This window comes from Janthinobacterium rivuli, from assembly GCF_009208735.1.
In the GTDB taxonomy this organism is placed as follows: Bacteria; Pseudomonadota; Gammaproteobacteria; order Burkholderiales; family Burkholderiaceae_D; genus Janthinobacterium.
This window is the reverse complement of the sequence record NZ_WFLJ01000009.1, coordinates 1-56,171: the sequence shown is the minus strand read 5'-3', so window position 1 is coordinate 56,171 and position 56,171 is coordinate 1. Positions and strand designations below refer to the sequence as shown.

General features: G+C 64.6%; 51 protein-coding genes and 2 tRNA genes (1 of these 53 running past the window's edge). 24 read left to right on the top strand and 29 right to left on the bottom strand.

Annotated features, from left to right (window positions below; translation table 11 throughout):
• Positions 1–322 carry the 3' portion of an Lrp/AsnC family transcriptional regulator gene (locus tag GCN78_RS13435; protein WP_034784295.1) on the top strand. Its footprint begins 140 nt before the window's first position, so 322 of the gene's 462 nt are visible here — the last part of the coding sequence; the start codon falls outside the window, past its left edge; the stop codon is at positions 320–322.
• 96 nt (positions 323–418) lie between these two features.
• On the top strand, positions 419–2,917 hold the full coding sequence (locus GCN78_RS13430) for a TonB-dependent receptor (RefSeq protein WP_226939626.1): 2,499 nt from the start codon (positions 419–421) through the stop codon (positions 2,915–2,917).
• On the opposite strand, the gene GCN78_RS13425 is transcribed toward GCN78_RS13430, so the two are convergent.
• Positions 2,914–3,573 (bottom strand): response regulator transcription factor, encoded by a 660-nt coding sequence (locus GCN78_RS13425; protein WP_152252171.1) that lies wholly within the window; start codon positions 3,571–3,573, stop codon positions 2,914–2,916. The genes GCN78_RS13430 and GCN78_RS13425 overlap by 4 nt on opposite strands.
• The gene (locus GCN78_RS13420; protein WP_193316727.1) at positions 3,570–4,487 is read right to left on the bottom strand and encodes a histidine kinase; all 918 of its coding nucleotides are present in this window, start codon (positions 4,485–4,487) and stop codon (positions 3,570–3,572) included. The genes GCN78_RS13425 and GCN78_RS13420 overlap by 4 nt, the downstream gene beginning before the upstream one ends.
• A gap of 437 nt (positions 4,488–4,924) precedes the next feature.
• Between GCN78_RS13420 and GCN78_RS13415 the strand changes: the two genes are divergently transcribed.
• The 5 genes from GCN78_RS13415 to GCN78_RS13395 all read left to right on the top strand — a co-directional run bounded on the left by GCN78_RS13415 (position 4,925) and on the right by GCN78_RS13395 (position 11,093).
• On the top strand, positions 4,925–5,740 hold the full coding sequence (locus GCN78_RS13415) for an NF038120 family PEP-CTERM protein (protein WP_193316726.1): 816 nt from the start codon (positions 4,925–4,927) through the stop codon (positions 5,738–5,740).
• Between the two features lies 1 nt (position 5,741).
• The gene (locus tag GCN78_RS29995) at positions 5,742–8,906 is read left to right on the top strand and encodes a S8 family serine peptidase (protein ID WP_152252169.1); all 3,165 of its coding nucleotides are present in this window, start codon (positions 5,742–5,744) and stop codon (positions 8,904–8,906) included.
• A 133-nt stretch (positions 8,907–9,039) separates the two neighbouring features.
• Positions 9,040–9,693 carry an AIM24 family protein gene (locus GCN78_RS13405; RefSeq protein WP_083287479.1) on the top strand — a complete coding sequence of 218 codons (654 nt, stop codon included), beginning with the start codon at positions 9,040–9,042 and terminating at the stop codon, positions 9,691–9,693.
• Positions 9,694–9,710: 17 nt separating this feature from the next.
• Positions 9,711–10,352, top strand: a complete 642-nt coding sequence (locus GCN78_RS13400) for an AIM24 family protein (protein ID WP_152252168.1) — start codon at positions 9,711–9,713, stop codon at positions 10,350–10,352.
• Between the two features lie 3 nt (positions 10,353–10,355).
• A complete protein-coding gene (locus GCN78_RS13395; protein ID WP_152252167.1) occupies positions 10,356–11,093 on the top strand; it encodes an AIM24 family protein in 738 nt (245 codons plus the stop codon).
• Between the two features lies 1 nt (position 11,094).
• Here the strand turns inward: GCN78_RS13395 and GCN78_RS13390 are convergent, their stop codons facing one another.
• Both GCN78_RS13390 and GCN78_RS13385 read right to left on the bottom strand, forming a co-directional pair.
• A complete protein-coding gene (locus GCN78_RS13390) occupies positions 11,095–11,895 on the bottom strand; it encodes an enoyl-CoA hydratase (protein WP_152252166.1) in 801 nt (266 codons plus the stop codon).
• Between the two features lie 40 nt (positions 11,896–11,935).
• Positions 11,936–12,565 carry a head GIN domain-containing protein gene (locus GCN78_RS13385; protein ID WP_152252165.1) on the bottom strand — a complete coding sequence of 210 codons (630 nt, stop codon included), beginning with the start codon at positions 12,563–12,565 and terminating at the stop codon, positions 11,936–11,938.
• 174 nt (positions 12,566–12,739) lie between these two features.
• Here GCN78_RS13385 and GCN78_RS13380 point away from each other — a divergent pair, with 174 nt between their 5' ends.
• Complete coding sequence (locus GCN78_RS13380) at positions 12,740–13,297, top strand: flavin reductase family protein (protein ID WP_152252164.1); 558 nt, start codon at positions 12,740–12,742, stop codon at positions 13,295–13,297.
• Between the two features lie 42 nt (positions 13,298–13,339).
• Here the strand turns inward: GCN78_RS13380 and gdhA are convergent, their stop codons facing one another.
• The 13 genes from gdhA to GCN78_RS13315 all read right to left on the bottom strand — a co-directional run bounded on the left by gdhA (position 13,340) and on the right by GCN78_RS13315 (position 30,667).
• Complete coding sequence (gene gdhA, locus GCN78_RS13375; protein ID WP_152252163.1) at positions 13,340–14,683, bottom strand: NADP-specific glutamate dehydrogenase; 1,344 nt, start codon at positions 14,681–14,683, stop codon at positions 13,340–13,342.
• Between the two features lie 211 nt (positions 14,684–14,894).
• On the bottom strand, positions 14,895–16,142 hold the full coding sequence (locus GCN78_RS13370; protein WP_152252162.1) for a DUF819 family protein: 1,248 nt from the start codon (positions 16,140–16,142) through the stop codon (positions 14,895–14,897).
• A gap of 185 nt (positions 16,143–16,327) precedes the next feature.
• Positions 16,328–17,689: a prephenate-dependent tRNA uridine(34) hydroxylase TrhP gene (gene trhP / locus GCN78_RS13365; RefSeq protein ID WP_152252161.1), complete on the bottom strand. Its 1,362-nt coding sequence runs from the start codon at positions 17,687–17,689 to the stop codon at positions 16,328–16,330.
• 244 nt (positions 17,690–17,933) lie between these two features.
• The gene (locus GCN78_RS13360) at positions 17,934–18,185 is read right to left on the bottom strand and encodes a DUF1059 domain-containing protein (RefSeq protein ID WP_152252160.1); all 252 of its coding nucleotides are present in this window, start codon (positions 18,183–18,185) and stop codon (positions 17,934–17,936) included.
• Between the two features lie 66 nt (positions 18,186–18,251).
• Positions 18,252–20,606 carry an acyl-CoA dehydrogenase gene (locus GCN78_RS13355; protein ID WP_152252159.1) on the bottom strand — a complete coding sequence of 785 codons (2,355 nt, stop codon included), beginning with the start codon at positions 20,604–20,606 and terminating at the stop codon, positions 18,252–18,254.
• Between the two features lie 122 nt (positions 20,607–20,728).
• Positions 20,729–21,052 (bottom strand): collagen-like protein, encoded by a 324-nt coding sequence (locus GCN78_RS13350; RefSeq protein WP_152252158.1) that lies wholly within the window; start codon positions 21,050–21,052, stop codon positions 20,729–20,731.
• Between the two features lie 253 nt (positions 21,053–21,305).
• On the bottom strand, positions 21,306–22,436 hold the full coding sequence (locus GCN78_RS13345; protein WP_152252157.1) for a TIGR03088 family PEP-CTERM/XrtA system glycosyltransferase: 1,131 nt from the start codon (positions 22,434–22,436) through the stop codon (positions 21,306–21,308).
• Between the two features lie 4 nt (positions 22,437–22,440).
• Positions 22,441–23,997 (bottom strand): polysaccharide deacetylase family protein, encoded by a 1,557-nt coding sequence (locus GCN78_RS13340; RefSeq protein ID WP_193316725.1) that lies wholly within the window; start codon positions 23,995–23,997, stop codon positions 22,441–22,443.
• A gap of 235 nt (positions 23,998–24,232) precedes the next feature.
• Positions 24,233–24,308, bottom strand: a tRNA-Phe gene (locus tag GCN78_RS13335).
• Between the two features lie 130 nt (positions 24,309–24,438).
• Positions 24,439–24,870: a hypothetical protein gene (locus tag GCN78_RS13330; RefSeq protein ID WP_152252155.1), complete on the bottom strand. Its 432-nt coding sequence runs from the start codon at positions 24,868–24,870 to the stop codon at positions 24,439–24,441.
• A 93-nt stretch (positions 24,871–24,963) separates the two neighbouring features.
• Positions 24,964–27,366 carry a S9 family peptidase gene (locus GCN78_RS13325; RefSeq protein ID WP_226939625.1) on the bottom strand — a complete coding sequence of 801 codons (2,403 nt, stop codon included), beginning with the start codon at positions 27,364–27,366 and terminating at the stop codon, positions 24,964–24,966.
• A 92-nt stretch (positions 27,367–27,458) separates the two neighbouring features.
• Positions 27,459–29,723 (bottom strand): putative bifunctional diguanylate cyclase/phosphodiesterase, encoded by a 2,265-nt coding sequence (locus GCN78_RS29990; RefSeq protein ID WP_152252154.1) that lies wholly within the window; start codon positions 29,721–29,723, stop codon positions 27,459–27,461.
• A 137-nt stretch (positions 29,724–29,860) separates the two neighbouring features.
• Complete coding sequence (locus tag GCN78_RS13315; RefSeq protein WP_152252153.1) at positions 29,861–30,667, bottom strand: YggS family pyridoxal phosphate-dependent enzyme; 807 nt, start codon at positions 30,665–30,667, stop codon at positions 29,861–29,863.
• Positions 30,668–30,748: 81 nt separating this feature from the next.
• On the opposite strand from GCN78_RS13315, the gene ptsJ reads away from it, so the two are divergent.
• From ptsJ to GCN78_RS29680, 3 genes are read left to right on the top strand one after another with little or no spacing between them, the layout of a single operon-like run.
• Positions 30,749–32,050 carry a MocR-like B6 salvage transcription factor PtsJ gene (ptsJ, locus tag GCN78_RS13310; RefSeq protein ID WP_152252318.1) on the top strand — a complete coding sequence of 434 codons (1,302 nt, stop codon included), beginning with the start codon at positions 30,749–30,751 and terminating at the stop codon, positions 32,048–32,050.
• Positions 32,051–32,083: 33 nt separating this feature from the next.
• Positions 32,084–32,653, top strand: a complete 570-nt coding sequence (locus tag GCN78_RS13305; RefSeq protein WP_226939624.1) for a glutamine amidotransferase-related protein — start codon at positions 32,084–32,086, stop codon at positions 32,651–32,653.
• Entirely contained in the window at positions 32,620–32,802 is a 183-nt protein-coding gene (locus GCN78_RS29680) for a hypothetical protein (RefSeq protein WP_226939623.1), read from the top strand. Before GCN78_RS13305 ends, GCN78_RS29680 begins: the two co-directional genes overlap by 34 nt.
• Before the next feature lie 49 nt (positions 32,803–32,851).
• Here GCN78_RS29680 and GCN78_RS13300 read toward each other — a convergent pair whose 3' ends face one another.
• Positions 32,852–33,157: a PsiF family protein gene (locus GCN78_RS13300; RefSeq protein WP_152252152.1), complete on the bottom strand. Its 306-nt coding sequence runs from the start codon at positions 33,155–33,157 to the stop codon at positions 32,852–32,854.
• A 265-nt stretch (positions 33,158–33,422) separates the two neighbouring features.
• Between GCN78_RS13300 and GCN78_RS13295 the strand changes: the two genes are divergently transcribed.
• Positions 33,423–33,962, top strand: coding sequence for a DUF2058 domain-containing protein (locus GCN78_RS13295; RefSeq protein WP_152252151.1), 540 nt, complete (start codon positions 33,423–33,425; stop codon positions 33,960–33,962).
• A gap of 138 nt (positions 33,963–34,100) precedes the next feature.
• Here the strand turns inward: GCN78_RS13295 and GCN78_RS13290 are convergent.
• Positions 34,101–34,176: transfer RNA gene (locus GCN78_RS13290), tRNA-Phe, on the bottom strand.
• A gap of 186 nt (positions 34,177–34,362) precedes the next feature.
• Here GCN78_RS13290 and dkgB point away from each other — a divergent pair.
• The 9 genes from dkgB to GCN78_RS13245 all read left to right on the top strand — a co-directional run bounded on the left by dkgB (position 34,363) and on the right by GCN78_RS13245 (position 45,116).
• On the top strand, positions 34,363–35,187 hold the full coding sequence (gene dkgB, locus GCN78_RS13285) for a 2,5-didehydrogluconate reductase DkgB (protein WP_152252150.1): 825 nt from the start codon (positions 34,363–34,365) through the stop codon (positions 35,185–35,187).
• Position 35,188: 1 nt separating this feature from the next.
• A complete protein-coding gene (locus GCN78_RS13280; RefSeq protein ID WP_152252149.1) occupies positions 35,189–36,118 on the top strand; it encodes an LLM class oxidoreductase in 930 nt (309 codons plus the stop codon).
• A gap of 66 nt (positions 36,119–36,184) precedes the next feature.
• Entirely contained in the window at positions 36,185–37,423 is a 1,239-nt protein-coding gene (locus GCN78_RS13275; protein WP_226939622.1) for an FAD-dependent monooxygenase, read from the top strand.
• Positions 37,424–37,582: 159 nt separating this feature from the next.
• Positions 37,583–38,299, top strand: coding sequence for a DsbC family protein (locus GCN78_RS13270; protein ID WP_034785648.1), 717 nt, complete (start codon positions 37,583–37,585; stop codon positions 38,297–38,299).
• 132 nt (positions 38,300–38,431) lie between these two features.
• Positions 38,432–38,890 carry a (2Fe-2S)-binding protein gene (locus GCN78_RS13265; protein ID WP_034753534.1) on the top strand — a complete coding sequence of 153 codons (459 nt, stop codon included), beginning with the start codon at positions 38,432–38,434 and terminating at the stop codon, positions 38,888–38,890.
• Positions 38,891–38,900: 10 nt separating this feature from the next.
• Positions 38,901–41,165 (top strand): xanthine dehydrogenase family protein molybdopterin-binding subunit, encoded by a 2,265-nt coding sequence (locus GCN78_RS13260; RefSeq protein WP_152252148.1) that lies wholly within the window; start codon positions 38,901–38,903, stop codon positions 41,163–41,165.
• Between the two features lie 13 nt (positions 41,166–41,178).
• Positions 41,179–41,787, top strand: coding sequence for a nucleotidyltransferase family protein (locus tag GCN78_RS13255; protein ID WP_152252147.1), 609 nt, complete (start codon positions 41,179–41,181; stop codon positions 41,785–41,787).
• 27 nt (positions 41,788–41,814) lie between these two features.
• Positions 41,815–43,725 carry a M61 family metallopeptidase gene (locus tag GCN78_RS13250; protein ID WP_226939621.1) on the top strand — a complete coding sequence of 637 codons (1,911 nt, stop codon included), beginning with the start codon at positions 41,815–41,817 and terminating at the stop codon, positions 43,723–43,725.
• Between the two features lie 215 nt (positions 43,726–43,940).
• Positions 43,941–45,116, top strand: a complete 1,176-nt coding sequence (locus tag GCN78_RS13245; protein WP_152252146.1) for a GGDEF domain-containing protein — start codon at positions 43,941–43,943, stop codon at positions 45,114–45,116.
• Here GCN78_RS13245 and GCN78_RS13240 read toward each other — a convergent pair.
• The 7 genes from GCN78_RS13240 to rpe all read right to left on the bottom strand — a co-directional run bounded on the left by GCN78_RS13240 (position 45,067) and on the right by rpe (position 51,216).
• Positions 45,067–45,540 (bottom strand): hypothetical protein, encoded by a 474-nt coding sequence (locus GCN78_RS13240; protein ID WP_152252145.1) that lies wholly within the window; start codon positions 45,538–45,540, stop codon positions 45,067–45,069. The genes GCN78_RS13245 and GCN78_RS13240 overlap by 50 nt on opposite strands.
• A 20-nt stretch (positions 45,541–45,560) precedes the next feature.
• Positions 45,561–46,361 (bottom strand): indole-3-glycerol phosphate synthase TrpC, encoded by an 801-nt coding sequence (gene trpC / locus GCN78_RS13235; RefSeq protein WP_152252144.1) that lies wholly within the window; start codon positions 46,359–46,361, stop codon positions 45,561–45,563.
• Positions 46,362–46,397: 36 nt separating this feature from the next.
• The gene (gene trpD, locus GCN78_RS13230) at positions 46,398–47,441 is read right to left on the bottom strand and encodes an anthranilate phosphoribosyltransferase (RefSeq protein WP_152252143.1); all 1,044 of its coding nucleotides are present in this window, start codon (positions 47,439–47,441) and stop codon (positions 46,398–46,400) included.
• A 65-nt stretch (positions 47,442–47,506) separates the two neighbouring features.
• Positions 47,507–48,070 carry an aminodeoxychorismate/anthranilate synthase component II gene (locus GCN78_RS13225; RefSeq protein WP_152252142.1) on the bottom strand — a complete coding sequence of 188 codons (564 nt, stop codon included), beginning with the start codon at positions 48,068–48,070 and terminating at the stop codon, positions 47,507–47,509.
• Position 48,071: 1 nt separating this feature from the next.
• The gene (gene trpE, locus GCN78_RS13220) at positions 48,072–49,568 is read right to left on the bottom strand and encodes an anthranilate synthase component I (protein ID WP_152252141.1); all 1,497 of its coding nucleotides are present in this window, start codon (positions 49,566–49,568) and stop codon (positions 48,072–48,074) included.
• 269 nt (positions 49,569–49,837) lie between these two features.
• Positions 49,838–50,542: a phosphoglycolate phosphatase gene (locus GCN78_RS13215; protein WP_152252140.1), complete on the bottom strand. Its 705-nt coding sequence runs from the start codon at positions 50,540–50,542 to the stop codon at positions 49,838–49,840.
• Entirely contained in the window at positions 50,542–51,216 is a 675-nt protein-coding gene (gene rpe, locus GCN78_RS13210; RefSeq protein WP_070223781.1) for a ribulose-phosphate 3-epimerase, read from the bottom strand. The genes GCN78_RS13215 and rpe overlap by 1 nt, the downstream gene beginning before the upstream one ends.
• Positions 51,217–51,371: 155 nt before the next feature.
• Between rpe and apaG the strand changes: the two genes are divergently transcribed.
• Positions 51,372–51,746, top strand: coding sequence for a Co2+/Mg2+ efflux protein ApaG (gene apaG, locus GCN78_RS13205; protein WP_152252139.1), 375 nt, complete (start codon positions 51,372–51,374; stop codon positions 51,744–51,746).
• Positions 51,747–51,772: 26 nt separating this feature from the next.
• Here apaG and GCN78_RS29335 read toward each other — a convergent pair whose 3' ends face one another.
• Positions 51,773–51,919: a hypothetical protein gene (locus GCN78_RS29335; RefSeq protein ID WP_167468630.1), complete on the bottom strand. Its 147-nt coding sequence runs from the start codon at positions 51,917–51,919 to the stop codon at positions 51,773–51,775.
• Between the two features lie 97 nt (positions 51,920–52,016).
• Between GCN78_RS29335 and mltA the strand changes: the two genes are divergently transcribed.
• Complete coding sequence (gene mltA / locus GCN78_RS13200) at positions 52,017–53,198, top strand: murein transglycosylase A (protein WP_319633134.1); 1,182 nt, start codon at positions 52,017–52,019, stop codon at positions 53,196–53,198.
• Positions 53,199–53,240: 42 nt separating this feature from the next.
• On the opposite strand, the gene GCN78_RS13195 is transcribed toward mltA, so the two are convergent.
• Complete coding sequence (locus tag GCN78_RS13195) at positions 53,241–53,678, bottom strand: universal stress protein (protein WP_131689922.1); 438 nt, start codon at positions 53,676–53,678, stop codon at positions 53,241–53,243.
• A gap of 137 nt (positions 53,679–53,815) precedes the next feature.
• Positions 53,816–55,174: an MFS transporter gene (locus GCN78_RS13190; RefSeq protein WP_226939620.1), complete on the bottom strand. Its 1,359-nt coding sequence runs from the start codon at positions 55,172–55,174 to the stop codon at positions 53,816–53,818.
• A gap of 21 nt (positions 55,175–55,195) precedes the next feature.
• Here GCN78_RS13190 and GCN78_RS13185 point away from each other — a divergent pair, with 21 nt between their 5' ends.
• Positions 55,196–55,972, top strand: a complete 777-nt coding sequence (locus tag GCN78_RS13185; RefSeq protein ID WP_152252138.1) for an enoyl-CoA hydratase — start codon at positions 55,196–55,198, stop codon at positions 55,970–55,972.
• Positions 55,973–56,171 lie beyond the last annotated feature (199 nt).

Genomic DNA, 56,171 nt, shown 5'->3' with positions numbered 1-56,171 from the left:
CGTCATCGAAGGCTACACGGTGAACGTCAACGCGGCCAAGGTGGGGCTGGCCGACACCGTCATCGTGCAAGTCACGCTGGATGACCATTCCGACCAGGCCCTGTTCGAGTTCGGCCACGCGCTGGCCATGATCCCGGAAGTGCTGGAAGCGTTTCTTGTGTCCGGCGACTACGATTATTACCTGCGCATCGCGGTGAGCGACACGCGCGACTATGAGCGCCTGCTGCGCGAGCGACTGTATAAGATTCCCGGCATCCGCCACAGCAAGTCGAGCTTCGTCTTGCGCCAGCTTAAGCAGAGTTATTTGCCCCTGCAAAGATAAGTCTGCCTGCACGGCGGGAGTTTTTCCCTAGCGCATTCCCCGGTGGCTGTCCGATACTGGACAGACATAAAAACCATGATAAAACTGGGGACACGCATGAAACTGACTTTATTGGCCGCCGCCGCCCTGGCCCTGTGCCAGGCGCAGGCCGCCGAACCGGCCGCCGCCAGTCTGGCCGCGAACCTGGCCATCTCGGGCGACTTGCCCACCGTCATCATCACGGGCAGCATGCCCTTGCCCACCGTGGAGCAGCCGCGCGATGCGCTGGCCGCGCCCGTGCAGACGGCCAGCGCGCAGCAGATCGCCGGCAGTCAGGCGCTCGACATTTCCGCCTTCCTGCGCCGCAACCTGGGCAGCGTCTATGTGAACGAGGTGCAGAACAACCCGTTCCAGCCCGACGTCAGCTACCGCGGCTACACGGCGTCACCGCTGCTGGGCACGCCGCAAGGACTGTCCGTGTATCTGGACGGCATGCGGTTGAACCAGCCGTTTGGCGACGTCGTCAGCTGGGACTTGATCCCGCGCATGGCCATCGAATCGCTGACCTTGATGCCGGGCTCGAATCCCCTGTTCGGCTTGAATACCCTGGGCGGCGCGCTGGCCCTGCAAACCAAGGATGGGCGCGGCAGTCCCGGCACCGCCATCGAGGCGCGCCTGGGTTCCGATCAACGGCGCGGCGTCGAAGTCGAACATGGCGGCAGCAATGCGCAGGGCTGGCACTGGTACGTGACAGGCAACCGCTTCAAGGAAGACGGCTGGCGCGACGATTCGCCGTCCGACGTGCGCCAGGTGTTTGGCAAGCTGGGTTGGAGCGATGCGCGCACCGATATCGCCGTTACCGTGGCCCACGCGGACAATGCGCTGACGGGCAACGGTTTGCAGGAACAGCGCCTGCTGGCGCGCGATTACCGCAGCGTCTACACCAAGCCGGATTTGACGGAAAACAGGTCGACCTTGCTGAATCTGACGGGCAAGCGCCAGGCCGGCGCCGGCTTGCTGCTGTCCGGCAATGTGTACTACCGCAAGATCGATACGCACACGTTTAACGGCGACCTGAGCGACGAGTCGCTTGACCAATCCGTCTACCAGCCCGGCGCGGCCGAGCGGGCGGCCCTGGCGGCGGCCGGCTACACGGGCTTTCCCGCCAGCGGGGCGAATGCAATCAATACGCCTTTCCCGAAGTGGCGCTGCATCGCCAACGTGCTGCTCAACGATGAGCCGGCCGAAAAATGCAACGGCATGCTCAACCGCAGCCATACGCGGCAGGAAAACTATGGGTTTTCCGGCCAGCTCACCGCGCTGGCCGACGTGGCCGGCATGCGCCACGCCGTCACGGCCGGCGCCGCCTACGACATGAGCCACGCCACGTTCCGCCAGACCAGCCAGTTCGGCTATTTGAATTCGGATCGCAGCATCACGCCCGTCGACTTCTTCGCCGATGGCACGGAAATCGACGACGACGGCACGCCCGTCGACAACCGCGTCGACTTGAGCGGGCGCATGCGCACCTGGAGCGTGTATGCGAGCGACAGCATGGCATTCAACCAGGATCTGACCTTGACCGTTTCCGGCCGCTACAACCGCAGCACCGTGCGCAACCGCGACGCCATCACGCCCGGCGGCGGCAGCGGCTCGCTCGATGGCGACCACCGTTTCAGCCGCTTCAATCCCGCCATTGGCCTGGCCTATGCGCCCGTGGCCGGCATCGGTGCCTATCTTGGCTACAACGAGGGCAGCCGCACGCCGACGGCCATCGAGCTCGGCTGCGCCGACCCGGACAATCCGTGCCGCCTGCCCAACGCCATGGCCGGTGATCCGCCGTTAAAACAGGTGGTGACGAAGACGTGGGAAGCGGGCGTGCGCGGCCAGTGGGGCGCGGTGGCCCGCTGGAGTGCCGGCGTGTTCCGCGCGGAAAACCACGACGATATCCTGTTCGTCGCCGACAACCAGGCCGGTTTCGGCTACTTCAAGAATTTCGGCAAGACGCGCCACCAGGGCGTGGAACTGGCGGCGGACGGCAAGGCGGGCGCGCTGGACTTCGGCGTCAACTACACGTGGCTGCAGGCGACGTATCAAAGCCGGGAGCTCGTCAACGGCAGCGCCAACAGCAGCAGCGACGCGGAAGCACCGGGCCTGGAAGGCAATATCGTCATCACGCCCGGCAACCGGATTCCTTTGACGCCGAGCCATATCTTCAAGGCGCACGTGGACGTTCAAGGAGGACGCGACTGGACGGTGGGCCTGGCCATGACGGCCGTCTCCAGCGCGTATGCGCGCGGCAATGAAAACAATGCGCACCAGGCGGGCGGACCGGCTTACCTGGGCGCGGGCAAGAGCGGCGGCTACGCCGTGGTGGAATTGAACGGCAAATACCAGCTGACGCGACAGCTGAGCGTGTTCGCCCAGGTGAATAACCTGTTCGACCGGAAATATGCGACGGCGGCCCAGCTGGGCGCGACGGGTTTCGACGCCAACGGCAATTTCGCCGCCCGGCCATTGCCCGCCGTGAACGGCGACTATCCGATGGTCAATGCGACCTTCTATGCGGCCGGCGCGCCGCGCAGCGTGAACGTGGGCGTGCGCTACGCTTTTTAAGGGTGGATATGCTCGATGACGCCGTTGCGCAGCGCAAGATGCACGAGGGCGGCGGGGCCGGGCACGTCGAGTTTTTCCTTGATGCAGGTCTGGTGGTTGGCCACCGTCTTGCCGCTCAGGTGCAGCAGGCGGGCGCAGTCGGCGGCGCTGCGGCCTTCGGCCAGCAGGCGGAAGATTTCGAATTCGCGCTGGCTCAGGCTGCTCAAGCGCTCCGCTTCCATGCGGGCCGTGCCCTGCAGCACGCCGGGCGCGCTGTGCGGGTCCAGGTAGCGCCGGCCCGCGTGGGCGGCGCGCACGGCGTCGACCAAGTGTTCCGGGTCGGCTTGCTTGCTGACGAAGCCGCAGGCGCCGCCATCAAACGCGCGCGCGATCAGCTGCGGCGTGTCGTGCATGGAAAACACCAGCACGCGGGCGCCCGCGTCGCGCGCGAGCAGTTTGCGCAGCAATTCCAGGCCGCCGATGCCGGGCATGGACAAATCCGTCACGCACACGTCGGGCGTGTGCTCCAGGTACAAGCCATACGCCGTTTCGCCATTGCCTGCCTCGGCCACGACGGCGATGTCGCCGCCCTGTTCCAGCAGGCGCCGGTAGCCCGTGCGCACCACCGGGTGGTCGTCCACCAGCATCACGCGGATGGGTTGCAGTGTGCTGTTCATGCCGCGCACCGTGCCGCCAGGGCCACTTCGATGCGCAAACCGTTGCCCAGCGCGCTGATCCAGCGGATATGGCCGCGCAAGCCGGCCACGCGCTCGCGCATGCCCAGCATGCCGAAGCCGCAGTCCTGCGCCATGTCCTGGCGCAAACCCCGGCCATTGTCTTCGATGGCCAGGTGCAGCAAGCCATGCGCATCGGCGCGCAATTCCACCGTGGCCCGGTCGGCGCCCGCGTGGCGCGCCACGTTCGTCAAGCCTTCCTGCACCAGGCGGTAGATGGCGGTGGCCGTGCCGTCGTCGAGGTCGGCGGGGATGGCATGCGGCGCGAAATGGCAGGCGATGCCGTGCTGCTGTGACCAGCTGTCGCACAGCGCCCGCAGGGCCGCTTCGAGGCCCAGGCTGTCGAGCACGGGCGGACGCAGCCGGCGCAGCATGCTGCGCACCATCGCATGCAGCGCTTCCGAGGAGCGGGCGATGCTGGCGGCGCAGGCCTGCACATTCGCCTGGTCGCCCTCGCGCGCGCGCAGGATGTAGCTGGCGGCGGCGCGGATGGCCGTGCAGTCCTGTCCCACTTCATCGTGCAGCTCGCGCGCCAGCGCGCAGCGCTCTTCTTCCTGCGCGCGCAGCAGGCGCTGCGTGAGGGCGCGGTTTTGCGCCAGCAGCAGCGCCACCTGGCGTCCGCGCCGCACGGCAAAGCCGGCCAGCGCCAATACCAGCAGCAGCAGGCTCAGGACCAGTTCATCGAGTTGCCAGTGCTCCTGGCGCCAGAGCGCGTGCGTCAGCCGCTCGGCCAGATCCAGCCTGGCGGCCAGCAGGAAAAACGCCGGCGCCAGCGCGCAGTACGCGACGATGCGCCAAGCGCGCCAGGCAGGCCGCGTGCCCGAGCGGCCGTTGCCGGCCAGTTGATAGTGTTCCATGATGCTGCTCCCTGAGCACGGTCGATCTTCTTGTTGTGCAAGCTTCATGCCATCGGTGCGGGGCGCAAGGGAGGCGTGAAGGCGGCGCGGCGGGTGACAGGCAGTGTTCCAGGATGGAACAGGTGTACCGCCATGTGACGCGTGGTGACGATATGGCAGGCGCGGTTTTCGAGCATATCTGAAGTCGCGCCGGCCCGCTGGCGCGCACGCCTGCCGTGCGATGCATTGTTGTCCAAATGTAACGTTGAGGTTCCTCAAACTTTCATAGATAAAACAAAACAAAGTTTCGCGGAGTTAGATAAAAAATAAATAAATGATATTGGAAATATGATATTTGTTTTATGCGATTTGCTATATTTGTTGACACTTTTGCGAAAAAGCTGAAAGCGGGCGCCAGACCTGCCGACCTCTCTATCCACAACACTCAAGGGAATAGAATGAATCGTTTATCACCTGCGCGGGTATCGCCCGCCACCGCCCATCCGCCCGCTACCCGCGGTCGCGCCACCATCCTGGCCGCGCTGGCCACCTTGTCCGTGCTGGCTACGGCGCCGGCCATGGCTGGTGTCCTGAGCTTCGACAACTTGCGCCCCGATGTCTATGAAAGCGGTCAGACGCTCAATACGTCGAGCTACAACCTGCTGTTCCTGGCCGACCCGACGACGGCGGCCGGCGGCGGCGTCAGCGGCGTGGGCGCCATCCTCGACGGCCGCGTGGGCTCGTCGTGCGATATCGCCGCCTGCCCGCAGGGCGCCAGCGGCAACTACCTGGCCATCCTCAACGATGGCGGCGTGAATTTCGCGCGCGCCGACCGCCAGGCGTTCAGCCTGGCCGGTTTCGACTATTCCTTCATCGCCCCCGTGTCCGGCTTGCCCAATCTGCAGTGGGGCGAACTGCAGCTGAGCGGCACCCTCAGCAACGGCCAGGTGATCAGCACCTCGCTGGCGTTTCCCGGCCAGGGCAGCGATGGCAATTACCATTTCCAGAGCGCTTCGCTGTTGGGCGGCTTCAGCAACTACGCGTTTACGGGCCTGACCTTCAACGCCTGCATTTTTAATGACACTGGCGTGTGCAGCAATTCCCTCGATTTCCCCGCCTTTAACCAGGGCCAGTTCGCGCTCGACAATATCAACATCAGCGCCGTGCCGGAACCGTCGACCTACATGCTGATGCTGGCCGGCCTGGGGGCCATCGGCATGCTGTCGCGCCGCCGCAGCGGCAAGTTCGCCGCGTCCACCGTGCAAGGAGCGTGAGATGAGATTACGTCCCGTTTCACTCGGCATCCTCCTGCTGGCCGCCAGCCTGGCGCAAGCGGCGCAGGCGCAGGAACGCCGCTCCTACATCGTGCAACTGGTCGACAAGCCGGCCGCCACCTACACGGGCCAGATCGACGGCCTGGCCGCCACCAAGCCGGCCCCGGGTGCGCGCATCAATGTGGGCGCGGCCGACGTGCAAGCCTATTTGAACTACCTCGACAGCAAGCAGGCCGCCGTGGCCGGCACCGTCAGCGCGGCCGAAATCACGCACCAGTACAGCGTCGTCTTCAACGGCTTTTCCGCCCTGTTGACGGACGATGAAGTGCGGGCACTGAAGAAGAACAGCGGCGTGGCCAGCATCAGCGCCGACTCCATCCTGCAGCTCGACACCAGCTACACGCCCAGCTTCCTGGGCCTGGACAAACCGGGTGGTATCTGGGAGCAGCTGGGCGGCAAGGCGCACGCGGGCGAAGACATCATCATCGGCATCGTCGACAGCGGCATCTGGCCCGAGAACACGGCCTTTGCCGACCGCCTCGACGAGAACGGCGTGCCCAGCCACGGCGGCAGCAACGTCGTGTACGGCGCGCCGCCGGCCAGCTGGCACGGCACTTGCCAGACGGGCGAGGGATTTTCCGCCGAGAATTGCAACAATAAGCTGATCGGTGCGCGCTACTACCGCGCCGCCACGTCGGCGCTGCACTGGACGGAATTTTTGTCGCCGCGCGATTCCGTCGCCGGCCTGACGGGGCACGGCGGCCATGGCACGCACACGGCGTCCACGGCCGGCGGCAACAATGGCGCCATCGCCACCTCGGGCGGCGTGTCACTGGGCAAGGCGTCGGGCATGGCGCCGCGCGCCCGCATCGCCGCCTATAAAGTCTGCTGGACGGCCGCCTCGACGGGCCGCAACGGCTGCGCCACGGCCGACAGCGTGGCCGCCATCGACCAGGCGGTCAAGGATGGCGTGAACGTCATCAACTTTTCCATCGGCCCGAACGCGGGCGGCGGCGCCTTCGACGAACCGACGGAAGTGGCCTTCCTCGGCGCGGCGGCGGCCGGCGTCTTCGTCGCCACCTCGGGCGGCAATTCCGGTCCTGCCACGCCGGCGCCCGACGTGCCGGCGCCCGTGTCGCACATCAGCCCCTGGCTGGCGACGGTGGCCAATTCCACCCACAACCGTCTGTATGCGGGCAACGTCATCCTCAGCAACGGCAGCAAGCTGGAAGGCGCATCGAGCAATGCGAATACGCCGGCGCTGCCACTGATCCGCTCGCGCGACGCGGGCCTGGCCGGCGTGCCGCCGACGGATGTCAACCTGCTGCGCTGCTTCGGCGCGGCCGATGCCACCTCGGCTTATCTGGACCCGGCGAAAGTGGCCGGCAAGGTGCTCGTGTGCGACCGTGGCGGCAACGTGCTGGTCAACAAGAGCGCGAATGCCAGGACGGCGGGCGCGGCGGGCGTGGTCATCGCCAACGTGGCCGGCGGCGCCAACACCGTCATCAACCAGGCGCACGCGCTGTCGACGGTCCACCTGGCGCAGGCGCAGGGCGACGCGCTGAAGGCCTTCATGGCGGCGACGCCCGATGGCACGGCGGCATTGGGCGAAATCCACACCGTTGCCGACACGACGGTGCAGGCGCCCATCGTCAGCGACCGTTCCTCGCGCGGACCGAACGTGGCCAACGCGAACATCCTGAAACCCGACCTGTCGGCGCCGGGCACGAACATCCTCGCTGGCGTGACGGCCGACCTGACGCCGGCGCAGCGCGATGCCGTGGCGGCGGGCGGCGTGGCGCCGGCGGCCGAGTGGGATTTCTATTCCGGCACCTCGATGGCCAGCCCGCACGTGGCCGGCGTGGCGGCGCTGCTCAAGCAGCAGCATCCGGACTGGTCGCCCGCGGCCATCAAGTCGGCGCTGATGACGACGGCCTTCAGCACCTATTCGGACGGCTTGAACGGTTCCGTGTCGTGGGATGCCACGGCGAAGAACTCGGGCCAGCTGCCGTGGGGCCAGGGCGCCGGCCACATCGCACCGAACGGCGCGGCCGATCCCGGCCTCGTGTACGACATGTCGGAAATCGACTATGCGCGCTTCCTGTGCGGCCTGAACCTGAAGGTCTACAGCGCCGCCACCTGCCAGGCCATCGGCACCATCGCGGCCTATAACCTGAACCTGGCGTCGCTGACGGCGGCCAACGTGCTGGGCACGCAAACCCTGACGCGCACGGTGACCAACGTGGGCGCCGGCAGCGCCGTCTACAACGTCTCGGCCAGCCTGCCCGGCTACACGGTGGCGGTGACGCCAACGAGCCTGAGCCTGGCGCCGGGCGCTAGGGCGCAGTATCAGGTCAAGCTGACGCGCACCACGGCGCCGGCCAATACTTGGACCTACGGCGCCCTGAGCTGGACGGATGGCACGCACACGGTGCGCAGCCCGCTGACGGCGCGCGGCACGTCGCTGGCCGCCATTCCGCTGGTCAGCAGCGAAGCGGCCACGGGCAGCAAGGTGCTGACCCTGGGCACGGGCTTCTCGGGCGCGCTGGTGGGCGTCAAGTCGGGCCTGGTCGAAGCCGTGCGCGAGACGCGCACGATCGGCCAGGCGGCGACGGGCGCCGCCGCATCGGCCGCCTGCAAGGCCGGCGGCGCCACGGGCGTGAACGTGCACAACGTGGTGGTTCCGGCCGGCACCCTGGCGGCGCGTTTTGCCACCTACGACGCGGAAACGACGGGCGGCGCGCATACCGACATGGACATGGAGGTCTACAACGCCGCCAATGTGCTGGTCGGCAGCAGCGGCAATGAAAGTTCGAATGAACAAGTCGAACTGCGCCTGCCCGCCGCCGGCACCTACAAGGTGTGCGTGATCGGTTTTGCGCCGCAAAACGGCCAGGCCGATTACACCTTGTCGTCGTGGGTGCTGGCGCCGGGCTTGTCGAATGGCGGCTTCAAGGCGCTGATGCCGGGCACGGCCTACACGGGCGGCACGGCGACTGTCTCGCTGAGCTGGTCCAACCTGGCCGAAGGCAAGCGCCACCTGGGCGCCGTCGGCTACCAGGTGGCTGGCGTGGTGCAGGGCGTGACGGTGGTCGAGGTCAATACCAATGATCCCGTACCGCTGTTCCAGAACGCGCGCGGCGCCAAGCCGGTGCTGGCCGACTAAGCCATTGCTGGCCTGAACGCAAGGCGTGCCTCCGGGCACGCCTTTTTTTATGCGCCCACCCCCGTTCGGAACCCCGTTCGGGAGGAATAGCACTTGCATGGCGGTAACGCCCCCGGTATCTTGTCGGATAGCCATGGCTTTGTGCCCTGGCATTCTTGGGGAGTCGCGCGTGACCAGTTTCCGCACCAATACCGACCGCCTGCTGGAAGTGCGCCTGCAGGATGAAAAAGTGCTGGCGATCGCCGGCGCCATGGTCGCCTACACAGGCAGCATCAAATTTGAAAAGTCCTTGCTCGGCGGCGAGGGCCTGTTCGGCGCGCTCAAGCGCAAGGTGACGAACGAAGGCATGCAGGTGATGCAGGCGGCCGGCACGGGTACCGTGTTTTTCGCGCAGAACGCGGCCGAGATCACCGTCATGGCGCTGGCCGGCGAAAAGCTGACCATCGAAAGCAGCAGCCTGCTGGCCTACGACACCAGTCTGAAGACGGGCACCAGCTTTGCGGGCTTGCGCGGCGCCAGCTCGGGCCAGGGCCTGTTTTCCACCACCGTCGAGGGGCACGGCAACCTGGCCGTCATTTCGCGCGGCAACCTGATCATGCTGGAAGTGACGCCCGCGCACCCGCTGCGCGTGGACCCGGACGCCTTCGTCGGCTTCAAGGGCGACATCCGCCAGGAATTCGTTTTCGACGTCAATTGGCGCACGATGATCGGCCAGAGCTCGGGCGAATCGTACCAGCACAAATTCACAGGCCAGGGCGTGGTGTTCATCCAGCCCGCCGAACGTTAAGTCAGCGAGGACCCGCCATGCCTGTCTATCAGCAAGTCAATGAAAAGATGCTCGAGGTTAAACTCGGCAATGAAGAAGTATTCGCCCGCAGGGGCGCCATGGTGTCCTACCAGGGCGACGTGGCGTTCAGCCGCTCCTTCCTGGCCGGCCAGGGCGTGCAAAGCCTGGCCATGCGCGCCGTCACGAACGAGGGCTATGCCCTGATGTCGGCGCGCGGCACGGGCAGCGTGTTTTACGCGCAGGGCGGCCTGTTCGTCAGCATCGTGCCCGTGCGCGGCGAAACGTTTTATGTGGAAAGCGATTCCCTGCTGGCCTTCGATGCGCGCCTGACGGCCGGCACCATGTTCCTGGGCAACCAGGGCGGCGTGCAGGGCGTGGTGCGCGGCATGGCTTCGGGCCAGGGCTTGTTTACCACCACCTTGCAAGGCACGGGCGAAGTGGCGATTTTGTCCGACGGCAATGCCATCGGCTTGCCCGTCACGCCGGACGTGCCCGTGTTTGTCGACCCGCAAGCGTATATCGGCCACACGGGGCAGCTGAGCTCGACCATCGTCACGGACTTGAACTGGAAAACCTTCGTCGGCCAGGCGTCCGGCGAATCGTACCAGGTGAAATTCACGGGCCAGGGCACGGTCTACATCCAAGCGAGCGAAAGGTAAGCCATGACGATTTACAATCCCGATACCTTGCCGAAGAACGATAACCTGAACCGTTTTTCGTATGTCATCGACGTCAAGGAACAGATATTCATTCGCAAGGGCAAGATGATCGCCTTCTATGGCGAGCTGCGCTTCGAAGCCATGGGCAGCAGCGTGCTCGACTTGATCGTGCGCAACGCCTTCAATGCGCCCAAATACGTCCACCACTTTGTCGTGGCGCAGGGGCAAGGCCAGTTGATCCTGGGCGACAACGGCAACGACCTGGCGTGCTACGACCTGGACAACGCCAACATGACCATCCGCGCGAAAAACCTGCTGGGGTTTACCAAGGACGTGATTTGCCAGGAATCGACCTTGCCCGGTTATCTGACCATGATAGGCACCGGTAAAGTCATCGCCTCGTCGAACGGCCCCGTGCATTTTCTCGAGCTGCCATGCCGCGTGGACGAGCAGGCCGTGCTGGGCTGGGCCGACTGTCCCAGCCCCTCGTATCACTACGATTACGCCCACGTGCAGGGCTGGGCCTCGGCCGCCGGCGCGCTCACCGGTTTCAGTTTGTCGGGCGAGGAAAAGCAGATCGACTTCACGGGCGCCGGCACGGTGCTGGTGCAATCGTCCGAGCTGGACGTGACGGGCAGTTCCGCCCTGATGCAGCTGCTGGCGCAATTGCCGCTGCTGGGCAAGGAAGACCTGGGAACCTTGAGTCTTTCGGTCCAGCAGCAGATGAAGGAACAGCGTTAAGCTACCTGACGGTCGCCCAGCCGGGCGGCCGCTTCTCTAAAAAGGCGGCAACGCCTTCTTCCGCATCCTCTTCCATCATGTTGCGCGCCATCACGTCGCCCGCATACGCATACGCCTCGTCCAGCGGCAGCTGGCGCTGTTGGTAAAACATTTGCTTGCCGTAGCGGATGGCCGTCGGGCTTTTCGCCATGATCTGCTGCGCCAGGCGCGCCACGGCCTCGTCGAGCGCCGCGTCGGCCACCGTTTCATTGATCAGGCCCCAGTCGGCGGCCGTGTCGGCGTCAATGAAGCGGCCCGTCACCAGCATGTCGAAGGCCCGCTTGGGCGAGACATTGCGCGACAGGGCGACGGAGGGCGTGGCGCAGAACAGGCCCACGTTGATGCCGGAGACGGCAAAGCGCGCGGACGCGCCCGCCACGGCCAGGTCGCAGCTGGCGACCAGCTGGCAGCCGGCCGCCGTGGCGATGCCGTGCACGCGGGCAATCACGGGCACGGGCAAGGTTTGAATGGCTTGCATCACGCGCGAGCATTGCGCGAACAGGGTTTGATAATACGCAAGCTGGCGCGTGGCTTGCATCTGGCGCAAGTCGTGGCCCGCGCAAAAGGCCTTGCCTTCGGCGGCCAGCACCACGCAGCGCACGTGCGGTTGCTGCGCGATGGCATCGAACGCCTCTTGCAGCGCCGCCAGCATGGCTACCGACAAGGCATTGAATTGCAGCGGGCGGTTCAGGCGCAGGGTGACGAGGCCACCCTCGTCCTGGCGCAGCACCAGCGGTGCTTCCGTGTCATGTGTTGCGGTCATGCGGTCTCCCTGGCCTGATGGCCTTGTTGTTTTAGGAAATTTATTTGGCGGCATTCACGCTGCCGATGCCGGCGACCGATTTGTGCACGATCTTCGGCTTGCCGTAATAGGTCAGTTCGCCCATGCCGCGCACCACGGCGTTCAGCTCGCCCGAGGAATACACCTTGACGGAGCCGATGCCTTCGAAATTGACGTCGACGTTTTTCGCCAGCAAGGCTTTCGTATCGACTTCGCCCACGCCTTGCGCCTTCAGGCGCAGCCAGTCGACCTGGCCATCGGCGGCCAGGCGGCCCGCGCCCTTGTAGCTGATGTCGACTCGCGGACCATTGAGCTTGGTCAATATCTTCTCGCCCGCGCCTTCCGCGATCAGCTTGCGCAAGGTAGGCATGGTGATGATGATGCGCGGGTCGCCCTCCGTTTTCTTGATGTCTTTATCCTTCATCGAGATTTTCAGCTCGCCATTGACCACTTCCGTGATCACGCCGCTGAGGAATTTCTGGTCGCCGCGCAGCAGCAGGCTTTGCTCCTTGCCCGATTCGACTTCGATGCTGATGGGGCCGCGGATATCGATGGCGTTGAAGGCGGCTACCGTGCGGGTTTGCTCGTCGGCATGCGCGAGGGACGAGAGGCAGGCGAGCGACAGGACTGACAACAGGAACAGAGGGCGCATGGCGATTTCCTTGAGTAGTTGATCAGTGTATTCTATTGTGCAACATCTCCATTGGGGAGAACTTTGCGACGAACGGCACAAATCGCGGCGTGGATGAGCGCCGCCAGCGGCCAGCCGCGCGCCCGGCGAGGCGCCGTTGGGCTATGCTATGGCGTACCGCGTCCTGGAGACTAGATGAAAAATTACCACAAAGAAGATTATCCCGTCGCCGACATCCGGCGCTTCCTCGAACCGGGGCCGGTGGTGCTGGTCAGCTCGACGTGGAAGGGCGAAAGCGACGTCATGACCATGGCCTGGCACATGCTGATGGAGTTGTCGCCATCCTTGCTGGGCTGCTTCATTTCCGACGCGAATCACAGCTATGAAATGATCAAGCGCAGCATGGAGTGCGTGATCAACCTGCCCACGGCCGACATGGTCGACCAGGTGGTGGCCATCGGCAATTGCAGCGGCGCAGACACGGACAAGTTCACGGCCTTCGGCCTGACGCCGCAGCCGGCCGAACTGGTGGGCGCGCCCCTGATCGCCGAGTGCTACGCCAACTTCGAATGCAAGCTGGCCCAGGTGGCGGGCAATCCGAAAGGCGGCTTCTTCATTTTCGAGTGCGTGAAGGCCCACGTGGCCACCTCGCCCAAGCTGCCCGAAACCCTGCACTACCGTGGCAACGGCGAGTTCATGGTGTCGGGCCGCACGATCAGCCGCAAGAGCCTGATGAAGCCCGAAATGTTGTAGGTCGGATTAGCGCGGCAACGCCGCGCGTAAGCCGACCTACGGTTAAATCACCCCTTGCGCCAGCATCGCATCGGCCACTTTCACGAAACCGGCGATGTTGGCGCCATCCACATAGCTGACGGAACCGTCCGCGCGCGTGCCGTACTGCTTGCACGCGGCATGGATGCCCTGCATGATCTGCAGCAAACGCGCATCGACTTCTTCGCGCGGCCAGGAAATGCGGGCCGCGTTCTGGCTCATTTCCAGTCCCGACGTGGCCACGCCGCCCGCATTGCTGGCCTTGCCTGGCGCGTACAGCACGCCGGCCGCCTCGAAGGCTTTCGCCGCCTCGATGGTGGTGGGCATGTTGGCGCCTTCGGCCACGCATTGCACGCCGTTGGCGATCAAGGTGCGCGCATCGGCGATGTCGAGCTCGTTTTGCGTGGCGCAGGGCAGGGCGATGTCGACCGGCACATGCCATGGCGACACGCCCGCCTCGAAGCGCACGCCCGTGCGCGCGGCGTAGTCGCTCACGCGGCCGTACAGATGGTTCTTGATCTCCATCAGGATGGCCAGTTTTTCCGGCGTAAAACCGTCTTCATCGATGACGGTGCCGCTCGAATCGGAGACGGTGATGACTTTCGCGCCCATGGCCATGGCTTTCTCGACTGCATACTGCGCCACGTTGCCCGAACCGGAAACGGAGACGCGCATGCCTTCGAACGAGCGACCCCGCGTTTTCAGCATTTCTTCGGCGAAATACACGGTGCCGTAGCCCGTCGCTTCCGGACGCATCAGCGAGCCGCCGAAGCTGGCGCCCTTGCCCGTGAACACGCAGTCGGCGCGGTTGCTGAGTTTTTTCATCATGCCGGCCATGTAACCCACTTCACGCCCGCCCACGCCGATGTCGCCGGCCGGCACGTCCGTGTCCGAACCCACGTGGCGGAAGAGTTCACTCACGAAGGCTTGGCAGAAACGCATCACTTCGCCCGGGCTCTTGCCCTTCGGATCGAAATCGGCGCCGCCCTTGCCGCCGCCCATCGGCAAGGTCGTCAGCGCATTCTTGAACGTCTGTTCGAAGGCGAGGAATTTCAGCACGGACAGGGTGACGGAAGGGTGGAAGCGGATGCCGCCCTTGTACGGCCCGATGGCCATGCTGTGCTGGATGCGGTAGCCGCGATTGACTTGCACTTGCCCATGGTCATCAACCCACGACACGCGGAACATCACCACGCGCTCGGGCTCGATCAAGCGTTCCAGCAAGCCTTGTTCCGCGTATTTCGGGTGCTGTTCCAGGAACGGCCACAAGCTCTCCATGACTTCGGTGACGGCTTGCAGAAACTCGGGTTGACCTGGATTGCGTGCGGCGACATGCTGGACATACTCGTGAGCAGATGCGTATTTCATCAGAATTCCATGGAGGTAATCGGTTATTTGGGCAACTATCATCGCAGATTTTGCACGAAAATGGTGCGGAAATTTGGTTTTGAGGGCTTTCTGCTACATTGTGGTGATTTTTTAGGGGGCTGAGGCCGAGGTGGGGAGGGAACTGGCCTGGCCCACAAACGACAACGCCAGCCCGAAGGCTGGCGTTGTCGTTACCGTGTTGCCAGGAGCGTCACCCCGCCATGCCGCGCAGGATCAAGCCCGTGATGTAGGCGCCATAGGTGCCCAGCGCATAGCCGAGCACGGCCAGCAGGACGCCGACGGGCGCCAGGGACGGGTGAAAGGCGCTGGCGATGACGGGGGCCGAGGCGGCGCCGCCGATGTTCGCTTGCGAGCCCACAGCCATGAAGAACAGGGGGGCGCGGATCAGCTTGGCGACGAGCAGCATCAGGCCGCCATGCACGGCGATCCAGATCAGGCCCAGCAGGAACAAAAACGGCTTGTCGAACAGGGCTTTCAAGTCCATATGCATGCCGATGGTAGCCACCAGCACGTACAGCATGGACGAGCCGATGGTCGAGGCGCCCGCACCTTCCAGGCTGCGCGCCCTGGTAAAGCTGAGCAGCAAGCCGAAGGTGGTGGCCAGCACGACGATCCAGAAAAAGTTCGACGTCAGGCTGTAGTCCTGCAGGCGCCATGCGGCCGGCAGGGTATTGATCCAGCTGATGATGGGGCCGGCCAGGAAATGCGACAGGCCCGTCACGCCCAGGCCCACGCCGAGGATGATCATGATGTCGGTCAGGGTGGCGATGCGCGCGTGCTGGGCGCGGTAGCTTTCGATGCTGTCCTTGAGCGCATTGATGGCGGACAAATCGGCGCCCGTCCAGCGATCGAAGGCCCCCGCGCGGCCGGCCAGGAACAGCAGCACGGCCGTCCACACGTTGGCCACCAGCACGTCGACGGCGACGAACTGGCCGAACAGGGTGGCGTCCACTTCAAACACTTCCTTCATGGCCGCCTGGTTGGCGCCGCCGCCTATCCACGAGCCGGCGACGGTCGTCATGCCGCGCCAGGTATCGCCCGCCACCGTTTCAGGGTGGATCAGCCGCAGGGCTTCGAACGAGACGAGGGCGCCCAGCATCACGCCCAGGGTCCCTGTGAGAAACATGATGATGGCCTTGGGCCCGAGGCGGAGGATGCCGCCGAAGTCGATGGCCACGCACAGCAGGACCAGCGCGCTGGGCAGCAGATAGTCGCGCGCCACCGCGTACAGGCCGGAGGCGTTGCCGTCGATGATGCCGAAGGTGTTGAGCAAGGCCGGGATCAAATAGCACATCAGCAAGGATGGGATATACGTATAGAACTTTTTCCAGAAGCCGTTCGTGCGGGAGGCGGTCCAGAAAACGGCTCCCAGGGTCATGGCGAGCAGGCCGAGGACGACGGCGTCATTGGTGATCAGGGCGGGAGTGGCAGGTGGCATCGGGGATTCCGGTGAACGTGTCAGGGACGCCCGGGATGCCGATCAGGCCCCCCGGGTGCAGGGTGGCCGTATCGTATAGCAATGTTGAAGCCTAAACAAACTGTTTAGGCGCGGATGCGTGGATTTTTACTTGTCAAATCAAACACTTGCGGACTGGTTTGTCGCTGTCGCCGCCAGACTGGCGGTTACAAATAGCGCGCCAGCAAGGCCTTGTCGAGGGCTGCGTCGAGTTCGATGCGCACGAAGTGGCCGCTGCCGGGCGCCACCTGGATCTCCTTGCCGTCATCGCTGAGCATGCGGGTAATCGTGAAGTCGCGGTTGCCGCCGGGATGCACGGCCTCGATGCGGTCGCCCACGGCGAAGCGGTTTTTCACGTCCACCCTGGCCCAGCCGTCCGTCACGCCCAGCACGTCGCCCACGTACTGGCTGCGGTCCGCCTCGGATGCGCCGCGCATGTAGTTCTGGTGCGTCTGCGTGTGGTGGCGTTGATAAAAACCGTCCGTGTAGCCGCGGTTGGCCAGGCCTTGCAGCTGGCCCAGCAGGCTGATATCGAAGGGCCGGCCCGCGACGGCGTCGTCGATGGCCTGGCGGTAGACTTGCGCCGTGCGCGCCGCGTAGTACAGCGACTTGGTGCGGCCCTCGACCTTCAGCGAATCGACGCCGATCTTCACCAGGCGCTCGATGTGTTCCACGGCGCGCAAGTCCTTCGAGTTCATGATGTAGGTGCCGTGTTCGTCTTCGAGGATCGGCATCAGCTGGCCCGGGCGCTGGGCTTCTTCAATCAGATACGGCTGGTCGGCCAGCGGGTGGCGCGGCTGCTGGTGCAGGGCGGAAAACGCGTTGTTGTCGGCCTCGGCCAGCGCCTGGTGGAATTCCAGCGGCACCACTTGCATGCCGCCCAGGTCGCCGCTGGCGTCTTCGGTGGCATTTTTCACCTTGTAATCCCAGCGGCAGGAATTCGTGCACGTGCCCTGGTTCGGGTCGCGGTGGTTGAAGTAGCCGGACAGCAGGCAACGGCCCGAATAGGCGATGCACAGGGCGCCGTGGACGAACACCTCAAGTTCCATTTCCGGGCAGCGCTGGCGGATTTCCTCGATCTCGTCGAGCGACAGCTCGCGCGACAGGATCACGCGCGTCAGGCCCATGCGGTGCCAGAATTTCACGTCCGCCCAGTTGACGGCATTCGCCTGCACGGACAGGTGGACGGGAATCTCCGGCCACTTGTCGCGCACCATCATGATCAGGCCGGGGTCGGCCATGATCAGGGCGTCGGGACGCATGGCGATCACCGGCTCCATGTCGCGCAGATACGTCTTCAGCTTGGCGTTGTGGGCGAAGATATTGCTGGCGACAAAGAATTGCTTGCCGCGCGCATGCGCGCCGTCAATTCCTTCCTGCAAGGCTTGCAAGGTCGAAAAATCGTTATTGCGCACGCGCAAGCTGTAGCGCGGCTGGCCCGCGTAGACGGCGTCGGCGCCATAGTCGAAGGCGGCATGCATCTTGGCCAGCGAGCCGGCGGGCAGGAGGAGTTCGGGAGCGTGGCGCATGGGCGAAGGGCAAAGCCGGCGATTGTAGGCCGGCTGGCGCCAGATTGCTTTGCCTTGAGTCAAGGGATTGACATGTGGTGCCAGCGCCGGTGCCCAGCAGCAGGCTGGCCGCCAAGTGGCCCAGGGACTCGTATGCATCGCGTCCCGTGCACTCGGTCGGCGCAGGCGTGCCGGGCCTGGACAGCAGGGCGCCTGCCCACAAGCTGGCGTCCTGAACTGTCAATCCCGCGTGACCGGCACGGGCTTAATGCGTGTGCGAGGCACTGCTGGCGCTGCTGCCGGCTTGTCCTGTCATGGGCAAGTGTTCGGGCGGCATGCCGTCCTTGAACAATTGACGCAACTGCTGGCGCAGCTCCGGCGTGTCGTGGTGATGGTGTACCGAGACTGCGTGTTCCACAGCAATACCCAATAGCTCTTCTTCGCTGTCGGCCGAAATCGCAACCGAGCAATGCGCGTCACTTGGGAACTCCCGGCAATCGATGAATTTGCGCGTCATGATCAACTCCTTTCTGCCAAGAGCGGGCACCGCGCCCGCTCCATTCAGTATAGGTCGCAATCTGGCTTAGGCTGCACGACTGCTGGTATCGGCCCTGTGCGCAGGCAAGTGTTTTGGCTGTGCCGCATCGGTGGCAAACTCGTCCACCTGGATCAGGCCGTCGACCAGGCGCGCATATTCCAGCAAGGTATTGTGCTCCTGGCAGCTGACCGAGCCTGCTCGCTTTGCCGAGGCCAGCCACTGTTGCATGGCGGACAGGCTTTGCGGCAGGTGCCGCAGGGCCATGCCGTCGGGCGTGTCTTTCAGGCGTTGTTCGATGTGCAGCACGTCGGGCAGCAAGGCCAGTGCCCGCTCGGCGCAGGCGACGGGATCGGCCGCGTCGCTGGCGACATGGCCGTCGGCCAAGAGGCGTTCGCGGTCGGCGCCCGGCGTTTGCAGGGCCAGCGCCACCTCGCTGCCCAGTTCGTCGGACGGCGGACGGTGGGGCAGGCCGAACGGGAACAGCACGATGCGCAGCAGCACGGCCAGCACGCGCGCGGGGAAATTGTCGAGCACGCCCGTCAAGCCTTGCCGGGCCTTGACCAGCGCATCTTGCAGCGACCAGTGCACATAGGGCAGGTCGGCCTCGGGCCGGCCATCGTCCTCGTAGCGCTTCAGCACGGACGAAGCCAGGTACAGCTGCGCCAGCACGTCGCCCAGCCGGGCGGACAGCCGCTCGCGGCGCTTGAGCTCGCCGCCGAGCACGAACATCGACATATCCGTCATGACGGCAAAGGCCGTCGATAGCCGCGTCAGGGCGCGGTAGTAGGGCGCCAGTGCGGGCGCGCCGGCGTCGGGCACGGCCGCCAGGCGGGCGCCGCCCAGTCCGTACCACAGCCCCCGTGTCAGGTTGCCCAGCACAAAGCCCACGTGGCCAAAGAAGGCCGCATCGAAATCGCGCAAGGCCTTGCGGCCGTCGCTTTCCTGCACGGCGGCCATTTCCCTGAGCACATACGGATGCGCGCGGATGGCGCCCTGGCCGAAGATGATCAGGCTGCGCGTGAGGATGTTGGCCCCTTCGACGGTGATCGCGATGGGAATTTGCTGGTAGGCGCTGGCGAGGAAATTGTTGGGACCGATGCAGATGCCCTTGCCGCCGAGAATATCCATGCCGTCGTTGACGAGCGCGCGGCCCCGCTCCGTGACGTGGTATTTGACGATGGCGGAAATGACGGCCGGCTTTTCGCCCAGGTCGACGGCGTGCGCGGCCAGGGTGCGGGCCGCGTCCATCAGGTACAGGTTGGCGCCCATGCGGGCCAGCGCTTCCTGCACCCCTTCGAATTTACCGATGGGCATGTTGAACTGGCGCCGCACGGCCGCATACGCGCCGGTGCCGCGCACGGCCATCTTGCCCATGCCGACGCTGGACGAGGGCAGCGAAATGGCGCGCCCGGCCGCCAGGCATTCCATCAGCATGCGCCAACCCTTGCCCACTTGCGCCTGGCCGCCGATGACCCAGTCGATGGGGATGAAGACATCGGTGCCGGAGGTCGGGCCGTTCTGGAAGGCGGCGTTCAAGGGGTGGTGGCGGCGGCCGATCACCACGCCGTCGTGGCTGGCGGGGATCAGGGCGCAGGTGATGCCCGGTGTATCGTTGTCGGAGAGTAAATGTTCGGGGTCGCTGGTCTGGAATGCCAGGCCCAGCAGGGTCGCCACGGGCGCCAGGGTGATGTAGCGCTTGTTCCAGCTGAGGCGGAAACCCACGGTGGCGCGGCCCTCGTGCATGCCCATGCAGACGATGCCCAGGTCGGGAATGGCGGCCGCGTCGGAACCCGCATATGGGCTGGTCAGCGCAAAGCACGGAATCTCGGTGCCGGCGGCCAATCGCGGTAAATAATGGTTTTTTTGTTCTTCGGTACCGTAGTGCAGCAGCAGTTCGGCCGGTCCCAGCGAATTGGGCACCATCACGGTCACGGCCAGCGCCGAGCAACGGCTCGACAGCTTCATCACCACTTGCGAATGCATGTAGGCGGAGAACTGCTTGCCGCCGTATTGCCTGGGGATGATCATGCCGAGGAAACCCTGGCTTTTCATGTAGTCCCAGGCTTGCGCCGGCAAGTCGAGTTGCTGCTGCGTTTCCCAGTCGTTGACCAGTTCGCACAAGCGCTCGACGTCGTGCTCGAGAAAGTGGCGCTCCTCGGCCGTGAGCGAGGCGGGGCCATAGGCCAGCAGTTGTGGCCAGTCGGGCCGGCCGGAAAACAGCTCGGCATCCCACCAGGTCGTGCCCGCTTCGAGGGCATCGCGTTCCGTCTCGGACATGGTCGGCAGGATGCGCTTGAACAGGGCCAGCAAGTGTGGGGCAATCAGGGCGCGGCGCATGGGGCCGGGCGCGAACAGTGCAAGCAAGCCCAGCAGGGCCACCATCAGTATTATCGTCAGCATGCGATCTCTCCCGTTGAATGGAAACAGGGTAGGCCGATATGGCCGATGTTACTGTGCGGTACTGCGCATACGCACAACGCCAACCGCGTGGGTTGGCGTTGTCGTGTGCGGCGTGAGGCGTATTAGCGTTGTGGCACGACGATCACCGTGTCGCCCGTCTTGCCTTTGTCGCCTTCGTCGCCCTTGGCGCCATCGTTGCCTTGTGCGCCAGTGGCGCCTTTGGCGCCGTCATATCCTGCGGCACCGCTGTCGCCGGTCTGGCCGGTGGCGCCGGTAGCGCCAGTCGCACCGGCAGGCGCGTCCGCACCCGCGGCACCGGTGGCGCCGGCAGGGCCAGGCGCGCCGGGGACGACTTGCACGACGGTAGGTGCCGGTGCCGTTTCGCGCTGGCAAGCGGTCAGGGCGAGGGTAGAGGCGAGCGCGAGCAATATCAGGGTAGTTTTCATGATGCATCCTTTGGCAGTGTGCCGTTATGTACGGAACGGCTCGACGGCGTCGGGCGCGAGTTTCGCATGGCGGTGTGGCGGGGAAATCCGACCAGGTGGCCGTTCCGCCGTGTCGCGCAGGGCGCTGGCGGCGGGAGGAAGGCTAGTGATCTGCCTGCAGCATGGGCGCTTCGGCGGCGGCTGTCCGTACGTTTGCGTACACAACGGCAGGGGCGGGAACGTTTTTGCACAGATAAACCAATCCGGGCGCCCGCTAATGGCACAGCTGCTGGTACACCGACTGGTAATGCGCGACCATGGCGGGCAGGCTGAAGCGCTCGACGGCCACGCGCCGCGCGGCGGCGCCGTGCGCGAGGCGCAAGGCGGGTTGCGTCAAATAGTCGTCCAGGAGGCGGCTCAGGGCTGGCACGTCGCCAGGCTGGAATAGCCGGCCCGTCAGCCCTTCCTGGACCAGCTCGGGATTGCCGCCCACGCTGGTGGCGAGCGTCGGCACGCCGCTGGCCATGGCCTCGAGCAAGGTATTCGAGATCCCTTCCGACAAGGAAGGCAGGACGAAGACATCAATATTGCGCAAGACCCCGGCGACGTCGTGCACGGTGCCGGGAAACCACACGCGCTCCCCGACGCCGAGCGCGGCGGCCAAGGCGCGCAAGTCCGCCGCCAGGGGGCCGCTGCCTGCCATCACGAGGCGCGCTCTGGCGTGACGCGGCGCCAGGCCGGCAAAGGCGCGCAGCAGGGTGGCTTGATCCTTGACGGGCTGCATGCGGCCGACCGTGCCGATGATCAGTGTGTCGCCGCGCGCGAAACCTGCGGGCATGGCGCAGCGGGGGCCGTCTTCCCGGGGCGTGAAGCGGGTCGTGTCGACACCGTTATAGATCTGGCTGATACTCGCGGGAGCGATGCCGACGCGCCCGGTCAGGTAGCGCTGCAGGTTTTGCGAGACCGTGACATAGCGCTCGATCAACGGTGAATGCAGCTGGCGCAGCAGCGCCGGCTTCCATCGGTCGCCGCGCAAGTTGTCGACATCCCAGCCGTGCTCGCCATGGACGGCATGGCGCACGCCCGCCAGCCTTGCCGGTAACAGCGCGTCGAGAGCGGACTGGTTGCGCGTATGCAGGATAGCGGGCCGGAGCGTGCGGCATAGCTTGTAGAGTTCGCGGCGCATCGCCCATACGCCGATGCGGCTGCGCTTCAGGGCGATGACCGGCACGTCGCGGCGAACGATGCGGTCGCGGAAGTCCGAGTAGTCTTCGATGCAGACAATGCCATGCCGGAAGGCCGATTCGGGCATATGGTTGATCAGGTTGACCACGCCATTTTCCAGGCCCCCGGTGACCAGATGATGCATGACATGCAAGACCAGCGGGGGCGTTTTTCCGCTCATCCGCTCATCTCCATCCCAGGCACGCGAACAGGAAGGCGCGATCGGAATACTCCCAGTGTATGCCGCGCCGGCGCAGATTGAAGGGATCGACGGCGCCGATATTGCTGCCGCCATAGGCGGACAGGCAGGCGACATAGCCGGCTTGCCTGACCAGTTCGAGGCGCTCCGGCGTCATGTGCCGGCGTCCCCCGTAGGGATAGCCGAGCACGACGCTTTCGAGTCCCAGTTCATGCCGCAAGTCGTCGCGCGAGCGCGCCAGTTCGTGGCGAACGACGTCTTCCGGTTCGGCGGCGCAGTCGATATGGTTGACGGTGTGGGAGCCGATCAGGAAGCCCTCGTCGCGCATCGCGCGCAGCTGCTGCCAGGTCATCATCGGTATCGCCTGGTTGCCGCGCCGCACGTCGTGCGGGAAGGCGCGCCCGGTACCGATGAAGCCGGTGGCGACAAAAAAGGCGCCGGGAAGCTGGTGCTTCAGGAGGATGGGCACGGCATTCGTGTAGTTGTCGAGGTAGCCGTCGTCGAAGGTGACGCACACCAGCGGGCGGGGCGACGCGGGGACCGATTCCAGCCTCAGCGCCTGCTCGAGCGACAGCACCGTGCAATGCTTGCGCAGCAATGCCATCTGCCGGTCAAACTGCGCGATGCCGACGGTGAGATTGTCGCGCGCGCCGTCGCTGACGCGATGGTATAGCAGCACCGTCAGGCGTGGCGCGAGCGCGCGGCTCAGGCCCAGCCGCGATAACATTGATGCGCCGGCCGCTGCGCCATCCTTGAGCGCTCTGTGCATGGCATGACCGGCAGGCCGCTGGCTGCGCAGCAGCCTCGCGTCCAGTTCGGCCATTTGTGCCAGGCTGGGTTTTCGATACGTCGCGCCGGCACCGGCTTGCGCCAGCGACGGCGGGGCGCCGGCCAGGACTTGCCGCACCGCATCGCACATCAACTGGATACCCGCCGCATCCAGGCGCAGCTGCATGCCTCGCACCGTCGCGTAGGCTTCCCGCTCGAGCGTGGCCGCCAGCACGACGTTGCCCGTGTCGAGCTTGTCGTCGACCCAATGGATGGTGCAGCCGACCGACGGCTCGTCGTTCCACAATTCCCAGAAGGCCGGCGGCATGCCGCGGTAGTCGGGCACTTTTCCCTTGTGCAAGTTGAGCGTACCCAGCGTGGGCAGGGCGAACAGCGGCCTGCGCAGGATCGGCGCGTCCAGCGCCAGGCCCAGCGTCGGCGCGAAGGCCTGGACGGCGGACAGCGTGGCATCCGCATGCAGGTCGGCGACCGTGAGCACGTCGAGCTGGCCTGGCGATGCCAGTGCGCCCTGCTCCGGCGCGGCGCGCGCGCGCATGCGCCGCCACAGATCCGCGGCTTGATACGGTATCCAGCGCCAGCCGTTCTTTTTCAGGTTCGCCCACTGGTTATGCAGCAATTCCGGCGCCGACTTGCGCCGCGCGTGGATCACGAGCAGCCAGCGCAAGCCGGGAAGGGCGCGCTCGATCGCTGCGATGCCCTGGCGGATCGCATGGCCATCGTTGCCCGTAAACACCACAATCTTGTGCTCATTCATGCGCGTGGACATCCTTGGTCGGGGAGATAGCCTGGTCCGCAGGCCACCCGTTGACGGACTGTCGCCCAATGACGGATGTTGCACTTTGTAATAAATCAAATAGCGATGAAATTGCGCCTGGATGGGCGAGGATGGGCGTTTGCAGCAGGGCGCGTCGGCATTGCCGCCGGGTAAGGCGAGGTCCAGAAACGACAACGCCCACTGGCAGGAGTGGGCGTTTCATGGAAACTGTTCTTGGTGGCCCGGGGCGGAATCGAACCACCGACACAAGGATTTTCAATCCTCTGCTCTACCGACTGAGCTACCAGGCCAAGGCGGCGAATTATAGCAGAAAGACTTTCCACCTGACCAGAGCTAGCTGTGTTCAAATGCAACAGATAGCCAAATCATGTTGTTTTGGTATTGCTTCAGCCATGCGGCTGCGTCGATGCGGCGGCGGTTTTACAGGGCCGAGCTGCCGCCCAGGCCGCTCTTTTGCAGCACGCAGCGCCCCGCCTCGCAGGTGGCGCCCGGGTCCGTGATGATGGAGCAAGTCGACATCATGCCGTCCGCCTGCTGCTGCTTGCGGCTCGCCTCGGCTTGCGCCTGGGCCAGTGCCTTGAGTTTTTTGCCGTCATTGCCCTTGCTGGACCAGGCCAGGTAGCGCTCGGGGCCGCCGCAAGCCTTGGCGCCGATGGCGATGGTGTGGCATTGCTGGGTGGAATCGCAGGCGGCGGTACCCACTTCCGCCTGGATTTGCGCCAGCAAGCCGGCATTGCCGGGGGCTGGTGGCGCATCATCTTGCGTGGGGGCGCTGCCGCAGGCGCTGGCGGCCAGCAGCAGGAAGCTGGCGCACGCGGCGCGCAGCAGGGCGGAGGTGGTGGATGTCGTCATGCCATCATCATGTGCCACGCTTGCGTAAATGGCAAGCACGATTCGCGCGCTGGCCGCACATCGTGTTGCCGATTGACTCAGTGATGGCTTCGTCTACTTCAACGTACGATTGAACAGCTGATAGATACGGCGGTACTCGTCATACCACGCTTCCGGCTGCACGAAGCCGTGGCGCTCCATCGGGTAGCTGGCCATTTCCCAGTTATCCTTTTTCAGCTCGATCAGGCGCTGCGACAGGCGCACGGAGTCCTGGTAAAACACGTTGTCGTCGATCATGCCATGGGCGATCAAGAGGTTGCCCGTCAGTTTATCGGCGTATTCGATCGGCGACGAAATTTTATACGCCTGCGGGTCGACGTCCGGCGTGTTCAGGATGTTCGCCGTGTATTCGTGGTTGTAGGTGGTCCAGTCCGTCACGGGGCGCAGGGCGGCGCCGGACTTGAACATGTCCGGCGCGCGCATCAGGGCCATCAGGCTCATGAAGCCGCCATAGCTGCCGCCATAGATGCCCACGTTCTTGATGTCGCCCTGGTGCTGGGCTGCCAGCCAGTTGGCGCCGTCGATGAAATCTTCCAGTTCCGGGTGGCCCATCTGGCGGTAGATGGCCGTGCGCCAGGCGCTGCCGTAGCCGAGCGAGGCGCGGTAATCGACGTCGAGCACGATGTAGCCTTGCTCCACCAGCAGGTTGTGGAACATCTGTTCGCGGAAATACACGGGATAGCGCTCGGTCACGTTTTGCAGATAGCCGGCGCCGTGCGCGAACATGACGATCGGATATTTCTTGCCCGCTTCCAGCTGGGCCGGGCGGTACAGCTTGGCCCAGATGGGCGCCGCGCCATGCGTGGACGGCACTTGCACCAGCTGCGGCATGACCCAGTTGCGGGCCTTGAAGGCGTCGCTGCGCGTATCCGTCAGGATATTCGCCTTGCCGCCGGAGACCGGAATGGTCGCCAGCTGGGCCGGCAGATAGCTGGTCGAATAGCGCAGCAGCAGCTTGCCGCCATCGGGCGACAGGCCGAAGTTTTCCACGCCTTTCAAATTCGTCACTTCGCGCGCGCCGCCGTCCTTGGCCGTGCTGGCGCACACCTCATACGTGCCGGGCGCCTGCCGGTTGCACATAAAGTAGGCGGTCTTGCCGTCGCGGCTCCATTCGACGGCGCTCACTTCCCACTGGCCGCTGGTCAAGGCGCGCGCGGGCGCCGCGCCCGTTTTCGCGTACAGGTGGGCGTAGCCGCTTTCTTCGGACAGATACCACAGGGTGGCGTTGTCGGGCAGCCAGCCGAATTCGTCGGCGCGGCGGTTGACCCAGGCCGCGTCGCTGATGCGGTGCACGGGCACGAGGGCGCCGTTGGCCAGGTCGACGTTGGCGAGCCAGCGGTCCTTGTTGTCGATGGCGCGCACGCGCACGGCCACCTTGGAACCGTCATCGGTCCAGGCGATGCCGTCGCGCTGGGCGTCGATGCGCACGCCACGGTTGCCTTTCAGCGGCGGCAGCTTCTGTTCTACGCGCATGGCGGCCAGCGGATCGGTGGCGATGCCGGGCAGATTATCAAAAGCGATGTCGCGCACCTGGCCCGTGCGCAGGTCGGCCAGTTTCAGGCTTTGCGCGATCGGCATGTTGCGGCCCACGCGCGTGCGCTCGTCGTCCGCTTCCGGGTAGCCCGTTTCCGTGACGTAGCGGGCCAGCTTGCCCAGCTTGCCCTTTTCGGCGGCCTTGTCTTGCGTGACGAACAGCAGCCAGCGGCCGTCCGGCGACAGGGCGCTGCCGGAAATCGTGACCTTGTCGCCCAGGTAGATCGGTTCCGGCGCGCGCGTGGCGTCCAGGCGGCGCTCTGCGTGGCGGCGTTCGCGGCTGGCGGCGCGCTCTTCCTTCTGGCGCGCCAGGTTGACGATCAGGCGCAGCTGCAATTCGCGCAGGGCGTCCGCTTCCGGCTTGGCGTCCGGGTCCTTGGCCGCGCGCAGCAGGGCCACGGGGGCGCTCAGGCGCTCCGCACGGTTCCAGCTGAACCAGTCGGTGCCGCTGCGGTATTGCACGGCGCCGCCGTCGGCGGAGTACTGCGGGTCGCTGATGGCCGAGACGCCGCGCGTGATCTGCGTCAAGGCGCCGCTTTTCAGGTCGCGCTCGAACAAGTCGCCGTTGCGCAGCAGGATGGCGCGCGTGCCGGCCCGGTTGACCACCATGTGCTGGCCATCGAGGTTGGCCAGCTGCGCATCGTCGACCTGTTTCCCGCTATTGAGCCTGGCGTTCGCGCCAGGCACTTGATAGGTGTCGCGCAGGGGCGAGCCGAGGCGCTTTTGCTTGTAGTAGAGCTGGCCATTCCAGCCCCACCATGCCGCTTCGACGGGCGTGCCGATCCAGTCGGGATCAGCCATGGCCTGGTCCAGCGTGATCGGCGTGGGGACGGTGGTGGAAGGGGCCGCATGGGCGGCGGGCAGGGCGGCGGCCAGCAAAGACAGCAGCAGAGGGCGGGCCAACAGGGGAAGAACCAGACGCATCGGGAATCGCTTTAAGAAAAGGGGATGGTGAAGGTACAGGCTATGCGCCCGGTATTCTAGCGGAGGAGTTTCGTGCAGGAAATGTCGGAAAGCTAAGCTTGATGCCGGGCCAGCCAGGCGGGAAAGTCTTCCAGCGGCATCGGCTGCGCGATCAGGTAGCCCTGCAAGCCGTCGCAATCGTGAGCGACGAGGAAGTCGGCCTGCTCCTGCGTTTCCACGCCTTCGGCCACGACGCGCAAGCCCAGGTGGCGCGCCATGGCCAGTATCGCTTGCACGATGGCCGTGTCGCGCGCGTCGCGCGGCGTGTCGTCGATGAAGCGCTTGTCGATCTTGAGTTCGTACAGCGGCATCGAGGTCAGGTAGGCGAGGCTGGAATAGCCAGTGCCGAAATCGTCGATGGAAAAGCGGATGCCCAGGTCCGCCAGTGCGCGCATGCGCGCCAGCGAGGCGTCGCGCTGGTCGATCAGCAAGCCTTCCGTCAGTTCCAGGATCAGGGCGCCGGCCGGCGTGCCGTGCTCGGCCAGCGCCGCCTGGACGCGGGCGGCGAAATCGGGCTGGCGAAACTGGGCCGGACTGACGTTCACCGACAGGGCGACGGGCGATCCTGCCTGCGCCAGCAGCGTGGCGGTGCGGCACGCCTCGCGCAGGGCCCAGTGCCCGAGCCTGACGATCAGCCCCGATTCCTCGGCGATGGGGATGAAGACCCCGGGCCCGATGTGTGTGCCGTCGGCCTGCGGCCAGCGCATCAGCAATTCGGCGCCCGTCACCCGGCCATGGCGGTCGACCTGCGGCTGCACGTGCATGCGCAAGTCGGCCAGGGAGAGGGCGCGCGCCAGCGCCCGTTCCAGGGTCAGGCGCCGTTCCACGCCCGCCTGCATGGCCGCCTCAAAGAAGGCGATGCCGTTGCGCCCTCCCGCCTTGGCGCGGTACATGGCGATGTCGGCTTCGCGCAGCAGGTCGTGCGCCTGCTGGCCCGCTTTCGGCAGCAGGGTCACGCCGATGCTGGCGCTGCAATGATAGGACTGCCCGTCGATATCGAAGTCGCGCGCGATGGCGGCGCGGATTTTCTCGGCCACCTGGGCCGCCGCGCGGGCGGCGCTGTCCAGGTCATCGGCCAGGTGCGCCAGCAGCACGACGAATTCGTCGCCGCCGATGCGCGCCACCGTGTCGGCCTTGCGCATCAGCTGCGCCAGCCGCTGGCCGGCCAGGCGCAGCAGTGCGTCGCCGGTGGCGTGGCCGCGCGCGTCGTTGATGTGCTTGAAGTGGTCGAGGTCGATGAACATCAGCGCGCTGACCTTATGGTCGCGCGGCGCGGCGGCCAGCAGGTGGCCGAGGCGGTCCATCAGCAGGCGCCGGTTGGGCAAGCCCGTCAGCACGTCGTAGAAGGCCAGGCGGTGGATGTCCGCTTCCGATTTCTTGCGCTCGTCGATCTCGCGCTCGACGGCCACCCAGTGGGTTTGCTTGCCGTCCGCATCCGTGAACGGCACCAGTTCCGCTTCGACCCAGTACGCCTTGCCGGCCTTGTTGTAATTGAGCAGTTCCGCGCGTGCCGGCTGGGCGCGGGCCATGGCGGCGGCGATGCGCGCCAGTTCGTCCGCATCGGTGTCGGGGCCATGCTGGAACAGCAGGCTGCGGCCCAGCACCTCGGCGCGCGCATAGCCGCTGCTGCGCTCGAAGGCGTCGTTGACGAAGATGATGCGCGTGGCGGATAGCGCGCCCGCGCCGGGCGGCGCATCGGCCACTTCGGCGATCATCACCATGTCGTTCAGGCGGGCCAGCGCCGTGGCCGTCAGGCGCAGATCGGCGTTCAGCTGCGACAGGGCCTGGGTGCTGCTTTCCAGGTGGCGCAGCAGGAAGGCGCAGGACAGGGTCAGCACGGCGGCGATGAACAGGAAGTTCAGGGCCACGATCAGCGCGCGCAGCACGGGAGAATCGGGCGTGCCCGGTATTTGCAGGGCGACGTCGGGATGCAGGCCGAGGAAAAAGATGGTCAGCGAGGTCAGGGCCAGGGTCGACAGGGCTGGCCGCATTCCCAGCAGCAAGGCCGCCAGCACGGGCATGAGCATCATGTAGATCTGGCTGACGGGGCCGATTTTCAGCAACAGGCCCACGCCCACCAGGTAGGCGACGATGAGGAATTGCCACACGCGCCAGCGGTAGGGCATGGCGCGCCCATGCCAGATGATGCCGATCCAGCCGATGGCCAGCAAGTCGAGGGCGACAATGGACCAGATGGCTTCGCTCGCGGCCAGCAGGGCGCTGGGGATGGCTGTGACGATGCCGAGCAGCAGCACTGCCTGCAGCAGGCGCGCAAAAATCTGTCCGCGCCAGTGCGCGAGATCGTTTGACGCTACCACGCTGCCGTCCTTTCCCCAGGGAGCTGTGTTGTCGAGCTGAGCAGTATGATAAAAATATTACGCGCTATCTTTCTGCATGTCATCTTGATCATTCGACATGGTTGACTCCACGACCACCTGCGGGGCCTTCGGGCCGCCTACGCCGTTTGCGCCGTGGGCCAGTAGTGGCTATCCGGCGTGTCCCGCGCGCCGAAGATGGCCTGGCCGACCCGCACGACGGTGGCGCCTTCTTCAATGGCGATTTCATAATCGCCGGACATGCCCATCGACAGTTCGTCGAGGCCGATGCCATGCGGGGCATCCTGGCGCAGCCGGTCGCGCAGTTCGCGCAGCAGCACGAAGCAGCGGCGCACGCGCGCCGCTTCCGCCGACAGCAGCGCCAATGTCATGAGTCCGCGCACCCGCAGCGCCGGGAAGGCGGACAGCTGGCGCAGGAAGGCGGCCACCTCGTCCGGCGGCAAGCCGTACTTGCTGGCTTCTCCCGAGGTGTTCACTTGCACGAACACATCGAGTCCACGCCCTTGCGCTTGCAGGCGCCGTTCCAGCACCTCTGCCACGCGTAGGCTGTCGAGCGCCTGGAACTCGCTGGCAAAGCGCGCCACCAGCTTGGCCTTGTTGGTCTGCAAATGGCCGATCACCGACCATTGCAGGTCGGCCAGGTCCGTCATCGCTTCCCACTTGCGGCCCGCTTCCTGCGGCTTGTTTTCTCCCAACATGCGGCAACCCGCGGCGTAGGCCAGGCGCAGGCTGGCCTCGGGCTTGGTCTTGCTGACGGGCAGCAGGCGCACACCGGCCGGATCGCGGCCAACCCGCTGGCAGGCGGCCGCCATGCGCGCATGCACCGCCGCCAGGTTGCGGCGGAAGTCGTCCACCGATACGGCTTGCGGCCAGCGTCCATGCTGCGCGTGCATGGTGGGAGTGAGCAGGGGAGTGTCATGGTGCATGTGTCAGCCTTGTTGGCGGCACGGGGTGCCGGATTGATGTATCATTGTCCTATGCCAAAATATATCATGTCTGAGACTATCGTGAAGATGACGGGGAAAACCGCGGCGCAGCTGTTCGACAGCATCCGCGCGCTGACGCAGGCGGGCGAATTGCTGCCGGGCCAGGCGCTGCCGACCGTGCGCGACCTGGCCGCGACCCTGGGCGTCAACCGCAATACCGTGTCGCTGGCGTACAAGCGCCTGGTGACTGCCGGGATCGCGGTCACGCAAGGACGCCTGGGCACGGCCATCCGCGCGCAGCGCGATCCCGGCGAGCAGGAAGGCCTGCTGCCCGGCTCGCCGCTGGCCGACCTGGGCGGCGGCAATCCGAACCTTGCCTGGCTGCCCGATGCCGGCGCGGCCCTGGCGCGCAAGCCCTACCGCCCGCGCCTGTATGGCGAGGCCACGCTGGACCCGGAGCTGGAAGTCCTGGCGCGGCAGTGGCTGGCCGGGGATTGCCCGCAAGAGCACGACATCACCCTGACGAATGGGGCGGTCGATGCGGTCGAGCGCCTGCTGGCGGCGTACCTGGTCGCGGGCGACAAGGTGGCAGTGGAAGACCCGTGCTTCGTCAGCAGCATCAACACGCTGCGCATCGCCGGGCTGCATGCCGTTGGCGTGGCGGTCGATGCCGAGGGCATGCAGACCGGGGCGCTGGAACGGGCGCTGGCGCAAGGCGCGCAAGCCGTCATCGTGACGCCGCGCGCGCACAATCCGACCGGATGCAGCCTGAGCGCTGCACGCGCGGATCAGCTGCGCGCGGTGCTGGCCGCCTATCCGCACGTGCTGGTCATCGTTGACGACCATTTCTCGCTGCTGTCCGTCGCCGGCTACCAGGATGTGATTCCCCCTGCGGCCCGGCGCTGGGCGCTGATACGTTCGGTGTCCAAGATCTTCGGCCCCGACCTGCGCCTGGCCTTTGTCGCCAGCGACGGGCAGACGGCCCAGCGCCTGCGCCTGCGCCTGGCGCCCGGCACGAACTGGGTCAGCCATCTCTTGCAGGATGCCGTGAGCGCCTGCCTGTCGTCGCCCGAAGTGCTGGCGCAGGTGGCCCTGGCCCGGGAGGACTACGCGCGCCGCCGCGGCATCCTGGCGGCGGCGCTGGCGGCGCAAGGCATGGCCGTCGCCGGTCCCGCCGATGGCCTGAACCTGTGGCTGCCGCTGCCGGGCGGCAGCCAGGCGGCCGTGCTGGCGCTGGCCCGGCACGGCTGGCTGGTGCGCGGCGGCGAAGCCTTCGGCGTGCAGGCCCCGGCGCAGGGATTGCGGATCACCGCGTCGAGCATGGATGACGCGGGCGCGCAGGCGTTCGCCGGCGTGCTGGCCCAGGTGCTGGGCCGGCCCTAGTTTTTTAATTCCTCGTCACAGAAAGGGGGCAGCATGAAAGTCCATTTCATCGTGCATGAAGCGTTCGAGGCGCCGGGCGCTTATGAGACATGGGTGCGCGAGCGCGGCTACGCGGCCACATATTCCCGCGTCCATGCCCATGAGCCGCTGCCCCGTTCCATCGCGGACATCGACCTGCTGGTGGTCATGGGCGGGCCGCAGTCGCCGTCGACGACGCGCGAGGAATGTCCGCATTTCGACGCCGCCGCCGAACAGGCCCTGATTGCCGCATGTGCCGCGGCGGGCAAGGCGGTCGTCGGCGTCTGCCTGGGGGCGCAACTGATAGGCGCAGCCCTGGGAGCGCGCCATGCACACAGCCCTGAAAAGGAGATCGGCAAGTTCCCCGTCATGCTGACGGCGGAAGGACGGGCGAACGACAAGTTCGCCCACTTCGGCGATGTCGTGGAAACGGGGCATTGGCATAGCGATATGCCGGGCCTGACTGACGGCGCGAAGGTCATCGCCTATAGCGAAGGCTGCCCCGCCAGATCATCGAATACGGCAATCTGGTGTACGGCTTCCAGTGCCATATGGAGTTCACGCCGGAGGTGGTCGAACGGCTGATCGCCGCATCGGAAGCCGAACTGGCCGCGCTGGAGTCGCACCGCTTCGTGCAGCCGCCGGCGGTCCTGCGCACACACGACTGGCACGCCATGAACGACAAGCTGTTTGTTTTCCTTGACCGGCTCATGCAGGCGTACGCCTCGCCGTGAAAAAAACGCCAGCGTGACGCTGGCGTTGTGGGGCGGGCAGGCGAGGCGCTTATTTCTTTGGCGCGCTCAGGCATTCCTTCATGAAGGCCTTGCGGGCGTCGCCCTTCATGTCCTTGGCGTCGGCATTGCAGGCCTTCATTTTGTTTTGCTGCGTCATCGCCGGTGCCGGCTTGGCGCTCAGGCATTCCTTCATGAAGGCCTTGCGCTCATCGCCTTTCTTGCCGGCGGCGTCCGCATTGCAGGTGGTCATTTTTGACTGTTGCGCCGTCTTGGCGACGGGCGCCGCTTCCGGTGCGGCGGCAAAGGCGGTGCTGGCAAACGCGGCGGCGATGCAGAGGGCGATTAATTGTTTCATGGCAAATCCTTGTAGACGCAGTCAGTGGAAGGGGGGCATGCAACCGGCAGCGAAGCCGATATGCAGAACGTAACTAACTATATGACATTTATCAACAAAATTTCCACGCGAGTGTGTCTTTTTGTTACTGGCGGGCGTTGGATGCTCGCCGGCCGGCCCGGGCAGCCATCTTGCGGCGGCGGCGCCCCTGTTTTTTGCTATGCTAGCGTCTTTCCACCGGCCGATGCCGCTGTCTTGGCCGGCGCACCCTCAATACGGAGTAGTTATGGTCTCGTTGCAAGAGCAGTTTTTAAAGGCCGGCCTGGTCGACAAGAAGAAGGTCAAGCTGGCCAACCAGGACAAGAGCAAGCAGAAAAAGGACGAGCGCAAGAGCGGCACGCAAAGTGTCGACGAGGTGCGCCTGGCCGCGCTCGAGACCCAGCGCAAGAACGCGGAACGCGCGCGTGAACTGAACGCCCAGCGCGACGCGGCCGCCAACCAGAAGGCCATCGTGGCGCAGATCGCGCAAATGGTGCAAAGGAACCGCCAGAGCAAGGGCAACAACGGCGACGTGCCGTACAACTTTACATTTAATAACAAGATCGAGCGCATCTACGTGACGGCCGCCGTGCAAGCCCACCTGGTGGCGGGCCGCCTGGTCATCATCTGCCTGGGCGGCGCGGTGGAACTGGTGCCGCGCATCATCGCCGACAAGATCGCCGAACGCGATCCGGCCATCGTCGTGCGCGTGAAACAGGCCAGCACGCAAGTGGATGAGGACGATCCGTATGCGGCGTTCCAGATTCCGGATGACTTGATGTGGTAATAGAGTGATTGCCCGGCGCCAAGTGCGCCGATGAGGGGAGCGGACGGGCCGGAAACGGCCCGTTTTTGTGTGTAACACAATGCTGCGCAAACAAAAACGCCACCCGAAGGTGGCGTTTTTGAACGTAAAACAAATTCTTGGTGGCCCGGGGCGGAATCGAACCACCGACACAAGGATTTTCAATCCTCTGCTCTACCGACTGAGCTACCAGGCCAAGGTGGCGAATTATAGCAGACCAAAACGCGAATGCAAGAGCCGGCTGCGATTTTTCCTGCATTTCCCGGATCGGCCTTGCATTATTTGCTCGGTAGTCAAATATGATTTGAGGTAAACGGTATTTTTCTCAACAAAGGATGGGCGCATAGTGTGGCCATCGACATTGACTTGAGAGGATTACCGCATGAACGCCACCACAAATCGCACCGCCATCCCTGAAATCGGCCTGGGCACTTTCCGTTTGCAGGGCCAGGTCGTCATCGATTCCGTCACCACGGGCCTCGACGTCGGCTACCGCCATATCGATACGGCGCAAATCTACGGCAATGAAGCCGAAGTGGGCCAGGCGATTGCCGCCAGCCCCGTCCCGCGCGAGGACCTGTTCGTCACCACCAAGATATGGATCGACAACCTGCAGCGCGACAAACTGATTCCCAGCCTGAAGGACAGCCTGCGCAAGCTGCAGCTGGAGCAGCTGGACCTGACCCTGATCCACTGGCCGTCGCCGCAGGACGCCATTCCCGTGGCCGACTACATGGCGGCGCTGGCGGAGGCCAAGGCGCAGGGGCTGACCAGGGCCATCGGCGTATCGAATTTCACGAATGCGCAGCTGCGGCAAGCCATCGACACGGTGGGAGCGGCGGAAATCGCCACGCAGCAGGTCGAGATCCACCCCTTCCTGCAAAACCGCACCGTCATCGAATTCGCGCGCAGCCAGGGCATCCACATCACGGCCTACATGCCGCTCGCGTATGGCAAGGTGGTGGCCGATCCCGCCATCGCCGCCATCGCCGCGAAGCACGGCGTGACGCCGGCGCAGGTGGCCTTGAGCTGGTCGCTGCAGCAGGGCTTTGCCGTGATCCCGTCGTCCACCAAACGCGCCAACCTGGAAGCGAACCTGCATTTCCAGCGCATCACCCTGTCGCCGGACGAGATGGCGCAGATGGCGACCCTGGAGCGGGGCGAACGTCTGGCCAACCCGGACGGCCTGGCGCCGCAGTGGGACTGACATGGATGCCATGACGAAGCTCGGGCAGGGCGGTTTCAGCATCGGGCTGGAACTGCCGCTCGATAATGACTGGTCGTCCGCGGGACGCCAGGCGAATGGGGCGTCCGGCCGCGTGCCGGGTGAACCGGACCTGCAACAGCACGCGGCGCTGGCCAAGCTGGCCGACCGCCTGGGTTTCCGCGCCCTGTGGCTGCGCGACGTGCCTTTGTACGACCCGTCATTCGGCGACGCGGCCCAGGTCTTCGAGGTGTTTACCTATCTTGGCTACCTGGCTGGCATCACGGAGCACATCCTGCTGGGCACGGCCGCCGTGGTGCTGCCGCTGCGCGAACCCGTATTGACCTTGAAGGCGGCGGCCAGCGTCGATCAGCTGAGCGGCGGACGTTTGCTGCTGGGCGTGGCCAGCGGCGACCGGCCCGTCGAGTATCCCGTCTTTGGCCGCGACTTCGAGCAGCGCGGCGCCGCCTTCCGCGAGCAGGTGGCCATGCTGCGCGACTGGGGAGATATACGCCTGCCGCCCGGCATCCGCCTGCTGCCCAAGCCGGCCGCGCCCTTGCCGTTGCTGGTGGCGGGGCTGGCGCAGCAGTCGCCCGCGTGGATCGGCGCGCAGATGGACGGCTGGCTCGCCTATCCGGGCACGCCGGATGACCATGCGCGGCGCGCGGCGCAATGGCGCGCCGTGGCCGGGGAAGATAAACCTTACGTCAGCTTCATCCACCTGGACCTGGATGACGATCCGCACTTGCCGCTGCAGCGTTTCCGCTTCGGCGCTCGCACGGGGCGCGACGGCCTGATCGCCGAGTTGACGGCCATGCGCGACGCCGGCGTGCGGCACATCGGCTTGCAACTGCGGCAGAACCGCCGTCCGCTGGCCGAGACCTTGCAGGAGATCGCGGACCACGTGTTGCCCGTATTTCATGGCGCCGCTTGATCTGGGGCACGCGTCCAGTACTTCCGGACTATCTGAAAAGGGTGGGGCAAACGCTATAATGGCCGCATGAACAGTCCCACTCCCCCTACCATGCGGCGCTTCATGCATAGCCACAGCGACGTTTGCATCGTCGGCAACGGCGCCATCGCGAAAACCACGGCGCTGGCGTTTGCCCAGGCAGGACAAAGCGTCACCCTGTTATCCCCGGTGAGTCCACCCACAACCGCTTCCGTCGCCAAGCCGGTCGAAGCCAGCTGGGACGTGCGCGTGTATGCGCTCAATCACACGGCGCACCAGCTGCTGTCGTCGCTGAAGGTGTGGGGCGCCCTGGAGGCCGACAGGGTGGCGCCCGTCGACGCCATGCTGGTCAACGGCGACGGCGCGCAGGCGGGCGGACTCGGTTTCGACGCCTACGGCGCCCATGTGGGCACGCTGGCGTGGATCATCGAGGACCGCAACCTGGGCCAGGCGCTGGACGCCGCCCTGAAATTCGCGCCGAACGTCAACGTGGTGCAGGGCCGCGCCAGCCGCCTGGAATGGACGGACGACTCGGCCATCGTGCACCTCGATGGCGAGGACACCATCACTTGCGCATTGGTAGTGGGCGCGGACGGCGCCCAGTCGTGGGTGCGGGGCCAGTGCGACATCGGCCTCGATTACCGCGCCTATGGCCAGCGCGGCGTGGTCAGCAACTTCGCCTGCGAAAAGCCGCACCATGGCGCGGCCCACCAGTGGTTTACGGGCAGCGAAGGCATCGTCGCGCTGCTGCCGCTGCCGGGCGACCGGGTTTCCCTCGTCTGGTCGGCGCCCGATGCGCTGGCCGACACCCTCATGTCCGAATCGGCCGACGCGCTGGCCGCGCGCCTGGCCGCCTACTGCCACGACAAGCTGGGTAAGCTCACGCCGCTGCAGCCGGAGCTGGTGCGCGCGTTTCCGCTGACCCTGATGCGTCCGCACGCCATGGTGGCGCCGCGCGTGGCCCTGGTAGGCGACGCCGCCCACGTGGTGCACCCGATGGCCGGCCACGGCATGAACCTGGGCTTTGCCGACGTGGCGCAGCTGGTCAAGACGATCAGCGAACGCGAAGCGCACCGCGGTATCGGCGACGAACGCGTGCTGGCCCGCTATGCCCGCGCGCGCAAGGAAGACGTGCTGCTGATGCAGCTGGCGACCGATGGCCTGGCGCGTTTGTTCGGCGCCGATCTGGAGCCGTTGCGCGTGGTTCGCAATTTGGGATTAAACTTGCTGGATAAATTGCCGGCCCTGAAGCGAAAAATGATTGCGCACGCGTTGGGGCATCAGTAAATATCAGGGAATCTTAAGATATCGCCGGATAATGGCAGGTGTGAAAATTCAAGGTCGCCGCAGCTGGTCTGCGGCGATCGTTTTGTCAAAGAGATAACGATGCCAGGCCAGAGGCGAGTCCCGCCAGGCGTTTCAAGTGGAGAAGTGATAGTGATAAAAATGAGCAGAATCGCATTGGTACTGGCCTCGGGCCTGATGATGTCGTGCGCCGGCGCGGAAACGCCAACGGAAGCGAACATCAAAAAGCTGATCGAGCCGCGCCTGGGCGAAGGCGCCAAGGTCGATTCGGTCAAGGAAACGCCGTACGGCGGCCTGTATGAAGTGCGCACGGGCGGCGACATCCTGTACACGGACAAGGCCGCGCAATACCTGTTCGTCGGCCACGTCTTCGACGCCAAGACCTCGCAAGACCTGACCAAGGTACGCCTGGACGAAGTCAACCGCATCAAATTCTCCGACCTGCCGCTCGATTCCGCCATGAAGACCGTCAAGGGCAATGGCAAGCGCGTGATCGCCGTGTTCGAAGATCCGAACTGCGGCTATTGCAAACGCTTCCGTCAGAACGCGCTGAAGGAAATCGACAACGTCACCGTCTACACCTTCATGTACAACATCCTGTCGCCTGACTCCATCGTCAAGTCGCGCAATGTCTGGTGCGCGCCGGACCGCAACAAGGCCTGGGATGACTGGATGTTGAATGGCAAGGCGCCAGCCACGGTCGCCGCCACTTGCGCCAACCCGCATGAAAAAATCCTGGCCCTGGGCCAGCAATTGCGCGTCTCGGGCACGCCAGCCATCTTCTTTGCCGACGGCAGCCGCATTCCGGGCGCGGTCGATGCGAAGACGCTGGAACAGAAATTCTCGACCATTAAGTAATCCGGGCTGTCGCCAGGAAGGCTGGACGGCGCGCCCTCGCAAGGCGCGCTTTTTTTTGCACTTATTTCCGCTGTCGTATCATCAAGTGTTGTTTGTAGACGCCATAACAATCCAAAAAAGGGGAAGCAGCAGATGATTACCTTGAATATCAACGGACGCGACACGCAAGTCGACGCCGATCCTTCCACGCCCATCCTGTGGGCGCTGCGCGATAACCTGAACATGACGGGCACCAAATTCGGTTGCGGCGCGGCCCTGTGCGGCGCCTGCACGGTGCACCTCGACGGCCAGCCGATCCGCTCCTGCATCACGCCGATTTCCTCGGTCGGCGCGCAAAAGATCACCACCATCGAAGCGATGGAAAACGACCAGGTGGGCAAGGCCGTGCAGGCGGCGTGGGTGCGCCATGACGTGCCGCAATGCGGCTACTGTCAAAGCGGCCAGGTGATGAGCGCCACGGCGCTGCTGCGCACCAACAAGGCGCCCAGCGACGCCGACATCGACGGCGCCATGAGCGGCAATATCTGCCGCTGCGGCACCTATCAACGGATCCGCGCAGCCATCAAGGACGCGGCCAAGACCCTGGCCTGAGGAGAGCGACATGCGTATCGAATGGTTGAATCAGGAAGCATTGCAGCATGGCGGCGTGACCCTGGGCGCGGCGCTGGCATCGGCGCCGGTGGCGCTGGCCGATGGCGTCTCGCGGCGCGGTTTCATGAAGGCCGGCGCGGTGGCGGGCGGCGGCTTGATGCTGGGCTTTTTCCTGCCCGGCGCAGGCAAGCTGGCGCAGGCGGCCGATGCCGCACCCGCCAAGCCCGTGTATGCGCCGAACGCCTTCTTGCACATCGCCCCCGATAACACGGTGACGGTGCAGGTGAACCGGCTGGAATTCGGCCAGGGCGTGCAAACGAGCTTGCCCATGCTGATCGCCGAGGAACTCGACGCCGACTGGAGCCTGGTGCATGGCGCGCTGGCGCCCGCCGGCGAGCAGTACAAGGATGCCGCCTACGGCATGCAGATGACGGGCGGCTCGGGCAGCATCGCCCATTCGTTCACGCAGTACCGCGAAATCGGCGCCAAGGCGCGCGCCATGCTGGTGGGCGCCGCCGCCGCGCAGTGGAAAGTCAACCCTGACCAGGTGCGCGCCGCCAAGGGCGTGCTGTATGGCCCCGGCGGACAAAAGGCGACGTTTGGCGAACTTGCCGACGCGGCCATGCGTCAACCGGTGCCCGCTACCGTCAAGCTGAAGGACCCGCGCGACTTTGCCATCATCGGCAAACCCGTGAAACGCCTCGACGCGGCCGCCAAGTCCACGGGAAAACAGCAGTTCGGCATCGACTTCAAGCCGCCCGGCGCGAAAGTGGCGATGGTGGCGCGCCCGCCCGTGTTTGGCGCCAGGGTGGCGAAGTTCGACGCCAGCAAGGCCAAGGCCATCAAGGGCGTGCTGGAAGTACTGGAAGTGAAAACTGACCGTGGCGGCAGCGGCGTGGCCGTCATCGCCGATGGCTACTGGCCCGCCAAGCAGGGACGCGATGCGCTGGTGATCGAGTGGGATACGAGCGCCGTGGAAAAGGTCAGCAGCGACCAGCAGCTGGCTGCCTTCAAGGCGCTGGCGAAGACGCCAGGCACGGTCGCCAAGCCAGCCGACATGGGCAAGCTGGCCTCGGCGCCGAAGAAGATCGAAGCCGTCTACGAATTTCCCTACCTGGCGCACGCGCCGATGGAACCGCTCAACTGCGTCGTCGACCTGCAAGCGGACAAATGCACGATGTGGGTGGGCTCGCAGTTCCAGACGGGCGACCAGGCGGCGATTGCCGCCACCTCCGGCCTGAAACCGGAGCAGGTGACCCTGCACACGATGATGGCCGGCGGCGGCTTCGGTCGGCGCGCCGTTCCCTCGTCCGACTATGTGGTCGAAGCCGTCAACGTGGCCAAGGCGTACCGGGCGGCGGGCAAGAGCGGCCCGTTGAAGCTGATGTGGAGCCGCGAGGATGACATCAAGGGCGGCTACTACCGGCCGTCGCATGTGCACCGCGCGCAGATCGGCCTTGACGCCAAAGGCAAGATCCTCGCCTGGGACCACACCATCGTGGGCCAGTCCATCATGGCCGGCACGCCGTTCGAAGCCTTCATGGTGAAAAATGGCGTCGACGGCACCATGGTCGAAGGCATGGGCGAGCCGTACACCCTGCCGATGAAGCTGTCCGTGCACACGGCCAAGGCGAACGTGCCCGTGCTGTGGTGGCGCTCCGTCGGCTCGACGCATACGGCCTTCGTCATGGAAACCCTGATCGACGAGGCGGCGCACGTGGCGAAGATGGACCCCGTCGCCTACCGCAAGCAGCTGATCGACGCCAGGCACACGCGCCACATCGCCGCGCTGGACCTGGCCGTGGCCAAGTCCGGCTACGGCAGGAAGAAGCTGCCAAAGGGGCAAGCCTGGGGCGTGGCCATGCATGAATCGTTCAATTCCGTGGTGGCCTACGTGGTGACGGCATCCGTGGTCCAGGGCGCGCCCGAGCTGCACCAGGTGTGGGCGGGCGTGCACTGCAACCTGGCCGTCAATCCGTTGACGATCGAGGCGCAAGTGCAGGGCGCCGCGCTGATGGCGCTGGGCATGACCATTCCGGGCGCCGCCATCACGCTCAAGGATGGCGTGGTGGAGCAGCAGAACTTCGGCGACTACCCGGTGCCGCGCATGCCCGACATGCCGGTGATCGAAGTGCACCTGGTGCCGTCGGGCGATGCGCCGACCGGCATGGGCGAGCCGGGCGTGCCGCCGCTGGCGCCTGCCTTCGCCAATGCGCTGTTCGCCCTGACGGGCAAGCGCCTGCGCAAGCTGCCGTTCGACCTGGCGGCCGCATGACGGCAGTGGTGTCTTGAGTACGGTCGGCATCTTGCTGGCAGCCGGAAGGGGACGCAGGTTTGACCCTTCCGGCGTACAGAACAAATTATTGCAGCCGTTGACGGAAGGTCCGCACGCGGGTTTGCCCGTGGTGGCGGCGGCCGCAAAAGCCATGCTGGCGGCCTTGCCGCGCGTGCTGGCCGTGGTGCGCGCCGACGATACGCAGGTGGCCCGCGCGCTCGGTGCGCTGGGCTGCGAGGTGCGCGTCTGCCATGATGCCGACACGGGCATGGCCGCCTCGCTCACCTGCGCCATCGAATACGTGCGCTGCGCGCCGGGCTGGCTGATCGCCCTGGGCGACATGCCTTATGTGGAAGCGGCTACAATCGCCGCCTTGTCGCACGCCATCGGCGATGGCGCGCGCATCGCCGTGCCCGTGTTCCAGGGGCGGCGCGGCAATCCGGTCGCGTTCAGTGCCTTTCACTTGCCGCTGCTGCTGGCGCTCGATGGCGACCAGGGTGCGCGCAGCATCGTCAACAGCCATGCCGTTTGCGAAGTGACAGTGGACGACGGCGGCATCTTGCGCGATATTGATACACCTGACGATTTGTCGCCGGTGCCTGGCGCACCCGGGCGATTGTAGAACATCCATGCCAGACACGAGGAAAACATGAAGAAAGCACCGATTCAAAAAATCACCGCCAAGGCGGGAGCCAAGGCGGGCGGCAAAGCCACAAGCAAAGCCGCGGCGAAAACCGCAGTGAAAACCACGCCGGCCGCCGGCATTATCTACAGCATCGCCGCAGCGGATCTGGCGGGCCACATGTTCAAGGTGACGTTGACCGTCAAGTCGCCGGCCGCCATCGGCCAGGTCTTGTCCTTGCCGGCCTGGATCCCGGGCAGCTACATGATCCGCGAATTTTCGCGCAACATCGTCAGCATCCGCGCCGAGTCCGAGGGCAAGGCCGTGGCGCTGAGCAAACTGGACAAGCATTCGTGGCAAGCCGCGCCGTGCCAGGGCCCGTTGACGGTCGAATACGACGTGTATGCCTGGGATTTGTCCGTACGCGCCGCCCACCTGGACCAGAATCACGGCTTCTTCAACGGCACCAGTGTGTTCCTGCGCGTGCTGGGACAGGAATCCGACGCCCATGAAGTGCACATCGTGCAGCCGAAGGATGCCGCCTGCAAGACCTGGCGCGTGGCCACCACCCTGCCGGAACTGAAGGCGAAGCGCTATGGCTTTGGCAGCTACCAGGCGGCCAATTACGATGAGCTGATCGACCACCCGGTGGAGATGGGCGACTTCGCGCTGGCCACCTTCACGGCATATGGCGTGCCGCACGATATCGTCGTCACGGGCAAGGTACCGAACCTGGACCTGGACCGCCTGTGCCGCGACCTGAAAGCCATCTGCGAAACGCAGATCGCCTTCTTCGAGCCGAAGACGAAAAAGGCGCCGATGGACCGCTATGTGTTCATGACCATGGCCGTCGGCGACGGTTACGGCGGCCTGGAACACCGCGCCTCGACGGCGCTGATCTGCGCGCGCGCGGACCTGCCGACGACCGCATCAAGCAGCACCGAGATCGGCGACGGCTACCTGAAATTCCTGGGCCTGTGCAGCCACGAGTACTTCCACACCTGGAACGTCAAGCGCATCAAGCCCGCCGCCTTCGCGCCGTACAACCTGCAGGCGGAAAGCTATTCGCCGCTGCTGTGGCTCTTCGAAGGCTTCACCAGCTATTACGATGACCTGATGCTGGTGCGCGCGGGCCTGATCGACGAGGCGGCCTACTTCAAACTGCTGGGCAAGACCGTCAACAGCGTCTTGCGCGGCAGCGGCCGCACCAAGCAAAGCGTGGCCGATTCCAGCTTCGACGCCTGGGGCAAGTACTACCGCCAGGATGAAAATGCGCCGAACGCCATCGTCAGCTACTACACCAAGGGTTCGCTGATCGCGCTGGCCTTCGACCTGACGATCCGCACGAAGACGAATGGCGAGCAGTCGCTGGACGACGTGATGCAGGCACTGTGGCAGCGCTATGGCCGCGATTTCTACAAGGGCAAGGGAGAAGGAAAAGGCCGGGGCGTGACGCCGGCCGAAGTCGAAGCCCTGTTCGATGAAATCTCCGGCACGCGCATGAAGCCCTTCTTCGAACGCTACATCCGCGGCACGGACGACGTGCCGCTGGCGCGCTTGCTGGCGCCGTTCGGCGTGAAATACAGCGACGCGCGCAAGGCGGAAAAAGCCAGCCTGGACGTCAACCTGGGCCGTGACGGCAACGACGCCAAGCTGGCGCAGGTGCACCAGGGCGGCGCCGCCCACGTGGCAGGCCTGTCGGCGGGCGACGTGCTGGTGGCCGTCGACGGCTTGCGCGTGACGGGCAACCCGGCCAACCTCGACACTTTGCTGGGCCGCTATGCCGTCGGCGCCAAGGTGGCGATCCACGCCTTCCGCCGCGATGAGCTGATGACGTTTGCGGCCGTGCTGCAGGGCGACCGCGTGCCGGGTGTCAGTTTGACCCTGCTGCCGGCGCCAAAGAAGGCCACGGGGCCGAAGCGTCCTAGCGCCGCATGATGTTGTTTGTCATGCAGTAAGACAGAAAACCGGCCGTCACTGGCCGGTTTCTTCTTTCAAGATACATTTTCTCAAATGCACATCTCCGGCCGATACTGCCGGCTTGCCATCATATTTACTGCAAATGAACTAATTTTGCTTTAACTAAACTAAAATTGCCGAACTGTCTCTTTTAGATCGCGTCCAACGTGCAAACCCTCGATCCTCGAACGATCATGCTGATGACGACCCTGATGTGCGGGGCGATGAGCATCGTCATGTTCTCGGTGTATCGCAGTTTCCGGCGCGAGGTGCATGGCCTGGGGCATTGGGCGGCCGGTTTGTTGCTGCTCGTGTGCGCGTCGCTACTGTTCGGTACCCGTGAAGTGCTGCCGCCGGCATTGTCCATGATCGCGGCCAATGCGGCGCTGGTGGCCGGCATCGGCCTGTCGATGCTGGGCACGGAGACATTCTTTGGCCTGGCGCCCAGCCGCCGCGCTTACCTGTTCATACTCGTCCTGGCCATCGCCGGCAATAGCTGGTGGCTGCTGGTGCACCCCGATTTCTCGGCGCGCGTGGCGGTCTTCTCCCTGCTGGTCTTCCTGTTTTATGCGCGCCAGGTGCAGCTGGTATGGCGCCATGGCGAGCGCCATTTTTCGAGTTTTTTCTTTGCCGCGCTGATGCTGCTGCAAGCTGTCGTGGTGCTGGCGCGCGGCGTGGCGGCCTTGCTGCATGGCGGCGCCAGCGTGAATCTGACGGTGGCCGGCACGCCGGCCGGCATCTATCTGGCCGTCGCCAATTTCATGGCGCTGCTGCTGACGGTGGGCTTCATGACGGTGGCGACGCGCCGCCTGCAGCAGATACTGGAGCGCCGCTCGACCCACGATCCGCTGACGCAGGTGCTGAACCGGCGCGGCTTTGGCGACGCCTATGCGCGGGAAATTGGTAATCCGCGGCGCCGCCGCCTGCCGCTGACATTGCTCAGCATCGACCTCGATTACTTCAAATCGATCAATGACCGCTACGGTCACGCGGTGGGTGACCAGGTGCTGGCGCATGTGGCCACCGTCATCGGTGGCGCCCTGCGCGAATCGGATTGCGTGGCGCGTTTCGGCGGCGAGGAGTTCGTCGTGCTGATGCCGGACATGCCGGCGCATGATGCGCTGGGCGTGGCCGAACGCATCCGCGCCTTGCTGCGCGAGTCCAATCATGCGGGCTTGCCATCCTGTACGGTCAGCATCGGCGTCGCTTGCCGGGCATCGGTGGTGGAAGGACTGGAACAGTTGCTGTCGCGCGCCGATGCGGCCCTGTACCTGGCCAAGGAGCGGGGACGCGATCGCATCGAACTCGATGCTTGCGCGTTTACTGAGGACCGGACAAGGTTCGCAGCTGGAATCGATACTGCTCGTTGAAGAGGAAGGTTTCGGAAAAATCGAAGGTCTTGGCGTGGCGGCGCATCAGGTGTCCCGCCGGCGGAAAGAGCGCTGGCACGCGTCGGACGGCAGCCAGCGCCGCGGCCGATGCTTCGCTGTCGCGGGAACGGTGGACATGCACGTTTTTCAGCTCGCCGTCCGGGCCCACGCTCAGGTCGAGCACGACGATGGCCGGCAGCATGGGCGGCAGACGCCCGCTGAACGTATATGCGCCGTTGGCCGCCATGATCTGCTGCGCCACCAGCGCCTTGTAGGCGTCGATGTTGGCGGCGAGCTGTATCGCGGCCGGCGTGCCAGGGGCCGTGCGCTCCACAGGCATGGGCATGCCCCCCGCTGGCGGGGAGGCATTCTGGCAGGCCGACAGCAGGACAGCGGCGGCAAGGACGGTGATCGCGAGTCTCATGGCTGCCAGCCTACCATGGTTTAGCTGAACAGGCGTTCCAGCTCCACGCCGGGGTCCGGCGCGCGCATGAACGCTTCGCCCACGAGGAAGCTGTGGATGTGCGCATCGCGCATGCGTTGCACGTCGGCCGTGCCGTGGATGCCCGATTCCGTGATGATCAATTTGTCTTGCGGGATGCGCGGCAAGAGCTTGATGGTCGTGTCGAGCGAGGTCTCGAAGGTGCGCAGGTTGCGGTTGTTGATGCCGATCAGCGCGCTCTTGAGTTTCAATGCCGCCGTCAGTTCTTCGCCGTCGTGGCTTTCGATCAGCACGCCCATGCCCAGCTCGTGGGCGCACGCTTCCATCTCGGCCATCAGGCCATGGTCGAGCGCCGCGACGATCAAGAGGATGCAGTCGGCGCCCATGGCCCGCGCTTCATAGATCTGGTACATGTCGACCATGAAATCCTTGCGCAGCACGGGGATGGCGCAGGCGGCACGCGCCTGCTGCAGATAGGCCACGGAACCCTGGAAGAACTGTTCGTCCGTCAGCACGGACAGGCAGGCCGCGCCATGCGCCGCATAGCTGGCGGCGATGTCGGCGGGGCGGAAGTCGGCGCGGATCACGCCTTTCGACGGCGAGGCCTTTTTCACTTCGGCGATGATGCCGGGCTTGCCGGCCGCGATGTGCTGGCGCAGGCTCGCTTCAAAACCGCGCAGGCCGGCGCGCAGGGCGCCGTCGCTTTCCACGTCTCCGCGCAAGCTGGCCAGGCTGCGGTGGGCCTTGGCCTTGGCTACTTCATCGGCCTTCACGGCCAGGATTTTATCGAGTATGTCGGACATGATGGTCGTTATTCTATCAAGGAGGGCGGGGGGAGCTTACGCTTGCTTTGGTGTGCCCAGCTGCTGCGTGACCTGCACGAACTGTTCCAGTTTTGCCAGGGCCGCGCCGGAGCTGACGGCGCTGCGCGCACGCGCCAGGCCGTCTTCGATCGAACTGGCCACGCCGGCCGCGTACAGCGCCGTGCCCGCGTTCAGGGCGACGATGTCGGCGGCCGCGCCAGGCTCGCCGCGCAGCGCTTCCATCATCTTCGCCTTCGACTCGACGGAATCGGCCACTTTCAGGTTGCGGCTGGCGATCATCGACATGCCGAAGTCTTCGGGATGGATTTCATACTCGCGGATTTCGCCGTTGATCAGTTCACCCACCATGGTGGCCGCACCGAGCGACACTTCATCCATATTGTCGCGGCCATACACGACGATGGCATGCTGCGCGCCCAGGCGCTGCAGCACGCGCACCTGGATGCCGACCAGGTCGGCGTGGAATACGCCCATCAGAATGTTCGGCGCGCCGGCGGGATTGGTCAGCGGTCCGAGGATATTGAAGATCGTGCGCACGCCCAGCTCGCGGCGCACGGGCGCCGCATGCTTCATGGCCGCGTGGTGGTTGGGCGCGTACATGAAACCGATGCCCGTTTGCGCGATCGACTGGGCGATCTGCTCGGGCTGCAGGTTGATGTTGACGCCCAAGGAATCGAGCACGTCGGCGCTGCCGGACGAGGATGACACGCTGCGCCCGCCATGCTTGGCCACGCGCGCGCCGGCGGCCGCCGCCACGAACATCGAGGCGGTGGAAATGTTGAACGTGTGCGCGCCGTCGCCGCCCGTGCCGACGATGTCGAGCAGGTTGGTGGTGTCGGCCATGGGCACCTTGGTGGAAAACTCGCGCATCACTTGCGCGGCGGCGGCGATTTCGCCGATGGTTTCCTTTTTCACGCGCAAGCCCATGGTCAGGGCCGCGATCATGGTGGGGGACATTTCGCCGGACATGATCTGGCGGAACAGGTACAGCATTTCGTCGTGAAAGATCTCGCGGTGTTCGATGCAGCGCAGCAGGGCTTCTTGTGGGGTGATCGGCATGATGCTTCCTTCTTCAATGATGGCGCAGGAGGACACTGATGGCACGCCGGGGCGTGCGCAGGGAATCAGCGCTCGAGGAAATTCTTCAGCAGGGCGTGGCCGTGCTCCGAGAGGATCGATTCGGGGTGGAACTGCACGCCCTCGATATCGTATTCCCGGTGGCGCACGCCCATGATTTCGCCGTCGTCCGTCCACGCCGTCACTTCCAGGCAGGAAGGCAGCGAGGCGCGTTCGATCGCCAAGGAGTGGTAGCGGATCACTGTGAAGGGGCTGGGGATGTCCTTGAATACGCCCACGCCCGTATGCGCGATGAAGGAAGTCTTGCCATGCATGACCTGCTTGGCGCGAATGACCTTGCCGCCAAACGCTTCGCCGATGGCCTGGTGGCCCAGGCACACGCCCAGTATCGGCTTCTTGCCGGCGAAGTGCCTGAGCACTTCCACGGAAATGCCCGCCTGTGCCGGCGCTTTCGGTCCGGGCGAGATGCAGATGCGGTCCGGGTTCAGCGCCTCGATCTGTGCGATCGTGATTTCATCATTGCGGTAGACCCGCACGTCTTCGCCCAATTCGCCGAAATACTGCACGATGTTGTAGGTGAAGGAGTCGTAGTTGTCGATCATCAGCAGCATCTTAAAACCCTCCATCCAGGCCATCTTGCACTTGTTCGGCGGCGCGCAGTACGGCACGCGCCTTGTTTTCCGTTTCCTGCCATTCCATTTCGGGAATGGAGTCGGCCACGATGCCGGCCGCGGCCTGCACGTACAGCATGCCGTCCTTGACCACGCCCGTGCGGATGGCGATCGCCACATCCATTTCGCCGCCAAACGACAGGTAGCCGCAGGCGCCGCCGTAGATGCCGCGCTTGGTGATTTCCAGTTCGTCGATCACTTCCATGGCACGCACTTTCGGCGCGCCCGTCAGGGTGCCGGCGGGGAAGGTCGCGCGCAGCACGTCCAGGTTCGACAGGCCGTCTTTCAGCTTGCCTTCCACGTTCGAGACGATGTGCTGCACGTGCGAGTATTTTTCGATGACCATGCGGTCGGTGACTTGCACGCTGCCCGTCTCGGCGATGCGGCCGATGTCGTTGCGCGCCAGGTCGATCAGCATCACGTGCTCGGCGATCTCTTTCGGGTCGGCCAGCAGCTCGGCCGACAATTCGGCGTCGCGTTCCGGCGTGGCGCCGCGCGGACGGGTACCGGCGATCGGGCGCAGGGTGACTTTCTTGCCGCCGTCCGCCGTCGTTTCGTTGCGCACCAAAATCTCGGGTGAGGCGCCGATGATCTGCATGTCGCCGAAATTATAGAAGTACATATACGGCGACGGGTTGAGCGAACGCAAGGCGCGGTACAAGGTCAGCGGCGAGTCGACGTAAGGTTTGCGGATGCGCTGGCCAATCTGCACCTGCATCAGGTCGCCCGCCATCACGTATTCATGCGCCTTGGCGACGGCCTTCAGGTAATCTTCCTTGGAAAAGTCGCGGATGGTTTCCGTGCGCACGGAAGCGCTGGTCACGGGCGCATCGATGCCGCGGCGCAGCATCATGCGCAAGTCCTTCAGGCGCTGCTGTGCTTTCGAAAACGATTCGGGCTGCGTGGTGTCGGCATACACGATCAGGTAGAGCTTGCCGGACAGGTTGTCGATGACGGCCAGTTCCTCGGTCACCATCAGCTGGATGTCGGGCAGCTTCAAGTCATCCTTCGGCGCGCCGCCGGCGAGTTTTTTCTCGATGTGGCGCACGGTGTCGTAGCCGAAGTAGCCGGCCAGGCCGCCGCAGAAGCGCGGCATGCCAGGGCGCAGGGCCACCTTGAAGCGCGACTGGAATTGTTCGATGAAGTCGAGCGGATTGCCTTCGTGTTCTTCGATCACGCTGCCGTTCTTGACGATTTCGGTGCGTTTGCCATAGCTGCGTAATACGGTCGTGGCGGGCAAGCCGATGAAGGAATAGCGGCCGAAGCGTTCGCCGCCGACGACGGATTCGAGCAGAAAGGTGTTCTTGCCGCCTTGTTGGGCCTGTGCCAGTTTCAGGTACAGGGTGAGCGGGGTTTCCAGGTCGGCGAACGCTTCCGCGATCAGGGGGATGCGGTTGTAGCCTTGCTGGCCCAGCGATTTGAATTCGAGTTCGGTCATGTTTCTCTCCATGCCGTCAGGGTATGCGTGTGCATAGTGCACAAACCCTGCGGTGGGTTATCAAAAAACTTGCCGGGACACGCAACATGCGCAATATGCGCAAACGAGGTGTGTGCAACCGGCAGCAATCGTAACGGCTCGGCCCTTAAGCCTGCCAGGATTGCCAGCGTCGCCAAAGCCAGGCCTCAATCGAGCCGGTTTGGGTGACATTGTGTTTTTTGATGAGAAACGTGTTCACGATATGGTGTTGGGTTTGGTCAGTATGCCGGTTAGTTTTGCATGCCAATAAAACGGGCTGCTTCGAGCAGTGTCTTTACTATACCATCGGAATCGGTATCGTGTATAGAGTGTCCGTGATTGTAGCCATACGGTACCGTCAGTACGGGGCAAGCCGCAGCCCTGGCCGCTTGCGCGTCATTCGAGGAGTCGCCGATGGCCACCACTTTGGCGGGCGGCAGGTCGAAGTCCGCGCACACTTGCAGCAGCGGCATGGGGTGCGGTTTTTTCTGCGGCAGCGAGTCGCCGCCATAGACGATCTCGAAATACTGGTCCAGGTTTTTCAGCTTCAGCAGGGGCAGGGCGAAGGCGATCGGCTTGTTGGTGACGCAGGCCAGGCGCAAGCCCGCCGCCTGCATCGCCGCCAGCCCCGCTTCCACGTCCGGATACAGGGTGCTGAACTGGCCGTTGATGGCCAGGTAGTGGCGCTGGTAACCGTCCATCGCCTGCTCGAAATGCTGCTCCACACCGGCCGCGTCGAAGTCGAGCGCCAGCACGGTGCGGATCAGGTTTTCCGAGCCCTTGCCCACCATCAGCTTGATGGCGTCGGCGCTGATGGGCGCCAGGTCCAGTTCGGCGCGCATGCCATTGATGGCGACATGAAAATCGGGCACGGTGTCGAGCATCGTGCCATCGAGGTCGATGATGGCGGCGCGCACGCCGGCCAATACGTGGTCTTTCACCGTGCCCGCTTGCATCAGGCGCCCTTGACGGATGCCAGCTCGGCGCGCATGGCGTCGATGACGGCCTTGTAATCCGGCTTGCCGAAGATGGCCGAGCCGGCGACAAAGGTGTCGGCGCCGGCGGCGGCGGCGGCGGCGATGTTGTCGATCTTGATGCCGCCATCGACTTCCAGCATGATGTCACGGCCCGACTCGTCGATCATGCGGCGCGCTTCGGCGATTTTCTTCAGCGCCTGCGGAATGAAGGACTGGCCGCCGAAGCCCGGGTTGACGGACATGATCAGGATGATGTCGATCTTGTCCATCACGTGTTCCAGGTAGTGCAGCGGCGTGCCCGGGTTGAACACCAGGCCCGATTTACAGCCATTGTCGCGGATCAGCTGCAGGGAACGGTCGACGTGATCCGACGCTTCCGGGTGAAAGGTGATGATGTTCGCGCCAGCCTTGGCGAAATCCGGGATAATGCGATCGACAGGCTTGACCATCAGATGCACATCGATGGGCACTTGCACGTGTGGGCGGATCGCTTCGCACACCAGCGGACCGATGGTCAGGTTTGGTACGTAATGGTTATCCATCACGTCGAAGTGGATGATGTCGGCGCCTGCGGTGACGACGTTGCGCACTTCCTCGCCCAGGCGGGCAAAGTCGGCGGACAGGATGCTGGGAGCGATACGGAATGTTGTCATGGTGAAGTAGCCAAAGGATAGAAAATGCGATTTGCGCTATTTTACGCCTGACGCCGCTACCATGCCTTAATGAAACACAGAATACATGGCGCGCGGTGGCCAATCAGGTACACGCGACGCAATATACGACTGGCAATGTCTGAATAGGAATGACGATGGCGACTTATGAATTTACGGTAACGGTCAAGACGCAATATCTGCCCGATCAATCGGCACCGGACCAGGGGCGGCACGTGTTCAGCTACACGATCCGCGTCGTCAACACGGGGACCGTTGGCGCGCAACTGATTTCGCGCCACTGGGTCATCACGGATGCGAACAACAAGGTGGAAGAGGTGCGCGGCCTGGGCGCCGTGGGCCACCAGCCGCTGCTGCAGCCGGGCGAACAGTTCGAATACACGAGCGGCACGATGCTGGGCACGCCGCAAGGCTCGATGCACGGCGAATACTTTTGCGTGGCCGAAGACGGCCATCAGTTCGAAGCGCCGATTCCCGAGTTCGTGCTGTCGGTGCCGCGTACCCTGCATTAAGGAAACGCCGGGGGGGGCTTGCCCCCTTATTTCAGTTTTTCGGTGGCGTCCTGCTCTTCACTGAGCTGCTTGCGTGCCGGCGGTGCGGGTTTTTTACCCGAATACATGGTCCACCAGACTATGAATGCCAGCAAGAAGAACGCCACCAGCGCCTCTATCATCAAGATCCACATACGCACCCCTATGTTATTTACCCGCAGCTTAGTATTTACCCGCCATCTCTTTACACGCGGTAGTCTACCCGTTTCAATTGGCGCCGTCGCGCTTGCCTTGTCCGCCTGCACCACGCCGTCCGCGCCGCCTGCCGCCACCGGCGGCAAGGCGCCGGCCATCGCTCCGACCGTCGTCAAGCCAGTGCCGGCCAAGCCGGCCGACGCCAAGGAGGCCACGGATGTGGCCGCTCCCACCTTCGTGCCCGCCAAGTTTGCCGCCTTGCCCGGCTGGGCCCGCGACGACATGCGCGCCGCCTGGCCAGCGTTCATGGCTTCGTGCGGCGTGCTGGTGAAGCGTCCTGACTGGAAGGAATCGTGCACGATCGCGCGCCAGGTGAATGCCGACAGCGACAAGGCCATCCGCCTGTTCTTCGAGACCTTCTTTGTGCCGAATCAAGTCGTCACCGCCGATGGTGCCAGCACGGGCCTCGTCACCGGCTATTACGAACCGTTGCTGCACGGTGCGCGCAAGCGCGGCGGCCCGTACCAGACACCGCTGTACAAGGTGCCCGACGACCTGGTCTCGGTCGACCTGGCCGGCGTGTATCCGGAATTGAAGAACATGCGCTTGCGCGGCAAGCTGGTCGGCAAGAAGGTGATACCGTACGCGACCCGCGCCGACATCGAGCGCGCCACCTCCGTCACGGGCAAGGAATTGCTATGGGTCGATGACGAAGTCGAGGCGTTCTTCCTGCAAGTGCAAGGTTCCGGGCGCGTGCAGCTGACCGATACGCAGGAAACCGTGCGCGTGGCGTACGCGGACCAGAACGGCCATCCCTACAAATCGATCGGCCGCTACCTGGTCGACAAGGGCGAGCTGACGTTGAGCCAGGCGTCGGCGCAAGGCATCAAGGCTTGGATCGCCGGCCACCCCACGCGCAAGGATGAATTGTTCAACGCCAATCCGAGCTATGTCTTCTTCAAGGAAGAGCGCCTGCCCGATCCGAAAGTGGGGCCGAAGGGGGCGCTGGGCGTGCCGCTGACGCCGCAGCGCTCGGTGGCCATCGATTCGCGCTTCCTGCCGCTGGGCGCGCCCGTGTTCCTGTCCACCACGCAAGCCAATAGCGAGATTCCCATGCAGCGCCTGGTGATGGCGCAGGATACGGGCGGCGCCATTCGCGGGCCGATCCGTGTCGATTATTTCTTTGGCTTTGGCGCGGAAGCGGCCGAGAATGCGGGCCGCATGAAGCAGAGCGGCGCCGTGTGGGTGCTGTTGCCGAAACAGGCGCCGGCGCGCTGAGTTGTTGCGCGCGACGCCAGGGGGTGATGATCTAGCGCAAGGTTAGCGCAGCACCATGACGGGCAGGTGGGTATGCGCCAGCACTTTTTGTGTTTCGCTGCCCACGAACAGCTTGTTCAAGCCCTTGCGGCCATGCGAGGCCATCAGGATGATGTCGCAATGGTGGGTTTGCGCCGCATTGACGATTTCGTCGTGCGGACTCGGTGACACGGCCACCACGCCTTCGAAGGGCACGCCGGCGGCGCGTGCCGCCGCGCCGATCTTGTCGATGGCGCGTTGCGACGCTTCCTGCATCTGCTGTTCATACAGGCTGGCGTCGAGCACGATGCCGCCGTCGGCCATCGGCGAGAACGGGAAAGGTTGCACCACGCTGATGGCGACCAGCTTGGCCTTGTTCAATTGGGCGAAGGCGAGGGCGGTCTCGGCGGCTTTATCGGACAACGGCGAACCGTCGGTGGGAAATAAGATGGTGTTAAACATGGCGTGCTCCTCAAGTGATGTCAGACAGCTTATGGATTTACATCAACTAAAACCTTGATGTAAATCAAACCTCGCAAGCTTTGGCATGAATAGTGTCGCCAAGGCAATCTTTTAGCAGTGTATGCCCGTTCATCGCTTCAGGTGCGCACGCTACGCAGCGGCGTGCCCCACACCATGGCAATCGTCAACAGGATGCTGCCTGCCGCGATGCAGGCCAGGCCATTGCGCACACCAAAGTGTTCCGCTATCCAGCCGGCGGCCAGCGCGCCCAGCGGCGCCGTCGCCACCGTCAGGAAGCGCATGGTCGATGTCATGCGGCCCAGCATGGGGTCGGGCGTGACCTTCTGGCGCAAGCCCAGGTAGGGAATAAAGAACAGCATCACGCCGCAATCGAAAAAGAACATCAATATGGCATACGCCACGGCGCTGGCGGCCGCGCTGCCGAACAGTGCTGCCGGAATCGTTGGCGTCAGGGCAAAGCAGAGCGAGGTCGATGCCAGGCCGATCAGGATGGTGCGGCCGGCGCCATAGCGCTTCGTCAGCGGTTTGACGATGAAGGCGCTGAGCAGGACGCCGGCGCCGCCCAGCATCTGCGTCATGCCCAGCACGCCAGGGCTCATGCCCAGGTCGCGCGTGGCGAACAGCACCGTCAAGGCCATGCTGGCGTAAAACAGGAAGTGCCAGATTCCGGCGCCCCAGGCCAGCGCGCGCAGCAGTGGTTCGCGCCAGACAAACAGCAAGCCGTCGGCGATGTCGCGCAGGGCGTGCTTGTCGGAGGGCGCAGGTCGCGGGTCGCGCACGCTCATGGCGCGCAAATTGAAGACGGAAATCAGATAACCGCAAGCCGTGCACAGGATGGCGACGGGCGCGGACAAGACCTGCACCAGCACGCCGGCCAGGCCGGGGCCGATCAGCCGTGAAGCCGATTCGGTGGCGGCGAATTTCGACTGCGCATCGATCAAGCCATCGCGGCCCACCAGGAAAGTCAAGAAGACCTGCTCGGCGCCGCCACCGACGACGAAGCCCGTGCCGATGATGAACCCCACTATATATAACCACGGCATCGACAGCACGCCGCACCAGTAAGCCACGGCCACGCTGGCCAGGGCCAGGCCGGACATGCTTTCGCTGAACAGCATGATCGGGTGCTTGCTACGCCGATCCAGCAGCACGCCGACGGGCAAGCCGAAGAGGGCGAACGGCAGCGCCTGCAGGGCGACCAGCACGCCCATCTGTTCCGGCGTCGCATGCAGCAAGAGTACCGCGCACAGGGGCAGGGCCAGCGAGGTGATCTGGGCGCCGAAGCAATTGAGGCCATTGCTGAACCATAGGCGGCGGAAATTGACGCTGGCGGCGCTGCCGTCGCCGCGCAGGTAGTGGGCGCAGTATTGAAAGAAGGAGGAGAAAATACGCAGCTCGATAAAAGATGATCGGACGCACAATAATAGCAGCGCGCGTGTCGCGCCGCTGCCGTTAGCCGCTACAATCGTTGTCACCGTTCATCCAGAGGAGACACTATGCAATACGAAGACTTGATCATCGATATCCAGGACAAAGTGGCGCTCATCCGCCTGAATCGCCCGAAGGCCTTGAATGCCTTGAACGACAATATGATGAATGAGCTGGGCGACGCCCTGCTGAAGTTTGACGCGGATGACAATATCGGCTGTATCGTGCTCACGGGCAGCGAAAAAGCGTTTGCCGCCGGCGCCGATATCGCCGCCATGGCCGATTACACGTATCCCGATACCTTTACCCAGGGTTATATCAGCCGCAACTGGGAGCATATCTTGCGCGTGCGCAAACCGGTGGTGGGCGCCGTGGCTGGCTACGCGCTTGGTGGCGGTTGTGAACTGGCCATGATGTGCGATTTCCTGATCGCCGCCGACAGCGCCAAATTCGGCCAGCCGGAAATCAAGGTCGGCGTCACGCCGGGCGCGGGCGGCACGCAGCGTCTGCCGCGCGCCATCGGCAAGGCCAAGGCCATGGATCTGCTGCTGACGGCGCGCACCATCGACGCTGTCGAGGCGGAACGCATCGGCCTGGTGTCGCGCGTGGTGCCTGCCGATAAATTACTGGAAGAAACCTTGGCCGCCGCCAAGACCATCGCCGCCATGCCGACCTCGGTGGCCATGATGATCAAAGATTGCGTCAACCGCGCCTTCGAAACGACCTTGACCGATGGTGTCGCCTACGAGCGCCGCCTGTTCCAGGCCGCCTTCGGGACGCCTGCGCAAAAAGAAGGCATGCACGCTTTCCTGGAAAAGCGCTTGCCAAACTTCGATGGTCTTTGATATGATTCGCCTCCCCGATGAGACGCACTGGTTTGCGGCACAAAGGGGACGGCCTTCAGGGGCTGGATAGTAGAAAAAGAAGGTTGACGAAATGCTGCAAACGCTTCATACTCTTCCTTCTTCGCAGCTGACAAACACAACGCTTTGTCGATAGCGCGAAAGCAGTACCGAATACAGTTCTTTAACAATTAACAGTCGA

What these genes read in the sequence shown, in the direction of transcription:
- GCN78_RS13430 (WP_226939626.1), top strand. Translation starts at nt 419, where the DNA reads ATGAAACTGACTTTATTGGCCGCCGCCGCCCTGGCCCTGTGCCAGGCG.
- GCN78_RS13425 (WP_152252171.1), bottom strand. Translation starts at nt 3,573, where the DNA reads ATGAACAGCACACTGCAACCCATCCGCGTGATGCTGGTGGACGACCAC.
- GCN78_RS13420 (WP_193316727.1), bottom strand. Translation starts at nt 4,487, where the DNA reads ATGGAACACTATCAACTGGCCGGCAACGGCCGCTCGGGCACGCGGCCT.
- GCN78_RS13415 (WP_193316726.1), top strand. Translation starts at nt 4,925, where the DNA reads ATGAATCGTTTATCACCTGCGCGGGTATCGCCCGCCACCGCCCATCCG.
- GCN78_RS29995 (WP_152252169.1), top strand. Translation starts at nt 5,742, where the DNA reads ATGAGATTACGTCCCGTTTCACTCGGCATCCTCCTGCTGGCCGCCAGC.
- GCN78_RS13405 (WP_083287479.1), top strand. Translation starts at nt 9,040, where the DNA reads ATGGCTTTGTGCCCTGGCATTCTTGGGGAGTCGCGCGTGACCAGTTTC.
- GCN78_RS13400 (WP_152252168.1), top strand. Translation starts at nt 9,711, where the DNA reads ATGCCTGTCTATCAGCAAGTCAATGAAAAGATGCTCGAGGTTAAACTC.
- GCN78_RS13395 (WP_152252167.1), top strand. Translation starts at nt 10,356, where the DNA reads ATGACGATTTACAATCCCGATACCTTGCCGAAGAACGATAACCTGAAC.
- GCN78_RS13390 (WP_152252166.1), bottom strand. Translation starts at nt 11,895, where the DNA reads ATGACCGCAACACATGACACGGAAGCACCGCTGGTGCTGCGCCAGGAC.
- GCN78_RS13385 (WP_152252165.1), bottom strand. Translation starts at nt 12,565, where the DNA reads ATGCGCCCTCTGTTCCTGTTGTCAGTCCTGTCGCTCGCCTGCCTCTCG.
- GCN78_RS13380 (WP_152252164.1), top strand. Translation starts at nt 12,740, where the DNA reads ATGAAAAATTACCACAAAGAAGATTATCCCGTCGCCGACATCCGGCGC.
- gdhA (WP_152252163.1), bottom strand. Translation starts at nt 14,683, where the DNA reads ATGAAATACGCATCTGCTCACGAGTATGTCCAGCATGTCGCCGCACGC.
- GCN78_RS13370 (WP_152252162.1), bottom strand. Translation starts at nt 16,142, where the DNA reads ATGCCACCTGCCACTCCCGCCCTGATCACCAATGACGCCGTCGTCCTC.
- trhP (WP_152252161.1), bottom strand. Translation starts at nt 17,689, where the DNA reads ATGCGCCACGCTCCCGAACTCCTCCTGCCCGCCGGCTCGCTGGCCAAG.
- GCN78_RS13360 (WP_152252160.1), bottom strand. Translation starts at nt 18,185, where the DNA reads ATGACGCGCAAATTCATCGATTGCCGGGAGTTCCCAAGTGACGCGCAT.
- GCN78_RS13355 (WP_152252159.1), bottom strand. Translation starts at nt 20,606, where the DNA reads ATGCTGACGATAATACTGATGGTGGCCCTGCTGGGCTTGCTTGCACTG.
- GCN78_RS13350 (WP_152252158.1), bottom strand. Translation starts at nt 21,052, where the DNA reads ATGAAAACTACCCTGATATTGCTCGCGCTCGCCTCTACCCTCGCCCTG.
- GCN78_RS13345 (WP_152252157.1), bottom strand. Translation starts at nt 22,436, where the DNA reads ATGAGCGGAAAAACGCCCCCGCTGGTCTTGCATGTCATGCATCATCTG.
- GCN78_RS13340 (WP_193316725.1), bottom strand. Translation starts at nt 23,997, where the DNA reads ATGAATGAGCACAAGATTGTGGTGTTTACGGGCAACGATGGCCATGCG.
- GCN78_RS13330 (WP_152252155.1), bottom strand. Translation starts at nt 24,870, where the DNA reads ATGACGACATCCACCACCTCCGCCCTGCTGCGCGCCGCGTGCGCCAGC.
- GCN78_RS13325 (WP_226939625.1), bottom strand. Translation starts at nt 27,366, where the DNA reads ATGCGTCTGGTTCTTCCCCTGTTGGCCCGCCCTCTGCTGCTGTCTTTG.
- GCN78_RS13315 (WP_152252153.1), bottom strand. Translation starts at nt 30,667, where the DNA reads ATGCACCATGACACTCCCCTGCTCACTCCCACCATGCACGCGCAGCAT.
- GCN78_RS13305 (WP_226939624.1), top strand. Translation starts at nt 32,084, where the DNA reads ATGAAAGTCCATTTCATCGTGCATGAAGCGTTCGAGGCGCCGGGCGCT.
- GCN78_RS29680 (WP_226939623.1), top strand. Translation starts at nt 32,620, where the DNA reads ATGGAGTTCACGCCGGAGGTGGTCGAACGGCTGATCGCCGCATCGGAA.
- GCN78_RS13300 (WP_152252152.1), bottom strand. Translation starts at nt 33,157, where the DNA reads ATGAAACAATTAATCGCCCTCTGCATCGCCGCCGCGTTTGCCAGCACC.
- GCN78_RS13295 (WP_152252151.1), top strand. Translation starts at nt 33,423, where the DNA reads ATGGTCTCGTTGCAAGAGCAGTTTTTAAAGGCCGGCCTGGTCGACAAG.
- dkgB (WP_152252150.1), top strand. Translation starts at nt 34,363, where the DNA reads ATGAACGCCACCACAAATCGCACCGCCATCCCTGAAATCGGCCTGGGC.
- GCN78_RS13280 (WP_152252149.1), top strand. Translation starts at nt 35,189, where the DNA reads ATGGATGCCATGACGAAGCTCGGGCAGGGCGGTTTCAGCATCGGGCTG.
- GCN78_RS13275 (WP_226939622.1), top strand. Translation starts at nt 36,185, where the DNA reads ATGAACAGTCCCACTCCCCCTACCATGCGGCGCTTCATGCATAGCCAC.
- GCN78_RS13270 (WP_034785648.1), top strand. Translation starts at nt 37,583, where the DNA reads ATGAGCAGAATCGCATTGGTACTGGCCTCGGGCCTGATGATGTCGTGC.
- GCN78_RS13265 (WP_034753534.1), top strand. Translation starts at nt 38,432, where the DNA reads ATGATTACCTTGAATATCAACGGACGCGACACGCAAGTCGACGCCGAT.
- GCN78_RS13260 (WP_152252148.1), top strand. Translation starts at nt 38,901, where the DNA reads ATGCGTATCGAATGGTTGAATCAGGAAGCATTGCAGCATGGCGGCGTG.
- GCN78_RS13250 (WP_226939621.1), top strand. Translation starts at nt 41,815, where the DNA reads ATGAAGAAAGCACCGATTCAAAAAATCACCGCCAAGGCGGGAGCCAAG.
- GCN78_RS13245 (WP_152252146.1), top strand. Translation starts at nt 43,941, where the DNA reads ATGCTGATGACGACCCTGATGTGCGGGGCGATGAGCATCGTCATGTTC.
- GCN78_RS13240 (WP_152252145.1), bottom strand. Translation starts at nt 45,540, where the DNA reads ATGAGACTCGCGATCACCGTCCTTGCCGCCGCTGTCCTGCTGTCGGCC.
- trpC (WP_152252144.1), bottom strand. Translation starts at nt 46,361, where the DNA reads ATGTCCGACATACTCGATAAAATCCTGGCCGTGAAGGCCGATGAAGTA.
- trpD (WP_152252143.1), bottom strand. Translation starts at nt 47,441, where the DNA reads ATGCCGATCACCCCACAAGAAGCCCTGCTGCGCTGCATCGAACACCGC.
- GCN78_RS13225 (WP_152252142.1), bottom strand. Translation starts at nt 48,070, where the DNA reads ATGCTGCTGATGATCGACAACTACGACTCCTTCACCTACAACATCGTG.
- trpE (WP_152252141.1), bottom strand. Translation starts at nt 49,568, where the DNA reads ATGACCGAACTCGAATTCAAATCGCTGGGCCAGCAAGGCTACAACCGC.
- GCN78_RS13215 (WP_152252140.1), bottom strand. Translation starts at nt 50,542, where the DNA reads ATGCAAGCGGGCACGGTGAAAGACCACGTATTGGCCGGCGTGCGCGCC.
- rpe (WP_070223781.1), bottom strand. Translation starts at nt 51,216, where the DNA reads ATGACAACATTCCGTATCGCTCCCAGCATCCTGTCCGCCGACTTTGCC.
- apaG (WP_152252139.1), top strand. Translation starts at nt 51,372, where the DNA reads ATGGCGACTTATGAATTTACGGTAACGGTCAAGACGCAATATCTGCCC.
- GCN78_RS29335 (WP_167468630.1), bottom strand. Translation starts at nt 51,919, where the DNA reads ATGTGGATCTTGATGATAGAGGCGCTGGTGGCGTTCTTCTTGCTGGCA.
- GCN78_RS13195 (WP_131689922.1), bottom strand. Translation starts at nt 53,678, where the DNA reads ATGTTTAACACCATCTTATTTCCCACCGACGGTTCGCCGTTGTCCGAT.
- GCN78_RS13185 (WP_152252138.1), top strand. Translation starts at nt 55,196, where the DNA reads ATGCAATACGAAGACTTGATCATCGATATCCAGGACAAAGTGGCGCTC.